Genomic DNA, 41,927 nt, shown 5'->3' with positions numbered 1-41,927 from the left:
ACGGGTTCTCCGCCTTGCGGGCCACCTTGTCGATCTCGTCGATGTAGATGATCCCCTGCTCAGCCTTCTTCACGTCGAAGTCCGCCGCCTGCACCAGCTTCAGCAGGATGTTCTCCACGTCCTCACCCACATACCCCGCCTCCGTCAACGCCGTCGCGTCCGCGATCGCGAACGGCACGTTCAACATCCGCGCCAACGTCTGCGCCAGATACGTCTTACCCGTCCCCGTCGGACCGATCAGCAAGATGTTCGACTTCGCCAGCTCCACGTGGTCCTGGTCGTCGGACGACGCCTTCGTCGACTCGCCGGCCTGGATCCGCTTGTAGTGGTTGTAGACGGCGACGGCCAGGGCCCGCTTCGCGGGGTCCTGGCCGATGACGTACTGCCCGAGGAAGTCGAAGATCTCGCGGGGCTTGGGAAGGTCGACGAGCCCGAGCTCGGTGGCCTCGGCGAGCTCCTCCTCGATGATCTCGTTGCACAGGTCGATGCACTCGTCGCAGATGTACACACCGGGGCCCGCGATGAGCTTCTTGACCTGCTTCTGCGACTTCCCGCAGAACGAGCACTTGAGCAGGTCGGCGCCGTCCGAGATACGAGCCACTACGCGTCTCCTTGTCCGGGTGGTAGAGCCGGGCCGCCGCACGCGGCGTCCGGACCGGTGCCACGTCCGAGCGGGTCCTTCTCCCCATTCCACACCACGGGACCCCCGTTGTCAGGTGGGCTCCCCGTGCGCAGGTCACATCTGTGCAACACCTTGCCCGGAACGCACCACGCCGCCGCTCCCGGAGGAGTCGGCGGCGCGGTGGGCGTCGTCCCGCCTCAGGCGTGCGGTACGGCGCGTCAGGGCTTGTTGACCGCGACGGCCTTGCGGCTCTCGAGCACCTGGTCGACGAGACCGTAGTCCTTCGCCTGGGCGGCGGTGAGGATCTTGTCGCGCTCGATGTCCTGGCGGACCTGCTCGACCGGGTTGCCCGAGTGCAGCGCGAGGGTGTCCTCGAGCCACTCACGCATCCGGATCAGCTCGTTCGCGTGGATCTCGATGTCCGACGCCTGGGCGTAGCCGCCGCCCTCCATCGCGGGCTGGTGGATCAGCACGCGCGCGTTGGGGAGCGCGAGGCGCTTGCCGGGCTGACCCGCGGCGAGCAGCACGGCGGCTGCGGAGGCCGCCTGGCCCAGGCAGACCGTCTGGATCTGCGGCTTGATGTACTGCATCGTGTCGTAGAGCGCGGTCATCGCGGTGAACGACCCGCCCGGCGAGTTGATGTACAGGATGACGTCGCGGTCCGGGTCCTGGCTCTCGAGCACGAGGAGCTGGGCCATGACGTCGTCGGCGGACGCGTCGTCGACCTGGACGCCCAGGAAGATGATGCGGTCCTCGAACAGCTTGGTGTAGGGGTCCTGGCGCTTGAAGCCGTAGGCCGTGCGCTCCTCGAACTGCGGGAGCACGTAGCGGGCCGACGGCGCGCCGCCGGGCAGCGCGACGCCGCCCGGACGGGCGCCCGCGCCGGCGAGGCGCTGCGCGGTGGACAGGTACTGGGACTCGGCGCTGAAGCTCACGGGTTCTCCTCGGGTGAAGTCTGGGTCCGGTTGCGGGTCAGGAGGCCGTGGTGCCGCCGCCGCCGGTCACCGACGAGGCGTTCGTGACGACGTGGTCGACGAAGCCGTACTCCTTCGCCTCCTCGGCGGTGAACCAGTTGTCCCGGTCGTTGTCCTTGATGATCTGCTCGAGCGACTGGCCCGTCTGCTCGGCCGTCAGCTCCGAGAGGACCCGCTTCATGTGCATGATCAGCTGGGCGTTGATGCGCACGTCGGTCGCCGTGCCGCCGATGCCGCCGGACGGCTGGTGCATCATCACGCGGGCGTGGGGCGTCGCGTACCGCTTGCCCTTGGTGCCGGACGAGAGCAGGAACTGGCCCATCGAGGCCGCCATGCCCATCGCGATCGTGGCGACGTCGGGCTGGATGTACTGCATCGTGTCGTAGATCGCCATGCCGGCCGTGATCGAACCGCCCGGCGAGTTGATGTAGAGCCAGATGTCCTTCTCCGGGTCCTCCGCGGCGAGGAGCATCATCTGCGCGCAGATCGCGTTCGCGTTCTCGTCGCGCACCTCGGAGCCGAGCCAGATGATCCGCTCCTTGAGGAGCCGGTTGTAGATGGAGTCGTTGAGGCCGAGACCGGCGCCCTCCGCTCGGGCCAGGGGACCTGCGGCGTCCGTCCGCAGCAGCTGATCGTTCACGTCCATCTCCTTCGTCGCTCCTCGTCTCCGGGGCCGTGGCCCCGGTCACGACGTCCACCGGCGTGCGGTGCGGCCCGGGACGTCGCCGTTGCAGTGACCCTAACGTGCACGGCATCCGCCGTTCGTCCCGACCAGGCCGCTTTTCGCCGACAGCGCATACGGGCCCGGACGACGGCGGCCCCCGCACCCCGGGACGGGGTGCAGGGGCCGCGTCGGAAGCGCTCGGCGCGTCAGGCCTCGGTGGTCTCCGCGGCCTTCTTCGTCGACTTCTTCGCGGTCTTCTTCTTCGCCGCCTTCTCCTCGGCCTCCTCGGCCTCGACCGCGGCGACGGCCTCCTCGGCCAGCTCCTCGGTGACGGCCTCGGCGGCGGCGACCTCGGCGGCCTCCTCGACGAGCTCGGCGACCTCGCCGGCCGCGTCGTCCTCGTCCGAGCCGATGAACTCGGTCAGGTCGACGACGTTGCCCGCCGAGTCCTTGACCTCGATCTGGCGCAGCGCGACGGCGAGCGACTTGGACCGGGCGACCTCGCCGACCATGGCCGGGATCTGACCACCCTGGTCGAGCGACTGGATGAACTGGTTCGGGTCCATCCCGTACTGGCGCGAGGCCTGCACGAGGTACTCGAGCAGCTCGTTCTGGGCGACCTTGATCTCGAGCTTCTCCGCGAGGGTGTCGAGCAGGATCTGGTTCTTGATCGCGGTCGTGGCCTCCTCGACGACCTCCGCGCGGTGCGCGTCGTCCTCGAGACGGCCCTCGGACTCGAGGTGACGGTGCACCTCGGCCTCGACGACGCCGGCCGGCACGGGGATCTCGACGGCGTCGGTGAGCGCCTTGAGGAGCTCGTCCCGCGCGGCGACGGCCTGGTTCGACGTCTTGATGCTCGCGACCTGCTCGCGGAGGTCGGCCTCGAGCTCGGCGAGCGTGTCGAACTCCGACGCGAGCTGCGCGAAGTCGTCGTCCGCCTCGGGCAGGTCGCGCTGCTTGACGGTCGTCGCGGTCACGGTGACCTCGGCGTCCTTGCCCTCGTGCTCACCACCGGCGAGCGGTGCGGAGAAGGTCGTGGTCTCGTCGGCCGACAGTCCGGTGAGCGCCTCGTCGAGGCCCTCGAGCATGTTGCCCGAGCCGATCTGGTAGCTGATGCCGGAGACCGAGTCGACCTCCTCGCCGTCGATGACGGCCTTGAGGTCGAGGACGACGAAGTCGCCCTCCGCGGCGGGACGGTCCACGCCGACGAGCGTGCCGAAGCGCTCGCGGAGCGCGTCGAGACGCTCGGTGACGTCCTCGTCCGAGACCTCCGCGGCGTCGATCGTCACCGCGAGGGTGGACAGCTCCGGCAGGTCGAGCTCGGGGCGGACCTCGACCTCGGCCGAGAACTTGAGCGGACCCTCCGCGTCGACCGGGACCTCGGTCACGTCGACCTCGGGCTGACCGAGCGGGCGGATGCCCGACTCGCTCACGGCCTGGCGGTAGAACCCGGACAGCCCGTCGTTCACGGCGTGCTCGAGGACCGCGGCGCGGCCGACGCGCTGGTCGATGATGCGGGGCGGGACCTTGCCCTTGCGGAAGCCGGGGATGTTCACCTGCTCCGCGATGTGCTGGTAGGCGTGGTCGATGCTCGGCTTGAGCTCGTCGTACTCCACCTCGACGGTCAGCTTGACCTTGGTGGGGTCCAGGGTCTCGACGGCGCTCTTCACTTCGATGATCTCCAACTGATCGGGGCGGGCCGGCGTGCGGCTACGGGACGAGCTGCGCGCGCCGCCACGGGACCGGCGGATCCTTCCGGACCCACGTGCGACCCCGACGGGCGTACGGGCAACCCATCAAGGGTACGCCACCCGTCCGAGCGACGGTGTCCTCCGTCGGACGAGCGCTGCCGCAGGAGGGCGGCGACCCGTCGGGACGCCCGCCCTCGGCCCGCTTCACGATGTGTCGGGGTGACAGGATTTGAACCTGCGACCTTCCGCTCCCAAAGCGGACGCGCTACCAACCTGCGCCACACCCCGTGCACCCGTCGAGGACGACGGGCCAGCGCAAGTGTACTGGTGGGAAGGGCGGGGTCCGGCGGCTCGTCGGCCTGCTGCCTGTTTGCTAAGGTTGCGGCCGCAGGTCGGCAGTGCCACTCAGGCCGGAGCCACACAGCCCGGAGCAGTACCGACCCGACGCGGGCGTAGCTCAATGGTAGAGCCTCAGTCTTCCAAACTGATTACGCGGGTTCGATTCCCGTCGCCCGCTCCACGACCCACGACGGGCGCCCCACCACCTCGGCGGGGCGCCCGTCGTCGTCCGGTCGGCGGACGGCGTTGCCGCGCCACGACGTGGGCGGATACCCTCGGACCATCGAGCGCCCCCGGCGCGGCCGAGCACGTCGGCCGGTTGTCCGGCCATCCACCGGCACGGGCGCCGTCGAGCAGGAGGAGCGAGGAATGACCGCGACCGGCGCGCGTCCCGCATCGCCCCGTCGCGCTCTCGCGCGCACCTCCTGTTGTCGCTGTCACGGCTGTCGCTGACGACCGCCGGACGCGCCCGCCGCTCCGCGCACCCGTCGCACGTCCCCCGCCCGTCGCCACGGCGTCGGCCCGCTCACGCGACATCGCGCGGCGACGGACTCCCGGGACAGGTCGTCCGAGTGTCCTGGAGCACTCCCCCGCAGCACCCGGTGCCCCCGCACCGTCGCACCCTGTTGGTCCCCCTGGCTCGTCCGAGCCGTCGACAGAAGAGGAAGCCATGGCACGCATCTACGACGACGTCACGAAGCTCGTCGGCAACACCCCGCTCGTCCGCCTCAACAAGCTCACCGAGGGCGTCGGCGCGACCGTCGTCGGCAAGCTCGAGTTCTACAACCCGGCGAACTCCGTCAAGGACCGCATCGGCGTCGCGATCATCGACGCGGCCGAGGCGTCGGGCGAGCTGAAGCCCGGCGGGACGATCGTCGAGGCGACGTCCGGCAACACCGGCATCGCGCTCGCGATGGTCGGCGCGGCGCGCGGCTACGACGTCGTCCTGACGATGCCGGAGACGATGTCCAAGGAGCGCCGCGCCCTGCTGCGCGCGTTCGGCGCCGAGCTCATCCTCACGCCGGGCTCCGAGGGCATGAAGGGCGCGGTGAACAAGGCCGACGAGGTCGTCGCCGAGCGCGAGGGCGCCATCCTCGCCCGCCAGTTCGCCAACGAGGCCAACCCGGCGATCCACCGCGCGACGACCGCCGAGGAGATCTGGGCGGACACCGACGGCGAGGTCGACATCGTCGTCGCCGGGATCGGCACCGGCGGCACGATCACGGGTGTCGGGCAGGTGCTCAAGGAGCGCAAGCCCGGGGTGCAGATCGTCGCCGTCGAGCCCGAGGAGTCCGCGATCCTCAACGGCGGCGCCCCCGGCCCGCACAAGATCCAGGGCATCGGCGCCAACTTCGTCCCCGAGATCCTCGACACGTCGGTCTACGACGAGGTCATCGACGTCAACGCGGAGACCGCGGTCGAGTACGCGCGTCGCGCGGCGAAGGAGGAGGGCCTGCTGGTCGGCATCTCCTCCGGCGCGGCGATCGCGGCGGCCCTGCAGCTCGCCGAGCGCCCGGAGAACGCGGGCAAGCTCATCGTGACGATCATCCCGTCGTTCGGCGAGCGGTACCTGTCCTCGATCCTCTACGCGGACCTCCTGGACTGACGTGGTCGACCACATCCCGTCGCGCGGGTCCGCCGGCGCACCGTCGCGGGTGCGGCGGTTCCTGCGCGTGCTCGCCGAGGACCTCGAGGCGGCGCGGCACCGCGACCCCGCGGCGCGCAGTCGCCTCGAGGTCGCGCTCGCCTACCCCGGCGTCCACGCGGTGTGGTCGTACCGGCTCGCGCACCGCATGTGGCGCGAGCCGGTGCTGCGCCTGCCGGCGCGGCTCGTGTCGCAGGTGGCGCGGGCCCTGACGGGCGTCGAGATCCACCCGGGCGCGCGCATCGGCCGACGCCTCTTCATCGACCACGGCATGGGGGTCGTCGTCGGCGAGACGGCCGTCGTCGGGGACGACGTGGTCCTGTTCCACACGTCGACGCTCGGCGGGCGGTCGATGAAGCGCGGCAAGCGGCACCCGACTCTCGGTGACCGCGTGGTCGTGGGTGCGGGCGCGAAGATCCTCGGACCGGTGTGGGTCGGCGACGACGCGCAGGTGGGTGCGAACGCCGTCGTCGTCAAGGACGTCCCGGCGGGTGCGGTCGCCGTCGGGGTGCCGGCCCGTGTCCGCATGCCCGCCGCACACCGGGGTGCCGACCCGGTCGAGGACCCCTCGCTGCTCATCGAGTACGTGATCTGATCCGTCACCGGCTCCGTCGGGCGCCGCAGGGGCCGCTCTCCCACCGGGAGGGCGGCCCCTGCGCCGTCCTCGCGACGAGGGCTCGCGCGGGCCGTCCGACGGCGCCCGGCCGGGTTCCCGAGCAGCCCCCGAGGTCCGCTAGGGTAGGACCTGCGGTACCCGGGACGCAGCGTTTCGGATATCCCCCTGCCCGTCACGCCGGCCCGGGTACCGCGCTCACGCACCCGTCCACCCTCGACGACGAGGAGTCGCCTTGCGCCTCGGCATCCACACCGGCTACTGGTCCGCCGGTCCTCCCGAGGGCGTCGCGGAGGCGGTCGTCGCGGCCGACCGGCTCGGTGTCGACTCGGTCTGGACCGCAGAGGCCTACGGGTCCGACGCCTTCTCGCCCCTCGCCTGGTGGGGGTCGCGCACGTCGCGGATCCGCCTCGGCACGGCTGTCGCGCAGGTCTCCGCGCGCACGCCCACCGCGACCGCCATGGCCGCTCTGACGATGGACCACCTCTCCGGCGGGCGCTTCGTGCTCGGGCTCGGGGTGTCCGGCCCGCAGGTCGTCGAGGGCTGGTACGGCCAGCCCTACGCCCGCCCTCTCGCCCGGACGCGCGAGTACGTCGACGTCGTGCGACAGGTCCTCGCGCGCGAGGCGCCCGTGACGAGCGCCGGCCCGCACTACCCCCTGCCGCTGCCGGACGGCGCAGGCACGGGACTCGGCAAGGCGCTGCGGTCCACCGTCCACCCGCTGCGCGCCGACCTCCCGATCCACCTCGCCGCGGAAGGGCCGAAGAACATCGCGCTCGCCGCGGAGATCGCCGATGGCTGGCTCCCGCTGTTCTACTCGCCGCGCATGGACGACGCGTTCCGCGAGCTGCTCGCGGACGGCTTCGCCCGTCGCGCGCCGGAGCGCTCCGCCGTCTCCGACTTCGAGGTGAGCGCCACGGTCCCCGTGGTCGTCGACGAGCACGTCGAGCGCGCGGCGGACAAGGTCCGCCCGTTCCTCGCGCTGTACGTCGGCGGCATGGGCGCCAAGGGGGCGAACTTCCACCGCGACGCGCTCGACCGCCTCGGCTACTCCGCCGCGTGCGACGAGATCCAGGCCCATTACCTCGCGGGCCGCAAGGACCTCGCCGCGGCGGCCGTGCCGACCGAGATGGTCGAGGACGTCGCCCTCGTCGGCCCGTCCCGGAAGATCGCCCAGGACCTGCGTGCCTGGCAGGACACCGCCGTCACGACCCTGCTCGTGCAGGGCGACGCGACGGCGGTCACCACGCTCGCCGGGATGCTCGGCACGGCCCCCTCGCCGACGGCCACCACCGGCTGACGCCCGGCTGCGACGCCCGAGTCGCTGCCGGCCCGCTCAGTCCTGCTCGGGGAACCACACGGCACGGCGCAGGTCCACGCGCGTCCCGTCCCGCACGAGCGGGCAGCCCTCGGCGCGCAGCTCGGTCAGGGCCGCGTCCCGGTGGTGGGCCGGGGGTGCGCCCGCCGCGTTGACGACGCGCCACCACGGGACGGGCACGCCGTCGTCGTCCACGCCCGAGGAGCCCGCGAGGACCTGGCCCACCTGACGCGGCCCGCCCCGGTGCAGGGACTCCGCGACGACCTCGGCCACCAGGCCGTAGGTCATCGCGCGGGCGGCGGGGATCTGCCGGACGAGCGCGAGCACCGCCGAGGCGTACTCCTCGGCAGGTCCGCTCATCGGGAGGTCGGGACGCCGCCGGCCCGGACGTCGCGCCGGGCGCCGGCCCGTACGAGCCCCACGACGACGGAGCGGGGCTGCGGACGGACCTGCTGGGGACGCTGCTGCGGCCGGTACGGGCCCGGGTCGTGGGCTGGGTGCGGCATGCGGCGGTCTCCGGGGTCGTCGGCTCGGGCGTGGGCCCATCGTGCCACGACGCCGGTGGCCTGCGACGGGCGCCTCAGCCGGGTGATTCTCCTGGCGCCGCGAGGCACGGACGGCGAGGATCGTGCCATGAGCCACCAGCACGCAGGCACGGGCGGTACCTCCGACGCCGGCGCGGGGCGCCTGCCCGAGGGCTACGCGCCGACCGACCTGGCACCCGACGACCTGCGCGCGGTCCTCGAGCTCGACAGCACGGTCTTCCCCTCCGCGCTCGAGGTGGACGAGATCCTCGACCGCCCGCTCTCGCTGACCTGGTCACGGGTGCGCGGCGTCGTGCACGAGCGCCCCGACCCGGCCGCCGAGCCCGCCGACGGGGCGGTGCCCGTCCTGCGCGAGCTCGTCGCGCTGCGCGCGTCCTACCCGTTCTCGCGGTTCCCCGTCCCGGGCGGCACGGCACCCGTCGCCGGGCTGACGTGGGTCGCCGTGCACCCGGGCCACCGTCGTCGCGGCCTGCTCACGGCGATGGTCGACGAGCACCTCGCCCGCTGCCGCGAGCGCGGCGAGCCGCTGTCGGCGCTCTTCGCCGCCGAGGCGGCGATCTACGGGCGGTTCGGCTACGGCCGGGCGGCCGACGACCTGCGCCTGACGATCCCCCGCGGGGCCGCGCTGCGCGACGTCCCGGGTGCCGAGCGGCACACGGTCCGGATCGAGCGCGCCGACCGTGCCCGCCACGCCGAGCTCGTCGCGCGGCTGCACGAGCGCGCGGGCGCGGACCCGACCGGGCTCGGGACCGTCAACCGGCCCGGCTGGGCGACGCGCGAGACGCCCGAGCTCCAGGCGGTGCTCTGGGACGACGCAAAGGTGTTCCGCAAGGACCGCGAGCCCACGCGCATCGCGATCGTCGAGCTCGACGGCGAGCCGCGCGGCTACGCGCGCTTCCACCGCACGCTGTCCTGGGAGCCCTCCGGGCCGCGCGGCCCGGTCCGCACGGGCGAGGTCGTCGCGCTCGACGCGGCCGCCGCGCGGGCCCTGTGGGGCGTGCTCACGGACCTCGACCTCACGCACGAGGTCGTCCCGTTCGTCCTCCCCGTGGACGACGTCGTCACGCACCTCCTCGTGGACCCGCGGTCCGCGTCCCCGCGGGTCGCGGACAACCTGTGGGTGCGGGTCGTGGACGTGGCGGGCGCGCTCGCCGCACGCCGGTACGCGAGCGACGTGGACGTCGTCGTGCACCTGACCGACGACCGGCTCGCGGACAACGCGGGGCACTGGCGGGTGCGCGCCGACGCGTTCGGACCGGCGCAGGCGGCCCGGACCGACGACGCGGCCGACCTGTCCCTCGACGTGCGCGAGCTCGGCGCCGCCTACCTCGGTGGCGTGACGCTCGCGGAGCTGGCGGCGGCAGGGCTCGTCGCCGAGCACACGCCGGGCGCGCTCGCGCGGACGAGCGCAGCGTTCTCGTGGCCCGTGGCGCCGGTGTGCAGCTGGGTGTTCTGAGACGTCCCGCGGCGCCGCCGACCTCGCCCCCTCCCGCTCAGCCCTGGCAGGACGGGCAGCGGTAGAGGCTGCGGCCCGAGAGCTCCGAGCGGAGCACCGTCGCGCCGCAGACGCGGCACGGCAGCCCGTCCCGGTGGTAGACGTAGAAGGCCTCGTCGGCAGGGACGGCGTCCGGCGCGCCGTCGGTGTTCTGCCGCACGCGAGCCCGGCCGCGACCGGCCGCCGGAGGGTCCGCGCCGTCGCGGGGCGACGTCTGCCGGGCGTCTCGGTCCTCGGGGCGCGTCGTGACGATCGCCCCGGTGCGCGTCCCGTCCCTCATGAGCACGACGAGGTCGTCCCACAGGTCGTGCAGGACCTCCGCGGGGACGTCGCGCCCCGGGCGCAGCGGGTCGAGCCGGGCCCTGAACAGGGACTCGGCGCGGTAGATGTTCCCGACGCCGGCGACGACGTCCTGGTTCATGAGGAGCAGCCCGACCGGGCTGCGCGAGCGTCGCACCCCCGTGACGAACGCCTCGCGCGGGTCCGGGTCGCCCGGTGCGGGCTCGCGGATGGGGTCGGGCCCGAGGCGCGCCTCGACCGCGCGCTTCTCGTCGGCCGTCACGACCTCGCAGGCCGTCGGGCCGGTGAGGTCCGCGACGGCGTGCTCGCCCACGAACCGCACGCGCACCGCGCCGCGTGGCGGCGGTGGTGACCACGCGTCGTCGGGCCGCGGGACGGGACCGCCGCCCGGTTCCGCTGCCGGGACGGTCTCCCGCTCGCCGACACGACGGCGGGGCGCACCGATCGCGTGCACGACGGCGGCGCTCCCGTCCCCCGCGAACGTCCACGCCCCGTACAGGCCCAGGTGCACGCGCAGCCAGCGGCTGGGCACGTCGGACGTGCCCGACGGCGCCGCGAAGCCGAGGAAGAGCTGCTTGCCCCACGCCTCGCTCGCCACGAGCACCTGGCCGTCGAGGAGCGCCGCACCGGCGGCGAAGCGTCCCTGCGGGCTGGTCGCCGCGAGCCGCTGCCCACGGAAGAGCTCGGCGAACGCTCGCGCGAGCCGGTGGACGGTGTGCCCCTCCGGCACCTCAGGCGGTCGTGCCGCGCGACGCCTCGTACGCGGCGAGCTGGTCGATGCGGCGCTGGTGGCGCGGGTCCTGGCTGAAGGGCTCGGCGAGGAACGCGTCGACGAGAGCCACGGCCTCGTCGACCGGGTGCTGGCGGGCGCCGACCGCGACGACGTTCGCGTCGTTGTGCTGACGGCCCAGCCGCGCGGTCTCGAGGTTCCACGCGAGCGCGGCGCGCACGCCGGTGACCTTGTTCGCGGCGATCTGCTCGCCGTTGCCGGAACCCCCGATGACGACGCCGAGCGAGCCCGGCTCGGCGACGACGGCCTCGCCCGCCGCGAAGCAGAACGACGGGTAGTCGTCGAGGGCGTCGTACTCGTGGGCCCCGTGGTCCACGACGTCGTGGCCCGCGGCCCCGAGGTGCTCGACGAGGTGGACCTTGAGCTCGTACCCCGCGTGGTCGGAGGCGATGTGAACGCGCATGCGCCCATCATGCCGCAGCGGGCCACCGGGCCGTCGGGGGGAGGCCGTAGCCTGAGACGCATGACACAGACCTCCTCCTCGACCACTCCTGGGTCCCTGTCCGCAGCCACGCCGGCGGAGCGGGGCTCCGGCATCGACCTCTCGGCCCTCGACCAGGCCGTCCGCCCCCAGGACGACCTGTACCGGCACGTGAACGGGCGGTGGCTCGCGACCCACGAGATCCCCGCCGACCGGGCGATGGACGGCGCGTTCCGTGCGCTGCACGACCAGGCCGAGGTGCACGTGCGCGAGATCATCACGGACCTCGGGGAGGCGGTGGCCTCGGGTGCCGCCGACGTCGGCCCGGACGCCGCGAAGGTCGGCGCGCTGTACGCGAGCTTCATGGACACGGAGCGCATCGAGGCGCTCGGCACGACGCCGCTCCAGGCCGACCTCGCGCTCGTCGCGGCGGCCACGACCCAGGCCGAGCTGACCGGTGCCCTCGGTGCGCTGCAGCGCACCGGCGGAGCGGGCGCCCTCGGGTTCTGGGTCGACAACGACGCGAAGGACCCCGAGCGCTACGTCGCGTACCTCTACCAGTCCGGACTGGGCCTGCCCGACGAGGCGTACTACCGCGAGGACCAGTACGCGCCCGTGCGCGAGAAGTACGTCCCGCACGTGACGCGGATGCTCGGCCTCGCGGGCGTCACGTCGGAGATCTGGGGCGCCACGCCCGAGGACGCGGCGCAGCGCGTCCTCGCGCTCGAGACGAAGCTCGCCGCGAAGCACTGGGACGTCGTGCGCGACCGCGACGCGGACCTCACGTACAACCCCCGGACGCTCGTCGCGCTGGCCGACGAGGCTCCCGGCTTCGACTGGCGCGCCTGGGTCCTCGCGCTCGGTGCGCCGGAGGGGTCGCTCGACGACGTCGTGGTGCGCGAGCCCGACTTCGCGACCGGCTTCGCCGCGCTGTGGGACTCCGAGCCGCTCGAGGACTGGAAGCTGTGGATGGTCTACCACCTGGTGACCGCCCGGGCGCCGTACCTCGCGGACGAGGTCGTCGAGGCGAACTTCGACTTCTACGGCCGGACGCTGTCCGGCGCGCAGGAGGTGCGGGAGCGCTGGAAGCGCGGCGTGTCGGTCGTCGAGGGCGCGCTCGGCGAGGCCGTGGGCGCGCAGTACGTCGCCCGGCACTTCCCGCCGGCGCACAAGGCACGCATGGAGGAGCTCGTCGCGTACCTCGTCGCGGCGTACCGCGAGTCGATCCAGGGGCTCGACTGGATGACCGGGGACACCAGGACCAAGGCCCTCGCCAAGCTCGAGGCCTTCACGCCCAAGATCGGGTACCCGGTGAAGTGGCGCGACTACTCGGCGCTCGTCGTCGAGCCGGACGACCTCGTGGGCAACGTCCGGCGCGCGCACGCGTTCGAGCAGGACCGCGAGCTCGGCAAGATCGGCAGGCCGCTCGACCGTGACGAGTGGTTCATGACGCCGCAGACGGTCAACGCGTACTACAACCCGGGGATGAACGAGATCGTCTTCCCGGCCGCGATCCTGCAGCCCCCGTTCTTCGACCCCGACGCCGACGACGCGGTGAACTACGGCGGCATCGGCGCCGTGATCGGCCACGAGATCGGGCACGGGTTCGACGACCAGGGCTCCAAGTACGACGGCGCAGGCCGCCTCGAGGACTGGTGGACACCTACCGACCGCGACGAGTTCGAGAAGCGCACCAAGGCGCTCATCGACCAGTACGACGCCTACCGCCCCGAGCAGCTCGACGCGGACGGCCCGCACGTCAACGGCGCGCTGACGATCGGCGAGAACATCGGCGACCTCGGTGGGCTCTCGATCGCGCTGAAGGCGTACCGGATCGCGCTCGGCCGGCCGCTGTCCGAGGCACCGGTCGTCGACGGCCTGACGGGCATCGAGCGCGTGTTCCTCGGCTGGGCCCAGGTGTGGCAGTCGAAGGGCCGCGACGAGGAGGTCGTGCGCCGCATCGCGACCGACCCGCACTCGCCCAACGAGTTCCGGTGCAACGGCGTGGTGCGCAACGTCGACGAGTTCTACGAGGCGTACGACGTGCAGCCCGGGGACGCGCTCTACCTCGCTCCGGAGGACCGCGTGCGCATCTGGTGACCGGCCGGCCGTGACGCCGGGGTGGTGCCGGGTCCGACGGGACCCGGCACCACCCCGTGGTCGTCGGCGCGCCGGCTCGTCAGAGCGAGCGGATGCCCGCCTTGGCGACCGTGAACCCCTTGCCCGTGGCCTCGTCACGGCAGGTCACACCCGTGTTCTCGCTGTCGCACGTGTACCCGCCCACGGTCTTCGACTGGCCGTACGGCAGCACCTCGACGCCGTCCGCGGCGGGCTGCGGCTGCTCCGCGGCCGGCACGCACGGCTGGTTGACCCCGGCGTCGTCGAGGACCACGCGGTATCCCACGGTGCCCTCGCACCCGGAGACCGGCGCGGGCTGCGTCGCGAGCTCGGCGATCGAGCACGTGACGCCCACGTCCGTCATCTCGCACGCGATGTTGCGGGTCTCGGACGCGAACGCCGCGGTCTCCGTCGGCGCCTGGGTCGTGGGCTCGGCGCCCTGGGTGGTGCCCGCGGACGGCGCGGCGCCCGGGTCGGCCGGGTCGTCCGCGCCGCCACCGCCGCCGAGGAGCGAGATCGCGAACACGACCGCGCCGATGACGAGCAGGACGTCGACGACGATGAAGGCGATCCAGCCGGGGCTCAGCCGGCCGGACGATCCGCGACCGCTGCCGCCGCGACCGCCGGCGCGGCCCGCGGGGGGCGGGGAGACCGGGCCGCCACCGGAGGACGCGCCGCGCGCCGGGGACGTCGGGGCGGCTGCCGATGACGGCGGGTGGTACGCCGGCTGGGTGGCCGGTGCGGCCGCCGCCGGGGTGCCCGGAGCCCCGCCGAGGCTCGGCGCCTGGGCGGGCGACGGCGCGTACGCCGGGGGCGGCGCGTAGCCCGGCGGTGGTGCGTAGGCCGCGGACTGCGTCGGGACGGCCGCGAAGCCGGCCTGGTCGGTCGCGTACCGCACCCGCTGCGGGGGGACCGCGGTGGCCGACGCCGGAGACGGGGCCGGGACCGCCGCTTGGACGACGGTGGCGGGTCCGTCGGTGTACGCGGGCTCGTGGGAGCGCTGCGCCGGCGCGGCGGAGGGCGCGAAGGTCGGCGGGGCACCGGCCGACCACGCGGTCGTGCTGTCGACCTGCGTGTCCGCACGGCGGGCAGCCGGCGTTCCCCGGACGCCGCCCGGGGGCGGCGGCGGGGGCGGCACGGGTGCGTTCGGGGACATGCTCGACTCCTTGCGGACTCCTCGTCGGACCCGCCCGGCCGTCGCCGGGCGATGCGCGGGCCCGGTGTCGGCAGGGCCCGCAACCGATGAAGCATGGCACGACGTCCCGCCGCCGGTCGAACCTCGACGGATGCTGGGAGCGCGTCCGGTCGCGCCCTCGACGACCGGCCGGCCGCGCCCTCGGCAGGAGGGCGCGGCGCCTCGGTCAGTCGAAGACGGGACCCTGCGTGCGCGTCCGCTTGATCTCGAAGAAGCCCGGCGTGCCGGCGACGAGGACGCAGCCGTCCCACAGCCGACCTGCGGCTTCGCCCTTCGGCGCCGGGGTGACGACCGGACCGAAGAACGCGGTGTCGCCGAACGCGACGACGGGCGTGCCGACCTCTTCCCCGACGCGGCCGATGCCCTCGGCGTGCGACGCCCGGAGCTGCTCGTCGTAGGCGTCGCTCGTCGCGGCGTCGGCGAGGGACGCGGGCAGGCCGACCTCGGCCAGCGCCTCGGCGATCACGGCGTCGTGGTCGTCCCGACCGCCGGGGTGCAGGCGCGTGCCGATCGCGTCGTAGAGCGGCTTGACGACCTCGTCGCCGTGCTCGACGCGCGCCGCGGTGACGACGCGGACCGGTCCCCAGGCCCTGTCCATGAGCTCGCGGTACGTCGGGGGCAGCTCGCGCCCCTCGTTGAGGACGGCCAGGCTCATGACGTGCCAGCGGACGGTCACGTCGCGCACCTGCTCCACCTCGCCCATCCAGCGGCTCGTCATCCACGCCCACGGGCACAGCGGGTCGAACCAGAAGTCGGCGACCTGCACACCGGCCCGCGGGTCGACGGGGTCGTGCGGTGCGGTGACGGGTGCGGTCGTGTCCGACGTCGCGGCAAGGGTCACGGGACTGGTCTCCTTCGTGGGTGGTCGCCCGGGGCGACCGGGATCGGCGAGCGCTCTCGGCATAACCCGACACCGGGCGACCGCAGAGTATTCCCACGGGGTGCGGGACCGGCCCGTGGGATGATCGTCCGTGGCTCACAGGCCGTGACCGAGACCCACCCAGACCGAGGAGTTGCAGTGCCCGGAGAGAACCTCACCCGCGCCGAGGCGAGCGAGCGCGCGGCGGTCGTCGACGTCCGCTCCTACGACGTGGCGCTGGACCTGACGACGGGCGCGACGACGTTCGCCTCGACGACCGTGGTCCGGTTCACCGCGACGGAGGGCGCGTCGACGTTCGTCGACCTCGTCGCCCCGTCGGTCCGCGAGGTCGTGCTCAACGGACGGGCGCTCGACCCGGCCGACGTGTTCGCGGACTCGCGGATCGCGCTCGACGGGCTCGCGGCGGACAACGAGCTGCGCGTCGTCGCGGACTGCGGCTACACCAACACGGGCGAGGGCCTGCACCGGTTCGTCGACCCCGTCGACGGCGAGGTGTACCTCTACACCCAGTTCGAGGTCCCGGACTCGCGCCGCGTGTTCGCCGTGTTCGAGCAGCCCGACCTCAAGGCGACCTTCGCGTTCACCGTCACCGCACCCGCGGCGTGGCAGGTCGTGAGCAACCAGCCGACGCCCGAGCCCGAGGCCCTCGGGGCGGTCGCCGACCCGACCGGCACGGGGGCTGGCGACGTCGCGGTCGCGCGCTGGGCCTTCGAGCCGACGCCGCGCATCTCCTCCTACATCACCGCACTCGTCGCAGGCCCGTACGTCGTGGAGCGCAGCGAGCTCACGTCGTCCGACGGCCGCACGATCCCGCTCGGCGTGTTCGCGCGCGCCTCGCTCGCCGAGCACCTCGACGCGGACTACGTCTTCGACAAGACCCGCGAGGGCTTCGCGTTCTTCGAGAAGGCGTTCGAGCACCCGTACCCGTTCGACAAGTACGACCAGCTCTTCGTGCCCGAGTACAACATGGGCGCGATGGAGAACGCGGGCTGCGTGACCTTCACGGAGACCTACGTCTTCCGCTCCAAGGTCACCGACGCCGTCAAGGAGCGTCGTGTCGTGACGATCCTGCACGAGCTCGCGCACATGTGGTTCGGCGACCTCGTGACCATGAGGTGGTGGAACGACCTGTGGCTCAACGAGTCGTTCGCGGAGTACGCGTCGACGCTCGCGACGGCCGAGGCCACGGAGTGGACCGAGGCCTGGACCACGTTCACGGCCATGGAGAAGTCCTGGGCCTACCGCCAGGACCAGCTGCCCTCGACGCACCCGATCGTCGCGACGATCAACGACCTCGAGGACGTGTTCGTCAACTTCGACGGCATCACGTACGCGAAGGGCGCGTCGGTGCTCAAGCAGCTCGTCGCGTGGGTCGGCCAGGAGCAGTTCCTCGCCGGTGTCGCGGCGTACTTCCGCAAGCACGCGTGGGGGAACACCGAGCTGCGCGACCTCCTCGTCGAGCTCGAGGCCACGAGCGGGCGCGACCTCACCGCCTGGTCGGCGAAGTGGCTCGAGACGGCCGGCGTCAACACGCTCCGCCCCGAGATCGAGCTCGACGCGCACGGGCGCATCGTGTCGTTCACGGTGCTCCAGTCGGCGACCGCCGACCACCCGACCCTGCGCCCCCACCGCCTGGGCATCGGCTTCTACGACCTGCAGGAGGTGGACGGCGGACGAGCACTCTCCCGCGTGCACCGCGTCGAGGTCGACGTCGACGACCCGCGCACCGAGGTGCCCGAGCTGCTCGGTCTCGACCGGCCGCAGCTCGTGCTGCTCAACGACGACGACCTCGCGTACGCGAAGATCCGGCTCGACCCCGCCTCGCTCGCCGTCGCGACCGAGCACCTCGCGGACATCGCCGACCCTCTGGCCCGCTCGCTCGTCTGGGGCTCCGCCTGGGACGCGACGCGCGACGGCGAGACGCCGGCGAGCGACTACGTGCGCCTCGTGCTCGGCAACATCGCGCGCGAGACCGAGTCGACGACGATCCGCACGACCCTCAACCAGCTCGCGCTCGCCGCGAAGACGTACGTCGCGCCCGAGCGACGCGCGGACACGCTCGTGGAGGTCGGCGACACCCTGTGGGAGCTCGCCGGTCAGGCGGACGCCGGCTCCGACCTGCAGTTCCAGCTCGTGAAGTTCTTCGCGCACCTCGCGTCGACACCGACCCATGGCGAGGCGCTGCGGGGGCTCCTCGACGGGACCGCCGCGCTCGACGGCCTGGAGATCGACACGGACCTGCGGTGGGAGATCCTCAAGGGCCTCGTGCTCCTCGACCTCGCGGACGACGCGGCGATCGAGGAGACCCTCGCGGACGACTCGACCGCCACGGGACAGCAGTCCGCGGCACGGGCCCGGGCCACCGTCCCGACGGCGGACGCCAAGCGCGCCGCGTTCGACCGGCTCGTCGCCACCGACGGCGCGCCGAACGCCATCGTGCGCGCCACGACGCAGGGCTTCCAGCACGTCAACGACCCGGCGTCGCTCGCTCCCCTCGTCGGCGCGTACTTCGACGCCCTGCTGCCCCTGTGGGACGAGCGGTCCTACCACATCGCCGAGGCGCTCGTCACGGGCCTGTACCCCGCGCCGCTCGCGACCGCGGCCCTGCGCGACGCGACGCAGGAGTGGCTCGACGCGAACGCGGAGGCCGCCCCCGCGCTGCGCCGCCTCGTCGTCGAGAACCTCGCGGGCGTCGAGCGCGCCCTGACCGCACAGGCCGCGGACGCCTGACCCGGTCCGCCGAGGGAGTACGGCAGTCGGCCGAGGGAGTACCGGGGTCGGGACCCCGGTACTCCCTCGGCCGACTGCCGTACTACCTCGGCTGGGGGTCGTTCATCGCCTTCGCGAGCGAGCGGAGACGCGCGTTGTCGAAGAGGTCCTCGAGCAGGACGACGTTTCCTGACGCGTCGCCGAGCGGGACCTTCCAGTTCGGGTACTCGGTGTTCGTGCCGGGCTGGTTCTGCGAGCGCCGCTCCCCGACCGCGTCGGCGAGCGAGACCCCGATCAGGGCAGCGGGGGTCTGCCGGACCAGCCGGTGCAGCGCCTCGACGAGCTCGCGCTCGGACGGGTCCTCGCCCACGAGCCCGCGCTCGCCCAGGAAGGCGAGCATGGCGTCGCGCTCCGCGCGGGCGGCACGGCGCACGTCCGCGACGGGCTCCGTGAGGACCCCGAGCCGGTCGCGCAGCTCGACGTGCTCGCCGGCGAGGTAGCCCGCCGTGGGCGGCAGGTCGTGGGTCGTGACGGTGGCGAGCGTGAGGGGCCGGTACTCCTCGGGCGGCAGCGGTGCGCCGTCCTCGGTGCGCTCGAACCACAGGACCGACGTGCCGAGGACGCCGCGCTCCGAGAGATAGTCCCGCACCCACGGCTCGAAGACACCGAGGTCCTCGCCGATGACGATCGCGCCCGCACGGTGCGCCTCGAGGCACAGGATGCCGACGAGGGCCTCGTGGTCGTAGCGGACGTAGGCCCCGGCGTCGGCACGGGCGCCGCCGGGGATCCACCACAGGCGGAACAGGCCGATGACGTGGTCGATGCGGATCGCGCCCGCGTGCCGCAGGACGGTGCGCAGCATGTCGCGGTACGGCGCGTACCCGGCGCGCGCGAGGGCGCGGGGGTGCCACGGCGGCTGGGACCAGTTCTGGCCCTGCTGGTTGTACATGTCCGGGGGCGCCCCGACCGAGACCCCGGTGGCGAGGACGGCGCGGTTGGCCCAGACGTCGGCGCCCTCGGGGTGCACGCCGACCGCGAGGTCGTGCATGATCCCGACGGTCATCCCCGCCTCGCGCGCGGTGCGCTGGGCGACGCGGAGCTGCTCGTCCGCGACCCACTGGAGCCAGCAGTAGAAGTCGACGCGGTCGGCGACGTGCTCGCGCAGCGCGGCGACCGTCGGGCTCGCGGGGTCCGTCGCCCCCGGCGGCCAGTCGCGGTCGCCGTAGTGGTCGACGAGGGCGCACCACGTCGCGAAGTCCTCGAGCCCTCGGCCCTGCTCGGCGCGGAACGCCTCGAACGACGCCTGTCGAGCCGTCGAGCGCGGGGCCGCGAACACGACCTCGAGCGCGGCCTTCTTCGCCTCCCAGGCGGCGTCCCGGTCGATCGGGCCGGGGTCGGTGCACAGCTCGCGCACCGGGTCGAAGGACCACTCGACGAGGGAGCGGTCCGCGGCCGAGAGGTACGCGGTCTCGCGGATGTCCTCGACGCGGAGGTACAGCGGGTTGACGAACCGCCGGCTCGTCGGCAGGTAGGGCGACGGCGTCATGGGCGTCCGCGGCTCGGCGGCGTGGAGCGGGTTGACGAGCACGAAGTCAGCGCCGGCCTCGCGCGCCGACAGCCAGGCGAGGTCCGCCAGGTCCGCGAGGTCGCCGACCCCCCACGACGCGCGGGACCGCACCGAGTAGAGCTGCGCCATGAAACCCCAGGAGGGACGGTCGACGAGGGCCTCGGGCAGCTCGAGGCGCCGCGGCGTGACGACGAGCGTCGCGCGCCCCTGCGTGCCCGCGCTCTCCGCGTGCAGGTCGTGCCATCCGAGCGGCAGGTCCGCCGGGACCTCGAACGTCGCGCGCCCGACGGGTCGTCCGTCGACCGTCCGCGGCTCGACGAAGACGTCGAGCTGGCTCAGGTCGCGCCGCTCCCGGACGCCGCGCGCGTGGGGCCGTGCGGGGCGCTGCTCGGCCTCGAGCTCGACCCACACCTCGACCGGCGCGCCGTCGGCCACGTGCACCGGGACGGGGACGGCCTCGCCCTGGCGCACGACGACCGTCGGCGGGAGCATCTGCCGCCACGCGTCGTCGCGGGAGTGCTCGAGGGACACCGCGACCTTCTCCGGCGACGAGGCCGGCACGCCCAGCGCCTCGAGGACGGCGACGAGCGTCGAGGCCCGTACCTGTCGTTCCGTGCCGTCGAAGCCCCAGAAGTCGGACGCCACGCCGTGGGCGTCGGCCAGCTGCACCAACGGCTCGGGCAGGTCCGTCTGAGAGGGTTCGCTCACGCACCGCATCCTGCCAGAACAGGGACGTCGGGGCAGGCCCTCGCCCCGGCGCGCCCAGGAGCGGCGGGTAGCCTGCCGCCCATGCTCCCCTCCTTCCTGACCGATTCCACGACCGATCCGGACGGCTTCGACGCGAGCAACCCCGACGACTGGCTGACGTGGTTCGTCGGCGTCCCGCTGCGCGTGATCCTCATCGTCGCGATCGGCTCGATCGCGCTCGCCCTTCTGCGCCGGGTGATCCGCCGCGTCACCGACCACATCGCCGACGGCACGCCGACCCTGCGCAGCGCTCGGCTCAAGGGCCTGGGCCAGACCGAGGTGGGCAGCGCGCTGCTGCGGGCGAACCCGCTCGCCAACGCGCGGCGCGCGGCGCGGGCCCGCACGATCGGGTCGGTGCTGCGGTCGGCCGCCAACATCATCATCGGCACCACGGTCGTCCTCATGGTCCTCGCCGAGCTGGGCCTCAACATCGGCCCGTTCCTCGCGTCCGCGGGCATCGCGGGCGTGGCGCTGGGCTTCGGCGCGCAGAGCCTCGTCAAGGACTTCCTGTCCGGGACGTTCATGCTGCTGGAGGACCAGTACGGCGTCGGTGACGTGGTCGACTTCGGCGAGGTGGTCGGCACGGTCGAGGAGGTGGCCCTGCGGGTCACGAAGGTGCGGGCGGGCGACGGCACGCTCTGGTACGTGCGCAACGGCGAGATCCTGCGGACGGGGAACCTCACGCAGGAGTGGGGCCGCGCCGTGGTCGAGGTCCGCGTCGCGTACTGGGCCGACGTCGCCCAGGTGCGCTCGGTCCTGCTGCAGGCGGCGGAGGGCGTGCGCGCGGACCCGGTCCTCGGCTCGTCCGTGATGGAGGCGCCCGAGGTGCTCGGCATCGAGGAGCTCACCGCCGAGGGGATGCTGCTGAAGGTCCAGATCAAGACCCGGGCCGCGCAGCAGTGGGAGGTCGGTCGTGCGCTGCGCGCGGCGGTCCGCGAGGCCCTGGAGGACGCGCGGATCCCGCTCGCGGGTGCGCAGCAGGTGGTCGTCCTCGACCACTCACCGGCGGAGCGGGACGACGACGGGTCGCGCCCCGCCGGGCGCTCGGCCGCGCGGGGTGCTGCCGCGGCGGCAGCCGTGCGGAGACCCGACGCCGCCGGCCCGGCCTGACGTCAGCGCAGGCCGTCGAGCTCCGCAGCCAGGTTGTCGGCCTCCGGGCCGACGATGACCTGCACGACGCGCCCCGAGCGGACCACGCCGAAGGCGCCCGTGGCCTTGAGCCGCGCCTCGTCGACCAGCTCGGGGTCCGTGACCTCGACCCGCAGTCGCGTGATGCAGGGCTCCAGGTCGACGACGTTCCCCTGGCCCCCGAGGGCGTCGAGGATCTGCTGGGCCTTCTGGTCCGAGGGGGTGCTCATCGAAGTCGTCTCCTGAGGCGAGTGCGGGAGGGGCCCGGACCGCGGATCCGGGGTGTCGGGGTGCCGTGCACCCTGGGGACAGCCTAGTCTCCTGGCACGGTTGTCACCGGATCGACGCCACGGTGAAACGGGGGCGCAACGCGCGTGTGCTCGCGTGGCGCGGAGGCGGACAGGAGCGAGCTCGTGGGATCCCAGGACGAGGTGCGGCAGGTCATCACCGGTATCGGCGTGTGCGCCGGGACGGTCGTCGGGCCCGTCGTGCTCATGCCGGAGCCGGTCGCCGAGCCCGCGCCCGGCCTGCGCCTGCCGCCCCGCGCGGACCACGAGGCGCAGGCCCGTCGCGTGGACGAGGCCGCACGTCAGGTCGTCGCCGACCTGGAGCGGGCGGCCGCGGCGGCGCAGGGCGAGAGCCACGACGTCCTCGAGGCGACGGCGGCGATGGCGGCCGACCCGACGCTCGCGGCGGACGCCCGCCGCCGCGTCCTCGACGACCACCTCGTCCCCGAGCGCGCCGTGTGGGAGGCGGCCGACGACGTCGCACGCCGCCTCACCGAGCTCGGCGGCTACTTCGCGGAGCGGGCCCGCGACGTCGCGGACGTCCGCGACCGCCTGGTCGCCGCGCTCACCGGCCGGCCCGCGCCCGGGGTCCCGGAGCACAGCGAGCCGTTCGTCCTCGTCGCCCCCGACCTCGCGCCGTCCGCGACCGCCGCGCTCGACCCCGCGCGCGTCCTCGCGATCGTCACCGACGGCGCCGGCCCGACGTCGCACACCGCCATCGTCGCCAACGCCATGGGCATCCCGGCGGTCGTCGCCGCCGTCGGCGCGAGCGCCGCGCTGGCGCCCGGCGACCTGGTCCTCGTCGACGGGTCCGCGGGGACCGTCGTCGTGCACCCGTCGCCCGAGCAGGTCGAGGCGGCACGCGCGCGGGCGCAGCACGCCCGCACCTTCGACGGCACGGGCCGCACGCGCGACGGGCACCGCGTCCAGCTCCTCGCGAACGTCGGCGACCCGGCGGGCGCGGCCCCGGCCGCCGCGGCGGGAGCCGAGGGCGTCGGGCTGTTCCGCTCCGAGTTCTGCTTCCTGGACCGTGACGAGCCGCCGACGGTCGCCGAGCAGGTCGAGGCCTACCGGGCCGTGCTGCGCGAGTTCCCCGGGCGCAAGGTCGTGGTCCGCACGCTCGACTCCGGAGCCGACAAGCCCCTGCACTTCCTCACCGTCGCCGACGAGGAGAACCCGGCGCTCGGCGTGCGCGGTCTGCGCACCGCGGCGCACTGGCCCGACCTGCTCGAGCAGCAGCTCGACGCGATCGCGCAGGCCGCCGCCGCCGAGGAGGCCGAGGTCTGGGTCATGGCGCCGATGGTCTCGACCGTCGGCGAGACCGAGTGGTTCGTCGAGCGGTGCCACGCGCACGGACTCGACGTCGCGGGCGTCATGGTCGAGGTGCCGAGCGCGGCGCTGCTCGCCGGCCCGATCCTCGCCCGGGCCGCGTTCGCCTCGATCGGCACGAACGACCTGACCCAGTACACGATGGCCGCGGACCGGCTGCTCGGGTCGCTCGCCGAGCTGTCCGACCCGTGGCAGCCGGCGGTGCTGCGCCTGGTCGCCGCGACGTGCGAGGGCGGCGCCCAGCAGGCACGTCCCGTGGGCGTGTGCGGCGAGGCCGCCTCGCACCCCGTGCTCGCGGTCGTGCTCGTCGGGCTCGGCGTGACCTCGCTCTCGATGACGGCCCGGGCGATCCCCGACGTCGCGGCGCTCCTGCGCGAGGTCGACCTCGACGAGTGCCGCCGCCTCGCGCGCCTCGCCCTGGACGCCGAGAGCGCGGCCGCCGCGCGCGCCGTCGTGCGGGAGAACCTGCCGCAGCTGGCCGGGCTCGGTCTGTGATCCTCGCCGCACGCCACCCCGCGGGCCAGGTCCGGCGCACCCGCGGTGCGAGGATGGGGTCGTGACCACGGAGCCCACCCCCCGCACGACGCTGCCGGTCGCCGGGATGACGAACGGTGCCGCACCCGCCGCCCCCACGTCGTCCCCGGCACGCCCGAGCCGCACGTTCTACGACGAGGTCGGCGGGCACGAGACGTTCGTCCGTCTCGTCGACGCGTTCTACGAGGGCGTCGCGCAGGACCCGGTGCTGCGGCCCATGTACCCCGAGGACGACCTCGGGCCGGCGCGCTGGCGTCTCACGGCGTTCCTCGAGCAGTACTGGGGCGGTCCCACGACGTACAGCGAGCAGCGCGGGCACCCGCGGCTGCGCATGCGGCACGGCGGCTTCAAGGTCAACCCCGACGCGCGCGACCGCTGGCTCACGCACATGCGCACCGCGGTCGGCTCGATCGGCCTCGCGCCGATCCAGGAGGCCACGCTGTGGGACTATCTGGAGCGCGCCGCGCACTCCCTCCTCAACACCTTCGACGACTGAGCGCACCGCAGCGCCGGCCACCGACGCCGAACCAAGGAGCCCGAGACCCGTGACCTCCGAGCACCCCGAGACCGACTCCGCGCCGTCGCCCGGCCCGACGTCCGACGCCGCCCCGGCCGAGCAGGTCCCCAACCCGCTGGGACACCTCCTCGAGGTCCTGCAGCTCGAGCGCGTCGGGGACGGCGACGGCTCCGCGGCCGACCCGGAACACTTCCGCGGGGTCAGCGTCCACCAGCCGACGGGGCGCGTGTACGGCGGCCAGGTGCTCGCGCAGGCGGTCCTCGCCGCGGGCCGGACCGTCCCGGAGGGTCGCCTCCCCCACTCGCTGCACGGGTACTTCCTGCGTCCGGGAGACCTCTCCGTGCCGATCGACCTCGCCGTCGAGCGGCTGCGCGACGGCCGCTCGTTCAGCGCGCGCCGCACGCACGCGATCCAGCACGGCAAGCCGATCCTGTCGATGATCGCGTCGTTCCAGGAGGAGCAGGGCGGGATCGAGCACTCGTCGTCGATGCCCGACGCGCCCGACCCGGAGACCGTGCCGTCGGCCCTCGACGTGCTCGGCGGGATCGACCACCCCATCGCGCGGTTCTGGTCGCACCACTCCGCGTTCGAGCTGCGCCACGTCGGCGGGTCGCTCTACCTCGGCCCCGACGGCGAGCCCAAGGACCACCAGATGGTGTGGATGCGGGCGCGCGGCGACGTCGGCGACGACCAGCTCCTGCACCGCGCGCTCATGGCCTACGCGTGCGACCAGGTGATGCTCGAGCCGATCCTGCGCGAGGCGGGCATCGCCTGGGTCACCCCGGGGATCTCGATCGCGAGCCTCGACCACGCGATGTGGTGGCACCGGGACGTGCGCGTCGACGACTGGCTGCTCTACGTGCAGTCGTCGTCGAGCGCGCAGGGCGGTCGCGGCCTCGGGGCCGCGCGCGTGTTCGCCCAGGACGGGACGCTCGTCGCGTCCATCGCGCAGGAGGGCATGGTCCGCCTCCCGGCGCTGTGAGCACCGGGAGACGGACCGTGGGACGTCCTCAGCGAGGCGTCAGCCGCACCTGACCGCCGTGTCGGCCGGCGGTGCGCCCGTCCCGATGAACCCGAACGACGTGCTCGCGCCCGCCGCGAGCGTGCCGTTCCAGCCGACGTTCGACGCGGTGAGCACTCCCCCGCTGACGCTCGTCGTCGCGTTCCACGCCTGGGACAGCCCGCCCGGCGCGAGGTCGAGCGCGACGGTCCACCCGGCGACGCCCGACGGTCCGGCCGTCACCGTGACCTCGCCCTGGTAGCCACCACCCCACGAACCGCGCGTCGCGTAGGCCGCGGTGCAGGCGCCCGGCTCGGGCCCGGCGTCGTCGTCCGTGGTCCCCGAGACCGCACCGGACGGCGCCGAGACGTTGCCCGCCGCGTCGCGCGCGCTCACCGTGTACGAGTACGACGTCCCGGGCTCCAGCCCTTCGTCCGTGAACGCCGTGACGCTGCCGCCGGTCGACCCGACGACCACGCCGTCACGCCGCACCGTGTACCCGTTCACGCGCGTGTCGTCCGTGGACGCCTCCCACGCGAGCGAGACCGTCGTGCCCGTCTGCCCCGTGACCTCGAGGCCCGTCGGGACGGTGGGCGCCTCGGTGTCCTCCACCGGCGGGACGTCCTCGCCGAACAGGCGGTCGTAGTCCGCGAGCGCCGTCGCGACCGCCGTCTGCGCCCAGAACCGGTGGTACCGGAACTGGGGCGCGGGACCGCCGTCGAGGTGCGCCTGGACCTTGTCCCAGTCGGGGTCGTCGAGGTAGAAGGAGCGGATGTCGAGGAACGAGACGCCCGGCTCGATCACGTCGCCGTTCGGCATCGTGCCGGACCAGCCCGCGGGGACGAACGTGCCGTTCCCGGTGGGAGAGGTCAGGACGTCGTCGAAGCGACCGAAGTCGCCGCGGGTCTCGTCGGTCGCGACACCGACCGGGTCGCTGTTCTGCTCCCAGATCGCGTCGAGCAGGTCGCGCGCCGTCTCCTGGGCGACGGTGTCGCCCGACCCGGCCGCGTAGTACATGAGCGTGCGGGCGAGCGCGCCGGCGACACCGACGTCCTGGCCGTAGCTCTTCACGCTCACGGACAGCCCGGAGTTGTCGCCGGGGTTCGCGGGGTCCCACGTGTCGGGCTTGCCGGTCCACGTGAGCTCGGACGGGATCTGCCACGAGTCGTCGGTGACCGTGATGTTGTCCACGACCCACGGCACCCAGCCGTCGAGGATGTCCTCGGCCCGCTCGTCGCCCGTCTCGTGGTAGAGCTGCGCGATGCGCTCCATGCCCCACCCCTGCATGCCCATCCACTGGTTCGACGGCGGGTCGTGGTAGACCGGCGCCTCCGTGTACGCCATGCCGTAGAACGTCGGTGTCCCGGCGGGCCGGGCCGCGTAGGCGCCGTCCCACGAGTTCGTGGCGCCGCCCGCGATGCCGCCCTCGGGGGCCTGGAGCCACTGGAACAGCTCGACCTGACGGTCGAGGCTCTTGCTCCAGTCGTCCGCGCCCGTCGGCGACGACGGCTCGAGCGCAGGGTCGTTCGCGAGGGCCCACGCCGCCATGGGGTTCTGGTACCCGAAGTGCGCGTGGCTCGAGCCGATGCGCCATGCCCACGGGCTCGCCGTGTCGAGCGCGCCGCCCCACGCGTAGTACCAGGACAGCAGGTAGTGGGCGCTGTCCTTGCCCGTGCCGGCGGCGCACGACATCGACGCGCAGCCCGGCGTCTTGAAGTACTTGTCGAACAGCGCGTAGCGCAGGTAGTCGCCCATCTTCGAGGCCTTGCCGACGGTCTCGGCGACGGCCTCGGGCTGGCCCTGCTCGGTCGCGAACTTGTTCGCCCAGTACGCGGCCTCGACGGCGCGCGCGTCGGCGTCCGGCGCGTTCGTGTACTTCCACTGCTTCGCGTACGACGCGTCACCGGTGAACAGGTCGAGGTAGCCGTTCTCGCCGCCGAAGCTGAAGTCGTCGATCGAGGGCTGCGGGATGGTCTCCCAGACCGACTCCTGCGGACCGCGCTGGAACGTGTTGATGTACGACGTGCCCTCGTGGTCGGGACCGAGGAGCGTCGACGAGCCGGGGGCGGCGCCGAAGCCGTACACGTTGTCGACGTCCGCGAGCCAGTGCATCCCGTAGATCTCGGGCGTCCCGTACGTCTGGCGCAGCTCGGCGCCGATGGGGTCCTTGCCCGTCGTGACGCCGGCCGTGATCTGCGACGGGTACGCGCTCGGGTGGTTGTGCTCGGCGGCGTAGGTGGCCGGGCTGTTCGGGCTGTACGCCGCGTTGGTCGGCTGGTTCTCCGTCGTGGGGATCATGTACTGCTCGAGCGTGTCCCACGCGTGGTTGAACGGCTCCCAGTCGCCCGTGACCTGCCCGTACGAGGTCTCGAGCCACAGCCAGAAGGAGTACGCCTCGGACGTCGTCTCGTGCCCGTAGTCGGGCGCCTCGACCATGAGGGTCTCGACCGCGTGGTACGGGATGCCCTGCGGCGAGAAGTAGCCGTTCGCCGGGTCGTGGATCTTGTCGTAGAGCTCGAGGAAGCGCTGCGTGTACTCGCCGTCGACGGCGACCGTGACGGCGGCCTGCGCCGCGGGGGCGGTCGGCCGGGCGCTCGCCGGCTGGACCGCGGCGAGCGCTGCGAGCGTGGCGCACGCGGTGAGCGCGGCGGCGACCGTGCGGCCGTGACGGCCCCGACGCCCGGGTCCGACCGGCCAGGCAGGCACAGCGGGGGCGTGCGGTGATGGTGGCGGCGCGGCGCGCCGGGACGTGCGTGGCATCGTGCTCCCTCTCGTCGTCGAGCCCCGTCGCAACGGGTCCGGGCCCGCCCTCGTCGGCGGGCCCGCCGCGGCGGGTGGGCTCGACTGTCGTCACGGGCGCCGAGCGGTCACAACGGCCGAAACGTTTCGGGGACCCGGAGGCGCGACAGGGCCGGCAGGTGCGCCCGGGCGCGTCGACGCGCGAGGGCGGCGCCGGAGCGGCGCAGGAGCTCGCCGGCGTCGGGCGCGGTGGTGACGCTCCCGACGTGCTCGACGACGATGCCCTGAGAGAGCGTCGCCCCCGCGCGGGCAGCGGTCCGCACGGCGTCGTCGGCCGTCGAGCCGTCGAGCAGGACGACGTAGTCGGTCGGGGCGAGCTCGCACACGGACCCCGCGTCGCCCACCACGCCCCGCAGGCGGTGGAGCGCCGGGACCGTCGGCGGGGTCGTGAACCCGACGGCGAGCAGGTGCGCGTCGTAGCCGGCGACCCGGCGCGCGCGCTCGACGGACTGCGCGAGCCGGTCCACGAAGAGCCCACGGTGGAGCACGCCGGAGTCGGGGTCGACGAGCACGCGCTCGCGCAGCTCGCTGCGGTACCGCTCGACGTCGGACAGGACCGCGAGCGCACCGACCATCCGCGCCGGCCGTCCACCGGCGTCGTGCACCGTCACCGCGCGGCAGCGCACCCGGACGTGCTCGCCGTCGGCGCAGCGCAGCCGGTGCTCGACGTCGAGCGGCTCCTTCGTGCCGGCGAGCTGTGCGGCCAGCGCGGCGTGCACCGCCTGGACGTCGTCCGGGTGCACCCGCCCGAGCCACTCGTCGGGGTCGTCGCGCAGGTCCCGCGTGTCGCACCCGACGATCTGCGCCCAGGCCGGGGAGTACTGCACCGTCCCCGCCTCGACGTCCCACTCCCAGGTCCCGTCGTGGGACGCGATGGAGACGAGGGCGGCACGCTCGGCGCCGGCCTCGACCTCGAGCACGAGCTCGCGCACGCGCTCGGCCGCGTCGGCGAGCGCGTGCTGCTGGTCCTGGAGGGAGCTGAGCAGCGCCTCCTGGTCGAGCGCGACCGCGAGCATCGCGGCCCAGTGGTTGTAGCGCTCGCGCGTGCTCGTCGAGCGCGTGTCGAGCAGCCCGCCCACGACGAGGAAGCCCCAGTCGGAACGCCCGAACGCGACGGGCGCGACGATCGTCATCGACCGGGGGTCGAGGAGCTCGCGCGGGGGGAACTCCGCGGTCGGGAAGGTGGCGTCCGCGAGCCGCTCGACGGCGCTCCCGCCGCCGCGCACCCCCACGATCCGCAGCACCCGCCGCGCGCTGCCGTCACCGGCGTCGTCCCACAGCGCGAGGGCGGCGGTCCCGCCGAGGCCCCGCGGCAGCCAGTCGAGCCGGCGCAGCGCCTCCCCGTCGCCCCGCAGCAGCCCCAGGTCGACCTCGTAGAGGTCCACGAGGTCCTGCTCGAGGCGGCCGGTCCGGGCGAGGGAGCCGTGGGCGCACCCGCGGGCGAGCGCCACGACGACCTCCGTCGCCGTCGCACGCAGCGCCTCGGCACGAGCCGTCGCCGAGATCGGCGCCCGGTCGCGGTGCGCGCTGCGCGCGAGCACCGTCCGGCCGAGCTGGGTCGCGGCGGCGCTCGCCCGGCGCCGGCGCACGTCCCGCACGAGGTCCGCGACCTCCGCCTCGACCGCGGGGACGAGCTGTTCGAGCGCCTCCTGCGAGGGTCGGAGCGCCGCGGTGCGGTCGGCGAACGAGCGCAGCGCCGCGGGCGGGGGCACCACGGCGCCCTCGGCCGCGCCCCGCAGCATGTGCCGGAGCAGGTGGAGCCAGGCGTCGAGCGGCGTCGCGCGTCGCGCCGCGTCTCCCGGACGGGCGCGCCGTCGGGCCCCGCGCAGGTCGCCCCGCTCGGCGACGGACGCGAACACGACACGCGCGACCTCGTCGAGCGGCCGGACCGGCGGGTCGGTGGGCGCCGCCGGAGCCGACGGCGGACCGGCCACCGCCTCGCGGGCCGAGCCGGAGCGCCCGCCCGCCCGGATGAGCTCGCCCTGGGTGCCCTCGAGGCATCCGCACGACTCGCGCCGGATGAGCGCCGCGCGGCCCAGGCGGTTCTCCCGGACGACGTCCTCGCCCCGCACCCGGGCCACGAGCAGCTCGGCGACCCGCTCCCCCACCTGGTCGTGCAGGGGGTCGACGGTCGAGAGGCGCGGGCGTGACCGCGCGCCCGCGTCCGCGTGGTCGAACCCGACGACGGCCTGCGCCGCGGGCAGCTCCAGGCCGGCCGCCTGGAGCCCGCGCATGAACCCGATCGCGTTGCGGTCCGTCGCGGCCAGGGTGGCCGTCGTCGGCAGGCCGCGAGCGGCGAGGCGGCGCGCGACCGTCTCGGCGCTGGCCTCCTGGTTGTCGCGCGTCCGGTAGACCCAGGACGGCGAGAACGGCAGGTCGTGCGCGTCGAGGGCGGTGCGGTACGCGTCGAACCGCTCGAGCGTGTCCCGCTGCTCGGTGTTCCCGAGGAAACCGATCCTGCGGTGGCCGTGGCCGGCGAGGTGGTCGACGGCCGCGCGGACGCCACCCGCGTTGTCGGGGGCGACGGTGGGGGCACGCAGCCCGTCCGCGCGCACGCCGAGGAGCACGAGCGGGACGCCCGAGGCGTCGAGCTCGCGGAGCTCGGCGTCGGCGAGCGCCGTCGTCATGACGACGAAGCCGTCGAACGACGACCGCCCGAGCACCGGCCTGCGCCCCGGTGGCCCGGGGAACTCGTCGCGGTCGAGGTCCGCCGGGTACGTCTGGAGCGCCACGACACGGTGCCCGTGCGAGCGCAGCACCCTGGCTATCCCGGCCAGCGACCGTCCGAAGTAGAAGCCCCCCACCACCGGGCACAGCACCCCGAACGTGAGCTGTTCCCCCGCCTGCCTCGGTCGCCTCGTCGCGTCCGTCGACATCTGCCTCACCGTCCTCGTCGTCGAGTCCTGATATGCATCATGCACCCAAACCGGGCACAGTGTGGGAGCGTGACCACAAATCCCTCGCCGGGGGCCTCGTCCTCCGGCCCGCCGACGCCCGGTGAGCGGCGCATCACGATCACGGACGTCGCGCGCGCGGCGGGCGTCTCGATCGCCGTCGTCTCGTACGCGCTCAACGACCGCCCGGGGGTGTCCGAGCGCACCCGGCGGCACGTCCTGCGCACCGCCGCCGACCTGGGCTGGCGACCCAGCGCGGCCGCACGGTCGCTGCGCGCGCGCGCCCGCAGCGTCAGCCTGCAGGTCGTCCACGGACCGGAGGGCTCGCCGGGACCGGCGCGGGCCGTCGCGCTCGCCGCCGGCATGCGGCCGGCGCTGGCCGCGCACGACCTCGCCCTGAGCGTCGAGGTGGTCTCCGACCGCGAGGACGGCGGTCGCGACATCGAGACGGGCTGGTCGGAGCGGCGGCACGCGGCGTTCGTCGTCACGGGCGTGCACGAGCGCGACCCCCGGCGTCGGGTCGCGCGGGACGGCACGATCCCGCTCGTCGAGGTCGCCGACGGCGGGGGACCAGACGAGCGTCCCGGCGTGCCGCAGGGCAGCGGGCCCGACACCCCGGTGTGGTTCGCCGGCGACGCCGACGCGCGCGCGGCGCGGTACCTCGTGGAGCTCGGGCACCGCCGCGTCGCCCTCCTCGTGTCGGACGCCCACGACGACGTCGCGCGCGCCCTGCACGACGCCATGAGCGGCGCGGGCGGCCCCGAGACCCGGGTGGAGCTCGTGGAGTGCCGCACGTGGGAGGAGACGCGGGCGGCCGCCGCACGCCTGCTCGCCCACACGTCCCGGCCGACCGCGGTCCTCACCGACGGCGACGTCAGTGCGCTCGCCGTGCTCGAGGCCGCCCGACGCCGCGGGCTCGAGGTGCCGTGGGACCTGTCCGTCCTGTCCGGGGAGGACTCGGCGACGTGCCGGCTCGTCGCCCCGGCGCTCACCGCGGTCCACCGCCCGTTCGTCCCGCTCGGCGCGCACGTCGCCGAGACCCTCGTGCACCGGTTCCGACTGGGACGCGCCGTCGCCCGGCCCGACGGCGCCCGGCCCGACGGCGCCCGGCCCGACGGCGCCGGGACCGGCGAGCGGCCCGGTCCGGCCCCGGTGGCGAAGCTCGTCCTGCGCGGGACGACCGCGCCACCCCGGCGCGCCTAAACGTTTCGCGCGGTGTGCATCCCGGCTCCGGGTGATCACGGTGGTCCCCGTCGGGCGCCTCGCCCGGCACGCGGACCGCCGTCCGCGTCACCTGACCCCGCTGGAGGACCCCGTGCCATCCCGTTCGAGTCGACTGCGCAAGGGCGCGACGGTCGTCGCGTCGCTCGCGCTGCTGAGCGCGCCCCTGGTCGCCGCCACGGCGCCCGCGAGCGCCGCCGAGCCCCGTGTGAGCAACCCGTTCGCCGGCGCCACCCAGTACGTCAACGACTACTGGTCGGACAACGTCGAGGCCGCGGCCGCTCGCGCGGGCGGCGACCTCGGGTCACGCATGCTGACGATCGCCGACGAGCCCACCTCGGTCTGGATGGACCGGATCAGCGCGATCGAGGGCAACGCCGACGGCCCCGGGCTGCGGACGCACCTCGACGCCGCGCTCGAGCAGAAGCAGCCCGGCGTGCCGATGGTCTTCAACCTGGTGATCTACGACCTGCCCGGCCGGGACTGCTACGCGCTCGCCTCCAACGGCGAGCTCAAGCCCACCGCCGCGGACATGCAGCGGTACAAGACCGAGTACATCGACGTCATCGCCGACATCCTCGACGACCCCGCCTACGAGGACCTGCGCATCGTCGCGACGATCGAGCCGGACTCGCTGCCGAACCTCATCACGAACATCAGCACGCCCGACTGCCAGGCGTCCGCGCCGTACTACCGCGAGGGCGTGAAGTACGCGCTGGACGCGCTCCACGACGTCGGCAACGTGTACTCCTACATCGACGCGGCGCACGCCGGCTGGCTCGGCTGGCCGAGCAACGCGGGCCCGGCGGCGAAGCTCTTCAAGGAGGTCGTGCTCTCCACCGAGGCGGGCTACGCGTCCGTGACGGGCTTCGTCACGAACACCGCCAACTCGACCCCGCTGCACGAGCCGTTCCTCGAGGACGTCCAGATCGGCAGCACGCCCGTGCGCTCGGCGACCTTCTACGAGTGGAACGCGGACTTCGACGAGACCGACTGGACGGCGCACCTCTACGACCTGCTCGTCGCCGAGGGCTTCCCGTCGTCGATCGGCATGCTGATCGACACGTCCCGCAACGGCTGGGGCGGCCCCGACCGCCCGACCGCGGTGAGCACGTCGACGAACCACAACACCTACGTGGACGAGTCCCGCGTCGACCAGCGCGTCCACCGCGGCGCGTGGTGCAACCCCGCCGGGGCCGGCATCGGCGAGCGCCCGCAGGCCACGCCCGCCGGCTACCCGGAGTCGCACCTGCACGCCTACGTGTGGGTCAAGCCCCCGGGCGAGTCGGACGGCGCGTCGACCGAGATCCCGAACGACCAGGGCAAGCGGTTCGACCGCATGTGCGACCCGACGTTCGTCTCCCCCAAGCTGGCCAACCAGCTCACGGGCGCGCTCCCGGACGCCCCGCTCGCCGGGCAGTGGTTCGAGTCGCAGTTCCAGATGCTCGTCGAGAACGCCTACCCGGTGATCGAGCCGGGCGGCGAGGTCCCGGACGACAGCACGCCGCCGTCCGTCCCGACCGGCCTCGTGGCCGGCGCGACCACGGCGACGTCCGCGACCGTGAGCTGGACGGCGTCGACGGACGACACCGGCGTGACCGCGTACACCGTCCTCGTGGACGGCACGGCGGTGGGCACGACGGCGACGACCTCCTTCACCGTCACAGGGCTCGCAGCGGACACGTCGTACGCCGTGACCGTCCGCGCCCGTGACGCGGCCGGCAACGTCTCCGCCGCGTCGGCGCCGCTCACCGTCACGACCGACGAGGACGCCGGGCCGGGCGAGGACACGACCGCACCGACGGCACCGACGGGTCTGCGCGTCGCCGGCGTCACGACGTCCTCCGTCTCGCTCGCGTGGAACGCGTCGAGCGACGACACGGGCGTGGACGGCTACCGCGTGTACCGCGGCGGCGAGGTCGTGGCAGAGGTCGCCGGGACGTCGTACACCGACACGGGCCTCGAGGCCGGCACGGCGCACGTCTACGCGGTGCGCGCGGTCGACGCCGCGGGCAACGTGTCCGCGACGTCCGGCACGGTGACCGGCACGACCGAGGAGGACGGCGGCGAGCCCGCCGGCGCCTGCACGGTCGCGTACACGGCGAGCTCGTGGAACACCGGGTTCACCGGGTCCCTGCGGATCACGAACGACTCGGCCACGCCGCTGCAGGGCTGGAGCCTCACGTTCGACTTCGCGAACGGTCAGACGATCTCCCAGGGCTGGTCCGCGCAGTACGCGCAGTCCGGCTCGACGGTGACCGTCACCCCGGCGGCCTGGAACACCACGCTGGGCGCCGGAGCGAGCGTCGAGATCGGCTTCAACGGCTCCCACTCCGGGACCAACACCGAGCCGACCTCCTTCGCGCTGGACGGCGCGGCCTGCACCGTCGCGTGACCGGCTGACCGGCGGCCGGGGCGCGCAGGGGCGCCCCGGCCACCGGCCCCTCTGATGCACGACGTGCCACCCGCGATCCTGACCAGGAGTCGCGCGGCGGGTCGACATCGTTATCGACATCGTTCCCGACATGGCCGTCGGGATCGTTCCCCCCAGAAGCGGGCCGCACGTCGGCCCACGCTTGGAGAGTGCACCATGCGCAGGAACAGCATCGGACGATCGCTCGCGACGACGCTCGCGGCCACGGCTCTCGCCGCCGCGACCGTGGTCCCGGTCGCCACCACGGCGACGGCCGCCACCGAGCCGCTCGGCGACGCGGCCGCCCGGCACGGCAAGACCGTCGGCTTCGCGCTCGACCCCGGCCGGCTCTCCGAGAGCGGCTACCGGGCCGTCGCCGACCGCGAGTTCTCGGTCGTCGTCGCGGAGAACGCGATGAAGTGGGACGCGACCGAGCCGTCGCGCGGCTCGTTCTCCTGGGGAGCGGCGGACCAGGTCGCGAGCTACGCGGCAGCACAGGGCGCGGACCTCTACGGGCACACGCTCGTGTGGCACAACCAGCTCCCCGGCTGGGTCCAGGGGCTGTCGGGCACGGAGCTGCGCACCGCCATGACGGACCACGTCACGGCCGTCGCCGGGCACCTCGCCGGGGACGTCGCGGCCTGGGACGTCGTCAACGAGGCGTTCGAGGACGACGGCTCCCGCCGGCAGAGCATCTTCCAGCAGCGCCTCGGTGACCGCTACATCGAGGACGCGTTCCGCGCCGCCAGGGCGGCCGCCCCGGACGCCGACCTGTGCATCAACGACTACAGCACCGACGCCGTCAACGCGAAGAGCACGGCGATCTACGACCTCGTGCGCGACTTCAAGGCCAGGGGCGTGCCGATCGACTGCGTGGGCTTCCAGGCGCACCTGATCGTGGGCCAGGTCCCGTCGACGCTGACCCAGAACCTCCAGCGGTTCGCCGACCTCGGGGTCGACGTGCGGATCACCGAGCTGGACATCCGCATGAGCACCCCTGCCGACGCATCGAAGCTGGCGCAGCAGGCGTCCGACTACGCGAAGGTCTTCCAGGCCTGCCTCGACGTGGACCGCTGCACGGGCGTGACGCTGTGGGGTATCACGGACAGGTATTCGTGGATCCCCGGGGTCTTCCCGGGGCAGGGCGCCGCCCTGGTCTGGGACGACGCGTACACGGCCAAGCCCGCGTACGCCGCGATCGCCCAGGCGCTCGGGGCGCAGGACGACGGCTCGGGCGGCGACGACCAGGCGCCGTCCGCCCCGACCGGCCTGCGGGTCTCCGGCGCCACGCCGTCCTCGGTGTCGCTCGCGTGGGACGCGGCGAGCGACGACACCGGGGTCACGGGATACCGGGTCTTCCGCGACGGGACGCAGGTCGCCGAGGTCGCTGCGACGTCGTACACCGACACGGGCCTCGAGCCCGGCACGTCCTCCGCGTACGCGGTGCGCGCGGTCGACGCCGCGGGCAACGTCTCCGCGACGTCCGGCACGGTGACCGGCACGACCGAGGACGACGGCGGCGAGCCCGCCGGCGCCTGCACGGTCGCGTACACGGCGAGCTCGTGGAACACCGGGTTTACCGCGTCGGTGCGGATCACGAACGACTCCCCCGCGACGCTCCAGGGCTGGCGGCTCGCCTTCGCGTTCCCGGACGGCCAGACCATCACCCAGGGCTGGTCGGCGCAGTACGCGCAGTCCGGCTCCGCGGTCACCGTCACCCCGGCGGCCTGGAACACCACGCTGGGCGCCGGAGCGAGCGTCGACATCGGCTTCAACGGCTCCCACTCCGGCACCAACACCGAGCCGACCTCCTTCACCCTGGACGGCGAGACCTGCACCGTCGCCTGATCGGCTGCCGCGTCGGATGCCGCATCGGATGCCGCGAGCCCGGGGCGTGCAGGGGCCGCCCCGGTCCGCGGCCTCGCGAGAACGCGTGCTGACCCGGGCCGCGCCCCCGGCCCGGGTCAGCACGTCCTCCGCCCTCCGAAACGTTTCACGCACTCGGCCGTCGAAGCGCTTCACCTAGCGTGGCGCGCGGCACGACGACGTGCCCGGGGGCTCGCCCCCGCCTCACGCACGAAGGAGTGAGAGACGGATGAGCTTGCGACCAGCCATCGCCGCGCTCGTCGGGTGCGGGCTCCTCGCCACGGGACTGGGGGCGGCCGCCGCGGTCGTCCCCGGGGTCGTGGCAGGGACCGCCGCGAGCGCGACCACGACCGCTGCGGCGGAGTACGACTGGGGGAACGTCGAGATCGTCGGCGGCGGATTCGTGCCGGGGATCGTCTTCAACCGGACCGAGCCCGGCCTCGTCTACGCGCGCACCGACATCGGCGGTGCCTACCGCCTCGACCAGCAGACGCAGCGCTGGGTCCCGCTGCTCGACCACGTGGGCTGGGACGACTGGGGCCACACCGGCGTGCAGAGCATCGCGACCGACCCCGTGGACCCGGACAACGTCTACGCCGCCGTCGGCACGTACACCAACGCGTGGGACCCGAACCCCGGCGCGATCCTGCGCTCGTCCGACCGCGGCGAGACGTGGCAGCGGACCGACCTGCCGTTCAAGGTCGGCGGGAACATGCCGGGCCGCGGCATGGGCGAGCGACTCGTGGTCGACCCCCACGACAACGACGTGCTGTACCTCGGCACCGAGGGCGGCAACGGGCTGTGGCGCAGCACCGACGCGGGCGTCACGTGGTCCGAGGTCACGTCGTTCCCGAACCCGGGGAACTACGTCCAGGACCCGTCGGACGCCAACGACTACCTCACGTCGAACCAGGGCGTGGTCACGGTCGTGCCCGACACCTCCACCGGGACGCCGGGCTCCCCCACCCCGACCCTCTACGTGGGGGTCGCGGACAAGGACGACCCGCTCTACCGCTCGACCGACGCCGGCGCGACGTGGGAGCCCGTCCCCGGCGCCCCCACGGGCTTCATCCCGCACAAGGTCGTGCTCGACGACGAGGGCGGCCAGCTGTACCTCGCGACGTCCGACACGGGCGGCCCGTACGACGGCGGCAAGGGCGACGTCTGGCGCCTCGACACCGCGACGGGGACGTGGACGCAGATCAGCCCGGTCCCGTCGTCCAGCGCCGACGCCTACTTCGGCTACTCGGGTCTCACGATCGACCGCCAGGACCCGGACACGCTCATGGTCGTGAGCCAGATCTCGTGGTGGCCGGACATCCAGGTGTACCGCAGCACGGACCGCGGCGAGACGTGGACGTCGATCTGGGAGTGGGCCGCGTACCCCGAGCGGGACCTGCGCTACTCGCTCGACATCTCGGGCGCGCCGTGGCTCACGTTCGCCGAGCAACCCACACCGCCCGAGCCGAGCCCGAAGCTCGGCTGGATGACCGAGTCGTTCGAGATCGACCCCTTCGACTCCGACCGCTTCTTCTACGGCACCGGCGCGACCGTCTACGGCGGCACGGACCTCACCGACTGGGACACGGGCGGGACCGTGGACATCTCCGTGAAGGCGCAGGGCATCGAGGAGACCGCGGTGCTCGACCTCGTCGCGCCACCCGGCGGCGCCGAGGTGATCTCCGGGCTCGGCGACATCGGCGGCTTCGTCCACGACGACATCACGCAGGTGCCGGACATGATGTTCACCCAGCCGTACCACGGCGCCGTCCACGGCCTCGACTACGCGGAGCTCGCGCCGTCGACCGTCGTGCGCGTCGGCCAGGGGGTCGACGGCGCGGTCGCGTCCCACATCGGCGTCTCGACGAGCGGCGGGTCGTCGTGGTGGGCCGGTCAGGAGCCGTCCGGGGTGACGGGTGCGGGGACCGTGGCCGTGGGCGCCGACGGCGGTCGCATCGTGTGGAGCCCGCAGGGCACCGGGGTGCACGTGTCGACGACGCTCGGCTCGTCGTGGACCGCGTCGACGGGCGTGCCGGCCGGCGCGCGCGTCGAGGCGGACCGCGTGGACCCGGAGGTGTTCTACGCGTACGCGGCGGGCACCTTCTACGTGAGCACCGACGGCGGTGCCTCCTTCACCGCGTCCGCGGCGTCCGGCCTGCCCGCCGAGGGCAACATCCGCTTCGCCGCCGTGCCGGGCCACGGGGGCGACGTGTGGCTCGCGGGCGGGACGGCCGAAGCGACGTACGGCATGTGGCGCTCGACCGACCAGGGCGCGACGTTCACGCGCCTCGCCGACGTCGACGAGGGCGACGCGGTCGGGTTCGGCAAGGCCGCGCCCGGTGCCGACTACCCGGCGGTCTACACGTCGTCGAAGATCGACGGCGTGCGGGGCGTCTTCCGCTCCGACGACGCCGGTGCGACGTGGGTCCGGATCAACGACAGCGAGCACCAGTGGGCGTGGACCGGCTCGGTCGTCACGGGTGACCCCGACGTCTACGGCCGGGTGTACGTCGGGACGAACGGGCGGGGCGTCGTCGTCGGGGAGCTCACGGGCGACCCGGGGACCGACCCGACCGAGGAGCCGACCGAGGAGCCGACCGAGGAGCCCACCGAGGATCCGGGCGACGCCGCGTGCTCGGTCGCGTACGACGTCGTCGGCTCGTGGCCGGGCGGGTTCCAGGCGACCGCCCGCGTGACGAACACGGGCGACGCGCCGGTCGCCGGGTGGGACCTCGTGTGGCGGTTCACGGCGGGCGAGCAGGTGGCCCAGGCGTGGGGCGGGACGGCGACGCAGACCGGCGCCTCGGTGCGGGTCGCGGCGCCGGGCTGGGCGACGACGCTCGCACCGGGCGCGTCGTCGGACGTCGGGCTCATCGGCTCCGGCACCCCCGGGACGCCCGAGGCCTTCGCCCTGAACGGCGAGGAGTGCACGGCGTCGTGACATGACGCGGTGGCGGGTGGCGGGTGGCGGTCGCCGGTCGGGCGACCACCACCCGCGTTCGCGGTCAGGCGCTCGGGCTGCGACCGCGGGCACCCCACCTGACACTGTCCGGGTGCGACTGCGCCGCGTGTCCGTGACCTCGCCGGGGTACTCGCGCCGCCCGAAGGGCGACGCGTGGGTGTTCCTCGACGTCGACGGGGTGCCCTTGACCGACGAGGAGGAGGTCGCCCGGTGCACGCAGCTCGCCGTCCCGCCCGCGTGGGAGGACGTGTGGATCTGCCGGTTCCCGAACGGCCACATCCAGGCGTTCGGCCGTGACGCCGCCGGTCGCGGCCAGTACCTGTACCACGAGCAGTGGCAACGGACGCGCGCGCGGCGCAAGCACGACCACGTGCTCGACGTCGGACGGCGGCTGCCGGCGGCGCGGCGCCACGTCGCCCGGGACCTGGAGCTGCCGGGCATGGGTCGCGAGAAGGTCCTGGCCCTCGCGTTCCGCCTCCTGGACCTCGCCTACTTCCGCGCGGGCGGCGAGATCTACGCGAAGCAGAACAAGAGCTACGGCCTCGCGACGATCCGCAAGGAGCACGCGCGCGTCCGCCGCGACGGGAGCGTGCACTTCCACTACCCCGCCAAGTCGGGTCAGGTGCGCGACGTCGTCGTCGACGACGCGGTGGTGGCCGACCTCGTCACGACCCTCAAGCGGCGTCGCGACCCCTCGGGGAGCGGCGAGCTCCTCGCGTGGCGCGAGGACGTCGCGGGGCGAGCCGTGTGGCACGACGTGACGAGCGCCGACGTGCAGGCCGCCATCAAGGAGCGCCTGGGACCGGATGCGACGCCCAAGGACTTCCGCACGTGGCACGCGACGGTGCTGGCGGCGCGCGCGCTCGCCGACGCGGGCGCCGCCCCGCGGTCCGACCGCGCCCGACGGCGCGTCGTCACGGGCATCGTCAAGGACGTCGCCGAGGAGCTCGGCAACACCCCGGCGGTCGCGCGGTCGTCGTACATCGACCCACGCCTGTTCGACCTGTGGGAGCGTGGCGAGACGATCGGGTCCACCCGGTCGCCGTCGCGTGCCGAACGAGAAGTGCTGGAGCTGCTGGGATGAAGATCGCCGTCACGGGTGTCACCGGGTACGTCGGCGGGCGCCTCGTCCCCGAGCTGCTGGACGCCGGGCACGAGGTCCGGGCGCTCGCGCGCCACCCCGAGCGCCTCGCGGGGCGTGACTGGGCCGGGTCGTCGCAGGTCGAGCTCGTCGAGGCCGACGCGAGCGACCTCGACCAGATCCGGTCGGCGCTCCAGGGCACCGACGTCGCGTACTACCTCATCCACTCGCTCGGGACCGGGCCGACGTTCGAGGCGCGCGACCGGCGCACCGCGCTGACGTTCGCGCGCGCGGCGCGCGAGGCCGGCGTGCGACGGATCGTCTACCTCGGCGGGATGTTCCCGGACGTGCCCGAGGGCGAGCTGTCGCCGCACCTCGCGTCGCGCAAGGAGGTCGGGGAGATCCTGCTCGCGTCGGGGGTCCCGACGACGGTGCTCCAGGCGGCCGTCATCCTCGGCTCGGGCTCGGCGAGCTTCGAGATGATGCGCTACCTCACCGAGCGCCTCCCCGCGATGACGACGCCGAAGTGGGTCGACAACCGGATCCAGCCGATCGCGGTCCGCGACGTGCTGCGCTACCTCGTCGGTTCGGCGTCCATGCCCGACGACGTCTCGCGCGCCTTCGACATCGGCGGGCCGGAGGTGCTCACCTACCGGGACATGATGCAGCGCTACGCGCGCGTCGCCGGCCTGCCGCGGCGCCGGATCGTCAGCGTCCCGGTGCTCACGCCGAAGCTGTCGTCGCACTGGGTCGGCCTCGTCACCCCGGTGCCCAGCGGCATCGCGCGACCGCTCGTCGAGTCGCTCCAGCACGAGGTCGTGTGCCAGGAGCACGACATCGCCCGGTACGTCCCCGACCCGCCGGGAGGCCTCCTGGGCTTCGACCAGGCCGTCGGGCTCGCGCTGCAGCGCATCCACGACGGGGAGGTCACCACCCGGTGGTCGTCGGCGTCGGTGCCGGGCGCGCCGTCGGACCCGCTGCCGACCGACCCCGACTGGGCGGGCGGCTCGCTGTACGTGGACGAGCGGCGCACCGTGGTCGACGCGCCGCACGACGTGCTGTGGCGCGTCGTCGAGGAGATCGGCGGGCAGGGCGGCTGGTACTCGTGGTCCCTCGCGTGGCGCGTGCGCGGGCTGATGGACCGCGTCGTCGGCGGCCCGGGGCTGCGGCGCGGGCGACGCGACGAGCACCGCCTGCGCGCGGGCGACGAGCCCGGCCGGGGGCGCGTCGGGGCGATCGGGCCGGGGGGGCGGGCCCCGCTCG

At 74.0% G+C, this 41,927-nt stretch carries 29 protein-coding genes and 2 tRNA genes; 17 read left to right on the top strand and 14 right to left on the bottom strand.

Annotation, left to right across the window (positions count from 1 at the left end):
* The 5 genes from NFS20_RS22105 to NFS20_RS22085 form a co-directional block, all read right to left on the bottom strand.
* Positions 1-601, bottom strand: a 601-nt coding sequence (locus tag NFS20_RS22105) for a ClpX C4-type zinc finger protein (RefSeq protein ID WP_251153924.1), incomplete at its 3' end; no start/stop codon positions are given.
* Between the two features lie 239 nt (positions 602-840).
* On the bottom strand, positions 841-1,557 hold the full coding sequence (locus NFS20_RS22100; RefSeq protein WP_285821168.1) for an ATP-dependent Clp protease proteolytic subunit: 717 nt from the start codon (positions 1,555-1,557) through the stop codon (positions 841-843).
* A 37-nt stretch (positions 1,558-1,594) separates the two neighbouring features.
* A complete protein-coding gene (locus NFS20_RS22095) occupies positions 1,595-2,242 on the bottom strand; it encodes an ATP-dependent Clp protease proteolytic subunit (RefSeq protein ID WP_251153923.1) in 648 nt (215 codons plus the stop codon).
* 224 nt (positions 2,243-2,466) lie between these two features.
* A complete protein-coding gene (gene tig / locus NFS20_RS22090) occupies positions 2,467-3,930 on the bottom strand; it encodes a trigger factor (protein ID WP_251153922.1) in 1,464 nt (487 codons plus the stop codon).
* 235 nt (positions 3,931-4,165) lie between these two features.
* Positions 4,166-4,239, bottom strand: a tRNA-Pro gene (locus NFS20_RS22085).
* A gap of 158 nt (positions 4,240-4,397) precedes the next feature.
* Between NFS20_RS22085 and NFS20_RS22080 the strand changes: the two genes are divergently transcribed.
* From NFS20_RS22080 to NFS20_RS22065, 4 genes are all read left to right on the top strand, one after another.
* A tRNA-Gly gene (locus NFS20_RS22080) sits at positions 4,398-4,471 on the top strand.
* 489 nt (positions 4,472-4,960) lie between these two features.
* Complete coding sequence (gene cysK / locus NFS20_RS22075) at positions 4,961-5,896, top strand: cysteine synthase A (RefSeq protein ID WP_251153921.1); 936 nt, start codon at positions 4,961-4,963, stop codon at positions 5,894-5,896.
* Between the two features lies 1 nt (position 5,897).
* Positions 5,898-6,530 carry a serine O-acetyltransferase EpsC gene (epsC, locus tag NFS20_RS22070; protein ID WP_502800848.1) on the top strand — a complete coding sequence of 211 codons (633 nt, stop codon included), beginning with the start codon at positions 5,898-5,900 and terminating at the stop codon, positions 6,528-6,530.
* Between the two features lie 253 nt (positions 6,531-6,783).
* Positions 6,784-7,848, top strand: coding sequence for an LLM class F420-dependent oxidoreductase (locus NFS20_RS22065; protein WP_251153920.1), 1,065 nt, complete (start codon positions 6,784-6,786; stop codon positions 7,846-7,848).
* 36 nt (positions 7,849-7,884) lie between these two features.
* Here NFS20_RS22065 and NFS20_RS22060 read toward each other — a convergent pair whose 3' ends face one another.
* Complete coding sequence (locus tag NFS20_RS22060; protein ID WP_251153919.1) at positions 7,885-8,226, bottom strand: MGMT family protein; 342 nt, start codon at positions 8,224-8,226, stop codon at positions 7,885-7,887.
* Positions 8,227-8,499: 273 nt separating this feature from the next.
* Here NFS20_RS22060 and NFS20_RS22055 point away from each other — a divergent pair, with 273 nt between their 5' ends.
* Positions 8,500-9,867 carry a GNAT family N-acetyltransferase gene (locus NFS20_RS22055; protein ID WP_251153918.1) on the top strand — a complete coding sequence of 456 codons (1,368 nt, stop codon included), beginning with the start codon at positions 8,500-8,502 and terminating at the stop codon, positions 9,865-9,867.
* 37 nt (positions 9,868-9,904) lie between these two features.
* On the opposite strand, the gene NFS20_RS22050 is transcribed toward NFS20_RS22055, so the two are convergent.
* Together NFS20_RS22050 and NFS20_RS22045 are read right to left on the bottom strand one after the other, a co-directional pair.
* A complete protein-coding gene (locus NFS20_RS22050; RefSeq protein WP_251153917.1) occupies positions 9,905-10,936 on the bottom strand; it encodes an Fpg/Nei family DNA glycosylase in 1,032 nt (343 codons plus the stop codon).
* Position 10,937: 1 nt separating this feature from the next.
* Positions 10,938-11,399, bottom strand: coding sequence for a ribose-5-phosphate isomerase (locus NFS20_RS22045; protein ID WP_251153916.1), 462 nt, complete (start codon positions 11,397-11,399; stop codon positions 10,938-10,940).
* Positions 11,400-11,459: 60 nt separating this feature from the next.
* Between NFS20_RS22045 and NFS20_RS22040 the strand changes: the two genes are divergently transcribed.
* Complete coding sequence (locus NFS20_RS22040; RefSeq protein ID WP_251153915.1) at positions 11,460-13,517, top strand: M13 family metallopeptidase; 2,058 nt, start codon at positions 11,460-11,462, stop codon at positions 13,515-13,517.
* 79 nt (positions 13,518-13,596) lie between these two features.
* Here NFS20_RS22040 and NFS20_RS22035 read toward each other — a convergent pair whose 3' ends face one another.
* Together NFS20_RS22035 and NFS20_RS22030 are read right to left on the bottom strand one after the other, a co-directional pair.
* Positions 13,597-14,691 carry a hypothetical protein gene (locus NFS20_RS22035; RefSeq protein WP_251153914.1) on the bottom strand — a complete coding sequence of 365 codons (1,095 nt, stop codon included), beginning with the start codon at positions 14,689-14,691 and terminating at the stop codon, positions 13,597-13,599.
* Between the two features lie 205 nt (positions 14,692-14,896).
* Entirely contained in the window at positions 14,897-15,496 is a 600-nt protein-coding gene (locus NFS20_RS22030) for a mycothiol-dependent nitroreductase Rv2466c family protein (protein WP_285821170.1), read from the bottom strand.
* A gap of 252 nt (positions 15,497-15,748) precedes the next feature.
* Here NFS20_RS22030 and pepN point away from each other — a divergent pair, with 252 nt between their 5' ends.
* Positions 15,749-18,340, top strand: coding sequence for an aminopeptidase N (gene pepN / locus NFS20_RS22025; RefSeq protein ID WP_251153913.1), 2,592 nt, complete (start codon positions 15,749-15,751; stop codon positions 18,338-18,340).
* An 82-nt stretch (positions 18,341-18,422) separates the two neighbouring features.
* Here pepN and malQ read toward each other — a convergent pair whose 3' ends face one another.
* Complete coding sequence (malQ, locus tag NFS20_RS22020; protein ID WP_251153912.1) at positions 18,423-20,603, bottom strand: 4-alpha-glucanotransferase; 2,181 nt, start codon at positions 20,601-20,603, stop codon at positions 18,423-18,425.
* Between the two features lie 72 nt (positions 20,604-20,675).
* On the opposite strand from malQ, the gene NFS20_RS22015 reads away from it, so the two are divergent.
* Entirely contained in the window at positions 20,676-21,743 is a 1,068-nt protein-coding gene (locus tag NFS20_RS22015) for a mechanosensitive ion channel family protein (protein ID WP_251153911.1), read from the top strand.
* 2 nt (positions 21,744-21,745) lie between these two features.
* On the opposite strand, the gene NFS20_RS22215 is transcribed toward NFS20_RS22015, so the two are convergent.
* A complete protein-coding gene (locus tag NFS20_RS22215) occupies positions 21,746-22,186 on the bottom strand; it encodes a PTS sugar transporter subunit IIB (RefSeq protein WP_285821169.1) in 441 nt (146 codons plus the stop codon).
* Here NFS20_RS22215 and ptsP point away from each other — a divergent pair.
* The 3 genes from ptsP (at position 22,175) to NFS20_RS21995 (ending at position 25,410) form a co-directional block, all read left to right on the top strand.
* The gene (ptsP, locus tag NFS20_RS22005) at positions 22,175-23,872 is read left to right on the top strand and encodes a phosphoenolpyruvate--protein phosphotransferase (protein ID WP_285821167.1); all 1,698 of its coding nucleotides are present in this window, start codon (positions 22,175-22,177) and stop codon (positions 23,870-23,872) included. The genes NFS20_RS22215 and ptsP overlap by 12 nt on opposite strands.
* Positions 23,873-23,978: 106 nt before the next feature.
* A complete protein-coding gene (locus NFS20_RS22000) occupies positions 23,979-24,407 on the top strand; it encodes a globin (protein WP_251153927.1) in 429 nt (142 codons plus the stop codon).
* A 49-nt stretch (positions 24,408-24,456) separates the two neighbouring features.
* Positions 24,457-25,410: an acyl-CoA thioesterase gene (locus tag NFS20_RS21995; RefSeq protein WP_463105738.1), complete on the top strand. Its 954-nt coding sequence runs from the start codon at positions 24,457-24,459 to the stop codon at positions 25,408-25,410.
* Between the two features lie 39 nt (positions 25,411-25,449).
* On the opposite strand, the gene NFS20_RS21990 is transcribed toward NFS20_RS21995, so the two are convergent.
* Positions 25,450-28,134, bottom strand: a complete 2,685-nt coding sequence (locus NFS20_RS21990; RefSeq protein WP_251153909.1) for a glycoside hydrolase family 48 protein — start codon at positions 28,132-28,134, stop codon at positions 25,450-25,452.
* Between the two features lie 161 nt (positions 28,135-28,295).
* Entirely contained in the window at positions 28,296-31,103 is a 2,808-nt protein-coding gene (locus NFS20_RS21985) for a substrate-binding domain-containing protein (protein ID WP_251153908.1), read from the bottom strand.
* Positions 31,104-31,172: 69 nt separating this feature from the next.
* On the opposite strand from NFS20_RS21985, the gene NFS20_RS21980 reads away from it, so the two are divergent.
* From NFS20_RS21980 to NFS20_RS21955, 6 genes are all read left to right on the top strand, one after another.
* Entirely contained in the window at positions 31,173-32,324 is a 1,152-nt protein-coding gene (locus NFS20_RS21980; protein WP_251153907.1) for a LacI family DNA-binding transcriptional regulator, read from the top strand.
* Between the two features lie 112 nt (positions 32,325-32,436).
* Positions 32,437-34,737 carry a glycoside hydrolase family 6 protein gene (locus NFS20_RS21975; RefSeq protein WP_251153906.1) on the top strand — a complete coding sequence of 767 codons (2,301 nt, stop codon included), beginning with the start codon at positions 32,437-32,439 and terminating at the stop codon, positions 34,735-34,737.
* 195 nt (positions 34,738-34,932) lie between these two features.
* Positions 34,933-36,603, top strand: coding sequence for an endo-1,4-beta-xylanase (locus NFS20_RS21970; protein ID WP_251153905.1), 1,671 nt, complete (start codon positions 34,933-34,935; stop codon positions 36,601-36,603).
* A 247-nt stretch (positions 36,604-36,850) separates the two neighbouring features.
* Positions 36,851-39,562, top strand: a complete 2,712-nt coding sequence (locus NFS20_RS21965; protein ID WP_285821166.1) for a cellulose binding domain-containing protein — start codon at positions 36,851-36,853, stop codon at positions 39,560-39,562.
* A 112-nt stretch (positions 39,563-39,674) separates the two neighbouring features.
* Positions 39,675-40,667: a DNA topoisomerase IB gene (locus tag NFS20_RS21960; RefSeq protein WP_251153904.1), complete on the top strand. Its 993-nt coding sequence runs from the start codon at positions 39,675-39,677 to the stop codon at positions 40,665-40,667.
* On the top strand, positions 40,664-41,927 hold a 1,264-nt coding region (locus NFS20_RS21955), incomplete at its 3' end, for an SDR family oxidoreductase (RefSeq protein ID WP_251153903.1). The genes NFS20_RS21960 and NFS20_RS21955, both read left to right, overlap by 4 nt.

This window comes from Cellulosimicrobium sp. Marseille-Q4280 (genome assembly GCF_943181405.1).
GTDB lineage: Bacteria > Actinomycetota > Actinomycetes > Actinomycetales > Cellulomonadaceae > Cellulosimicrobium.
This window is presented reverse-complemented; position numbering and strand designations above follow the sequence as displayed.

Excerpts from the sequence above, each read along its gene's own strand:
- NFS20_RS22035 (WP_251153914.1), bottom strand. The coding sequence starts at position 14,691 with ATGTCCCCGAACGCACCCGTGCCGCCCCCGCCGCCGCCCCCGGGCGGC.
- NFS20_RS21970 (WP_251153905.1), top strand. The coding sequence starts at position 34,933 with ATGCGCAGGAACAGCATCGGACGATCGCTCGCGACGACGCTCGCGGCC.
- NFS20_RS22000 (WP_251153927.1), top strand. The coding sequence starts at position 23,979 with ATGACGAACGGTGCCGCACCCGCCGCCCCCACGTCGTCCCCGGCACGC.
- cysK (WP_251153921.1), top strand. The coding sequence starts at position 4,961 with ATGGCACGCATCTACGACGACGTCACGAAGCTCGTCGGCAACACCCCG.
- NFS20_RS22055 (WP_251153918.1), top strand. The coding sequence starts at position 8,500 with ATGAGCCACCAGCACGCAGGCACGGGCGGTACCTCCGACGCCGGCGCG.
- malQ (WP_251153912.1), bottom strand. The coding sequence starts at position 20,603 with ATGCGGTGCGTGAGCGAACCCTCTCAGACGGACCTGCCCGAGCCGTTG.
- NFS20_RS22060 (WP_251153919.1), bottom strand. The coding sequence starts at position 8,226 with ATGAGCGGACCTGCCGAGGAGTACGCCTCGGCGGTGCTCGCGCTCGTC.
- NFS20_RS22095 (WP_251153923.1), bottom strand. The coding sequence starts at position 2,242 with ATGGACGTGAACGATCAGCTGCTGCGGACGGACGCCGCAGGTCCCCTG.
- NFS20_RS22015 (WP_251153911.1), top strand. The coding sequence starts at position 20,676 with ATGCTCCCCTCCTTCCTGACCGATTCCACGACCGATCCGGACGGCTTC.
- NFS20_RS22040 (WP_251153915.1), top strand. The coding sequence starts at position 11,460 with ATGACACAGACCTCCTCCTCGACCACTCCTGGGTCCCTGTCCGCAGCC.
- NFS20_RS22045 (WP_251153916.1), bottom strand. The coding sequence starts at position 11,399 with ATGCGCGTTCACATCGCCTCCGACCACGCGGGGTACGAGCTCAAGGTC.
- NFS20_RS21965 (WP_285821166.1), top strand. The coding sequence starts at position 36,851 with ATGAGCTTGCGACCAGCCATCGCCGCGCTCGTCGGGTGCGGGCTCCTC.
- NFS20_RS21985 (WP_251153908.1), bottom strand. The coding sequence starts at position 31,103 with ATGTCGACGGACGCGACGAGGCGACCGAGGCAGGCGGGGGAACAGCTC.